This is a genomic window from Ruegeria sp. HKCCD4884, assembly GCF_013110855.1.
Taxonomy (GTDB): domain Bacteria; phylum Pseudomonadota; class Alphaproteobacteria; order Rhodobacterales; family Rhodobacteraceae; genus Ruegeria.
This window is the reverse complement of sequence record NZ_WVRJ01000010.1, coordinates 111942-169612: the sequence shown is the minus strand read 5'-3', so window position 1 is coordinate 169612 and position 57671 is coordinate 111942. Positions and strand designations below refer to the sequence as shown.

Sequence of the window (57671 nt, the reverse complement as noted above, 5' to 3'; positions counted from 1 at the left end):
TCGTCGACATCATAGCCTCGGTGACGCGATCGTTACACTTCGACCAGGCATCGACAACTTTGTTGTACTTTTCACCCTGAGTAATCAGGCCGTCCATGTACTGCTGTTCAAAGTCTTTCACCTGACCGCGGGTGTCATCAACGATGCCCCACTTGTCACCCGGAATGACCATGTCGTCCTTACCAAACGAGATGCCAGCCTTGAACGCTTCTTTGAAGCCCATCGACATGATCTGGTCACAGAAGATAACCGACTCTTTCTGACCGCAGTAACGGTAGACGGTGTCGATCACCTGCTGCACTTCTTTCTTCCGCAGCAGACGGTTGACCAGCTCGAACGGCGCTTTGTTGTTCATCGGCAGCAAGGCACCCAGACGCAGACGGCCCGGAGTGGTTTCATAGCGCTTCTGAACTTCGTTGCCTTCGTCGTCGATCTGCGTGATCCGCGCGGTGATTTTCGAGTGCAGATGCACCTCACCCGCGTCCAGCGCGTGCTGAACTTCTTCGATCGAGCCAAAGACCTTGCCTTCGCCCGGCATGCCTTCACGTTCCAGGGTCACATAGTACAGACCCAGGATCATATCCTGCGACGGAACGATGATCGGTGCGCCGTTTGCAGGCGACAGAACGTTGTTCGTCGACATCATCAGAACACGGGCTTCCAGCTGCGCCTCAAGGCTCAGCGGGACGTGAACGGCCATTTGGTCCCCGTCGAAGTCAGCGTTAAAGGCCGAACAGACCAGCGGGTGCAGCTGAATGGCTTTACCTTCGATCAGGACCGGCTCGAACGCCTGAATGCCAAGACGGTGCAGCGTCGGCGCACGGTTCAGCATGACAGGGTGTTCGCGGATCACCTCGTCGAGGATATCCCACACTTCGGGACGCTCTTTCTCGACCAGTTTCTTCGCCTGTTTCACGGTCGAAGACAGACCCTTGGCTTCAAGGCGTGAGTAGATGAACGGCTTGAACAGTTCCAGCGCCATCTTCTTGGGCAGACCACACTGGTGCAGCTTGAGTTCCGGACCGGTCACGATGACCGAACGGCCCGAGAAGTCGACGCGTTTACCCAAAAGGTTCTGACGGAAGCGGCCCTGCTTGCCTTTCAGCATGTCCGACAGCGATTTCAGCGGACGCTTGTTGGCGCCGGTGATCACGCGGCCACGACGGCCGTTGTCGAACAGAGCGTCAACGGATTCCTGAAGCATCCGCTTTTCGTTGCGGACGATGATGTCAGGTGCGCGCAGTTCAATCAGACGCTTCAGACGGTTGTTCCGGTTGATGACGCGGCGATACAGATCGTTCAGATCCGAAGTCGCAAAACGGCCACCATCCAGCGGAACCAGCGGACGCAGTTCCGGCGGAATAACCGGGATCACAGTCATCACCATCCACTCGGGCCGGTTGCCCGACTCGAGGAAGGATTCAACAACCTTCAGACGCTTGATGATCTTCTTGGGCTTCAGCTCTCCGGTTGCTTCGGCCAGGTCAGCGCGCAGCTGCTCGGCTTCGGCTTCCAGATCGATCTGGGCCAGCATCTCACGGATGGCTTCAGCACCGATATTCGCCGTGAAGGCGTCCATGCCATAAGCATCCTGCGCATCCATGTACTCTTCTTCAGTCAGCATCTGGCCGTAGGTCAGGTCAGTCAGACCGGGTTCGATGACGACGTAGTTTTCAAAGTACAGAACGCGTTCCAGATCGCGCAGCGTCATGTCCAGCATCAGACCGATGCGAGACGGCAGCGATTTCAGGAACCAGATATGTGCGACGGGCGCGGCCAGTTCGATGTGGCCCATACGCTCACGACGCACTTTCTGCAGGGTGACTTCCACACCGCACTTTTCGCAGACAACGCCGCGATACTTCATCCGCTTATATTTGCCGCACAGGCATTCGTAGTCTTTGATCGGGCCAAAGATACGCGCGCAGAACAGGCCGTCACGTTCAGGCTTGAACGTCCGGTAGTTGATGGTTTCGGGTTTCTTGATCTCGCCATAAGACCAAGACAAGATCCGCTCGGGCGACGCCAGCGAGACCTTGATCTCGTCGAAGACCTTCGGGGGCGTCAGCGGGTTGAACGGGTTGTTGGTGATTTCCTGGTTCATTTGTTACCTCAAATCTTGCGGAAGGGGGGACGGGAGAAAGGGCAGCGCCCTTACTCCTCAACCTCCGCATCCAGGAGTTCCATATTCAGGCCGAGGCCACGGACTTCTTTCACCAGAACGTTGAACGATTCCGGTACGCCCGCTTCAAAGTTATCCTCGCCCTTGACGATCGACTCATAGACCTTGGTCCGGCCGGCGACGTCATCCGATTTCACGGTGAGCATCTCCTGCAAGGTGTAGGCGGCGCCGTAAGCTTCCAAAGCCCAGACTTCCATCTCACCAAAGCGCTGACCACCGAACTGCGCCTTACCACCCAGCGGCTGCTGGGTAACCAGGCTGTACGGCCCGGTCGAACGCGCGTGGATTTTGTCATCCACAAGGTGGTGCAGTTTCAGCAGGTACTTGATGCCCACGGTCACCGGACGCGCAAATTGCTCACCGGTACGACCGTCGAACAGAACCGACTGACCGCTTTCCGAGAAGCCCGCACGCACCAGCGCGTCGTTGACGTCAGCCTCTTTGGCACCGTCGAAGACCGGGGTTGCGATCGGAACACCGCGGGTCACGTTGCCCGCAGCCTCGATCAGGCCATCCTCGTCCAGACCGGTGATGCCTTCTTCGTAGACATTCTCGCCATAGGCCAGCTTCATCGCTTCGCGCACCGGGGTCAGATCGCCGGACCGGCGATATTCACCCAGCGCGTCGTCGATGTTCAGACCCAGACCGCGCGCGGCCCAACCCATGTGGGTTTCCAGAATCTGACCAACGTTCATACGCGAAGGCACACCTAGCGGGTTCAGACAGAAATCAACCGGCGTACCATCGGCCAGGAACGGCATGTCTTCCATCGGAACAACCTTGGAGATCACACCCTTGTTCCCGTGACGACCGGCCATCTTGTCGCCCGGCTGCAGCTTACGCTTCACGGCGATGAAGACTTTGACCATCTTCATCACACCCGGCGGCAGGTCGTCGCCACGACGGACTTTCTCGACCTTGTCTTCGAAACGGGCGTCCAGAGCGCGTTTCTGCACTTCGTACTGCTCGTTCAGAGCCTCAACGATCTGTGCGTCCTGCTCACCTTCCAGCGCCAGCTGCCACCACTGACCACGGGTCAGGGTTTCCAGCAGGTCCTCGGTGATCACCGACCCTGCCTTAACGCCTTTGGGGCCTTTGACAGCGGTTTTACCAAGGATCAGGCCTTGCAGACGCGCATAGATGTTGCGGTCAAGGATCGCCAACTCGTCGTCCCGGTCACGGGCCAGACGTTCGACTTCCTCACGCTCGATCTGCAGCGCACGCTCGTCTTTCTCGACGCCGTGACGGTTGAAGACGCGGACCTCAACGACCGTACCGTAATCGCCCGGCTTCACGCGCAGCGAGGTGTCGCGCACGTCAGATGCTTTTTCACCAAAGATGGCGCGCAGCAGCTTTTCTTCCGGGGTCATCGGGCTTTCGCCCTTCGGAGTGATCTTGCCGACCAGAATATCGCCCGGTTCAACATCTGCGCCGATGTAAACGATGCCCGCCTCGTCGAGGTTGCGCAGCGCTTCTTCACCAACGTTCGGGATGTCGCGGGTGATCTCTTCCGGGCCGAGCTTGGTGTCACGGGCGGCGACTTCGAATTCCTCGATATGGACCGAGGTAAAGACGTCATCACGCGCGATACGTTCGCTGATCAGGATCGAGTCTTCGTAGTTGTAACCGTTCCACGGCATGAACGCGACGACCACGTTCTTACCCAGAGCCAGTTCACCCATATCGGTCGACGGACCGTCGGCGATGACCTCGCCCTTCTGGACGGTGTCACCTACCTTGATCAGCGGACGCTGGTTGATGCAGGTGTTCTGGTTCGAGCGCTGGAACTTGCGCAGACGATAGATGTCAACGCCAGCGTCGCCCAGTTCCAAATCCTCGGTGGCGCGGATAACGATACGCTGGGCATCGACCTGGTCGATGATACCGGCGCGTTTCGCCTGAATCGCAGCACCCGAGTCGATCGCAACCTTTTCCTCGATACCGGTACCGACCAGCGGTGCTTCGGCCCGCAGCAGCGGAACCGCCTGACGTTGCATGTTCGAGCCCATCAGAGCGCGGTTGGCGTCGTCATTTTCAAGGAACGGGATCAGCGATGCAGCAACCGATACCAGCTGTTTCGGCGACACGTCGATCAGGTCCACATTCTCGCGCGGTGCGAGGGTGTAGTCACCGGCCTGACGGGTCGAAACCAGATCATTGATGAACTTGCCATCGGCATCCAAGGTCGCGTTCGCCTGCGCCACGGTGTGACGCATTTCCTCGGTCGCGGACATGTAGTGAACCTCATCGGTCACCTCGGCGTCTTTGACGACGCGATACGGTGTTTCGATGAAGCCATACTTGTTCACGCGAGCAAAGGTGGCCAGCGAGTTGATCAGACCGATGTTCGGACCTTCCGGCGTTTCAATCGGGCACATCCGACCATAGTGGGTCGGGTGTACGTCGCGAACCTCAAAGCCCGCACGCTCACGTGTCAGACCACCGGGGCCAAGCGCCGAGAGACGGCGTTTGTGGGTGACTTCCGACAGCGGGTTGGTCTGGTCCATGAACTGCGACAGCTGCGACGAACCGAAGAATTCGCGGACAGCAGCCGCAGCAGGTTTCGCGTTGATCAGGTCCTGAGGCATGACGGTGTCGATTTCAACCGACGACATACGCTCTTTGATCGCGCGCTCCATGCGCAGCAGGCCAACGCGGTACTGGTTTTCCATCAGTTCGCCGACCGAACGTACACGGCGGTTGCCGAGGTGGTCGATATCGTCCACGTCGCCTTTGCCGTCACGCAGTTCCACCAGCGCCTTGATGCAGGCCACGATGTCTTCGCGGCGCAGAGTGCGCAGGGTGTCCGGCGCGTCCAGAGCCAGACGCATGTTCATTTTCACACGGCCAACGGCGGACAGGTCATAACGCTCGCTGTCGAAGAACAGCGTGTCGAACAGGGCCGACGCAGCTTCGACGGTGGGCGGCTCGCCCGGACGCATGACGCGGTAGATGTCCATCAGCGCGGTTTCGCGGCTCATGTTCTTGTCCTGAGCCATGGTATTGCGCATGTACGGACCAACATTGACGTTGTCGATGTCCAGAACCGGGATGTCGGTGATGCCCGCATCGATCAGCTCTTTCACGGTGCCGCCAATCAGGTCGCCGTCTTTGTCGTATTCCAGGGTCAGCTCATCACCGGCTTCGACATAGATCGCGCCGTTTTCTTCGTTGATGATGTCCTTGGCGACAAATTTGCCAACGATGTGATCGAACGGAACCAGCAGGTCGGTGACGGTGCCTTCGTCGATCAGCTTCTTGACCGCGCGCGGGGTGACTTTCTTGCCGGCCTCAGCAATCACTTCACCGGATTTGGCGTCGACCAGATCATAGGTCGGGCGTGTACCACGCACACGCTCGGGGAAGAATGGCGTGACCCAGCCCTTCTTCTTGTCCAGCTTGTAGGACACGGTGTTGTAATACGCGTCCATGATCGCTTCCTGGTCCAGACCCAACGCATAAAGCAGGGTTGTCACAGGCAGCTTACGGCGACGGTCGATACGGGCGAACACGATGTCCTTGGCGTCGAACTCAAAGTCCAGCCAGCTGCCGCGATACGGGATGATGCGGCAGGCAAACAGCAGCTTGCCCGAGGAATGGGTCTTGCCCTTGTCGTGGTCAAAGAACACACCGGGCGAGCGGTGCATTTGGGATACGATCACACGCTCGGTCCCGTTCACGACAAAAGTGCCATTCGGTGTCATCAAGGGCATATCGCCCATGAAGACATCCTGTTCCTTGATGTCTTTTACCGATTTCGCGCCGGTGTCCTCGTCGACATCAAACACGATCAGTCGCAGAGTGACCTTCAGCGGCGCGCTGTAGGTCATGTCGCGCTGCATACACTCTTCGACGTCATATTTGGGTTTTTCCAGATCGTATTTCACGAACTCCAGAACGGAGGTTTCGTTGAAATCCTTGATCGGGAAAACCGACTGGAACACACCCTTGATGCCTTCGCCGTCTGTTGGCTGCTCTGCATCGCCGGAGCGCAGGAAAAGATCATAAGAAGATTTCTGTACCTCAATAAGGTTCGGCATCTCCAGCACTTCGCGGATTTTGCCGTAGTATTTACGAAGACGTTTCTGGCCAAGGAACGTTTGAGCCATGTCAGATGTCACCTTTCGATGTTCTCAGCGGGCAAAGACACCGTCGGGCCCCGGCATCTTGCACAATCGAGACAACACGTCCGGATCAATTCATGGCCACCGTCCCGAAGGCGGCCTCCCGATCCGAAAACCGTGTCTTAGAAAACGCCCCACATTTTGAGGCCCTTTCTAAGACAGGTTCGGCTGGACCCGGATTTCTCCGGACCCAGCCAAATTTTTCGGCGCATCAGCGATGCACCTGAGACTAAGCTTAGGCCAGCTCGACTTCGGCGCCAGCTGCTTCCAGCTTGGCTTTGACGTCTTCTGCTTCTGCTTTGTCCACGCCTTCTTTGATCTTGCCGCCGGCTTCGACCAGTTCCTTGGCTTCTTTCAGGCCCAGGCCGGTGATGCCGCGAACTTCTTTGATGACGTTGATTTTCGATGCGCCGGCGTTCTTCAGAACGACGTCGAATTCGGTTTTTTCTTCCTCAGCTGCACCGCCGGCGTCGCCGCCTGCTGCAACCATTACGGCGCCGCCAGCTGCGGGCTCGATGCCGTATTCGTCTTTGAGGATGGTTTTCAGTTCTTGTGCTTCCAGCAGGGTCAGACCCACGATGCTTTCTGCGAGTGCTTTCAGATCAGCCATTGTATTAGCTCTTTCCGTTTTACAGTGTGTGTTCCAACGTCAGGGCATATGCCCCACGCAGATCATTCAGTGCCAACCGCTTACGCAGCTTCCGCCTTCTCTTCGATGGTGGAAAGGATGCTTGCGATGTTGCTTGCAGGTGCGCCAATCGCGCCGGCGATGTTCGAAGCAGGTGCGCCAATGCAGCCCACGATCGAAGCAATAAGCTCCTCGCGAGACGGCATTTTCGAAACTGTTTCGACGCCTTTGCGGTCCAGAGCGTTCTCACCCATTGCACCGCCGAGGATCTCAAAATTCTTGTTATCCTTGGCGAAGTCCTCGGCCACCTTGGCTGCTGCCACAGGGTCCTCGGAATAGGTCAGAACGGTCATCCCTGTCAGCAGGTCGGCCATGCTTTCACACGGCTTACCCTCAAGGGCGATTTTGGCGAGCCTGTTCTTGGCAACACGCACAGAGCCACCCGCGTCACGAGCACGTGCGCGAAGGTCCTGCATCTCGGCAACTGTCAGACCGGCGTAGTGAGCAACCACTACGACGCCAGAGCTTTCGAAGATTTGGCCGAGTTCCTCGACTACTTTCTCTTTCTGGGCTCTATCCACAGTTCTCTCCAAGTTTGGGGCGATACCTCACCCCGGCTCATATTTGCCGCAGCTTTCGCTCCGGCGTTCAGGTCCGTTATTACGGGATTGGCCAAAATGCGCCCGAGGGTGGGACCCTCAGAATTCTTTGGTCTTACCCGTCTCAGGCAGGGAATTAAGGGACCGAATGGACCCACCCACCGTCTTGGACGAAACGAAAGAAAGCGCACGACGAATCGCACGCTTTATTCCGCAGGTCTACTTAGGGCAGATAGGCGGGGTTTCCAAGGGGTAAATTTGCGTCAATCGCAAGCGTACTTTCACATTCATCGAAGCGGGTAAGTTTCACCTCAACATTGCTTCCGGATTCGGCGATCACGGCCAAAAGTGCCTAGCCCTCCTCAACACCGCTTGGGAACCCAATTCAAACTCAAATGCTTATGATGACCCTCAGAAATTTCCAGGGTCTCAAGCAGAACGAATGGAAAGTGATTTTGACTGATTAAGTTCTCTCGGCGCCGATCAGGAGCGTAAACGGATAGTCAAAAAAAGATGTCGCTGCGGTAACGTCTTTCAATAACCTTTTGATCATTCCCGGATCAAGAGAGCCAATCTTCGAATGATGAGGCCAAAGTGAGCGCCCAAAACTCGGGTTCAGGAGTATCTGTGGGCTGCAAGGACATCGATGGAACTTCCTGCTCAGCCAAATTGGGAAGACCGCGCCCCATCCAACTGGCCAATGAACCACCTTCATCCGCTGACACGGCAGACGCAAAAACGAACGCGTCGTCGCGCGCGCCAACACCCGCAGACAGCGCATCATCAGCAGATCGGAATGAAACCCCTGTATCCACGATCTGCAAACTACCACTCGCAACCGCTGCGATCGCGTTGACCAAAGCCGGACTTCCAGGTGTGTTTGCAGTGTCTGTGGTCGCAACCGTGCCCGGCAGTTCACCCTTCATTTGCTCGATAAGGTCAGGGTTCAATCTGCGTGCGCAATATCCACACATTGTATTCTCCAAGAATGCCACCTGACAGGCCCACGATCCCGTCTTGCTGAAATAGAATTTCTACGTTCGGTATTCGAGAATTACGGCAGTTTTTGGGCTACCAGTTCAAAACCGAACTTTACCCTTGCACCAGTATGGTTTGCATAAAACGCCGAGAGTGTGAAGTTTCTAGATTTGCTGCAAAAAGTTGGCCCTTCTGTGGGGGCATGGATTGGACCCAAAAAGACACAAGAAAAATCCCGGGCAGTTCGCACCACCCGGGATCAATTCTTCCAAGCTGAATGCCAGGGCTTATTCGCCGGAAGCTTCCGCAACATCCAGTGTCACGCCCGGGCCCATGGTCGAGCTCAGCGCGATTTTTTTCATGTAGGTGCCTTTGGCGCCCGACGGCTTGGCCTTGGCAACAGCCGAGACAAAAGCGCGAACGTTTTCAACCAGCTTGGCTTCGTCAAACGACGCTTTGCCAACGCCAGCGTGCACAACGCCGCCTTTTTCCGCCTTGAACTGAACTTCACCGCCTTTGGCTGCTTCCACGGCCGCTTTCACGTCCATGGTCACGGTGCCAACTTTGGGGTTCGGCATCAGGTTACGGGGACCCAGAACTTTACCCAGACGACCGACGATCGGCATCATGTCCGGGGTGGCAATGCAGCGATCGAATTCGATGGTGCCGCCCTGAATGGTTTCCATCAGGTCCTCTGCGCCTACGATATCTGCGCCAGCTTCTTTCGCTTCGTCAGCCTTCGGGCCACGAGCAAAAACAGCAACGCGCATCGCTTTACCGGTGCCGTTCGGCAGACCAACGACGCCGCGAACCATCTGGTCTGCGTGACGAGTGTCAACGCCCAGGTTCATCGCGATTTCGATGGTCTCGTCGAATTTCGAGGTTGCGTTGCCCTTGACCAGAGCAACAGCTTCTTCAACCGACAGGTTTTCCTTGCCGGCGACAGCTTCGCGCGCAGCGCGGGTACGTTTACCGAGTTTTGCCATCTTACTTCACCTCGATGCCCATAGAGCGGGCCGAGCCCAGGATGATCTGCATTGCGCCTTCGACGTCGTTGGCGTTCAGATCTTTCATTTTGGCTTCGGCGATTTCGCGAACCTGCTTCGAGGTCACGGTTGCCACGGTCTCACGACCTGGGTTTTCCGCGCCACGGGGGCGGTTACGCTTGCCGACCGGCTTCAGACCAGCTGCTTTTTTCAGGTAGTAAGACGCGGGCGGCGTCTTGATGTCCATGGTGAAGGACTTGTCCTGATAGTAGGTGATCACGGTCGGGCAAGGAGCGCCGGGCTCCATGTCCGCTGTCTTGGCGTTGAACGCCTTGCAGAATTCCATGATGTTGATGCCGCGCTGACCCAGCGCCGGACCAACTGGCGGCGACGGGTTCGCCTGACCTGCAGGAACCTGCAGCTTCATTGTACCAGCAAGCTTCTTGGCCATTTGGTTTTCCTTTCAACTTAGGCAGGACGCGTCCCACCCAGATTATGTTGCGTGGTTCGGACCGGGATCGCGATCTCAGCACCCTCCCACGAGAGAATCTCGCCCGAAGACGATTGAGGCGGCATTTATAGCGGAAAGGTGACGTTGGCAAGAGGATCCCGCCGTATTCCTGAACCATACCTGCACTAGCCAAACCAAACGTTGCGACAGACTGGAGCGACTTAGAAGTTACCTAATTTGAATACAAAAGTTGCGTACGAACCGCCGACGGTTATCTTAGGGCAACTTAGTTAAAGAAGGGGCGGTCTGGGATGGCATCATCTCGACGAAGCAGGGGACTACTGATTTGTGCTCTTTTTGCCGTGTTGCCGGGGTGCGGCAGCAAAGCACAAGATCAGGGCACAGTATCCGAGACAGTTACCCAATCAGAAGCGTCCCAAAATGCTTCTTCGTATAACTCGGCAGGAATTGATCCTGCCACCTATGCCGGTCGCTTTCAGGTCAAATTGACCAAAGAAGTTCCTCTGCGCGATATTCCCGTTCCCTTCACCGTCTACGGCGGTCTAGAGGAATCCAGCCCAACCCGACTGCGATTGCGCGCGTTCATGGATTTGCGCGGATTGCAGGAAAAGGCGCCCCAGATTTTGACGGGCCCACTGGAAGAAAGTTGTAAGCGTCAAATCTATCTTGAGGTTCGAGACGTTACTGCCATAGGCGAAACTGTAAAGGTTGAGGGGTCAGCTCGTGCTCAGTTCACACGATGCAAGCGGAATGAAGAAGCGGGGTTTCGGTATTTCGGGGCCACGGTGGATGCGGTCGCTGTCGCCAAGGCAGAAGTGAAGGGTCAATGCCTTACATTCAGCATCGAAAGTGCCGATCTCAGCCCGCGCGGATTTATCGGTGCTGTCACCAACTTTTTCGGCCTGACAAACCGCATCAACGAAGCGGTCCTTGAAAAGGGTGGAGAGTTTTTGGCGGCCAATCCGGTTTGTCCGCCACTGCCCGAAGAATTCTCTGTTCTTGATCCGAATTACGAATCTGGCGGAACGCGCGAAATCGCACCCGGAGGATTGGGCGCCGCTGTTGTCGGATCAGCGGATGTAAGTGCTGAGACAATTGTGAAAGTCCTTGCAGGTCTGAAAGAACTTGGCGTGTTGGAGTTTGCTGAATGAGACTTTGGTTTATCCTCCCCGCCTTTTTGGCATCTTTTCTGGACGCCCGCGTACCCGACGCGCAGCAAGTGGACTTTGTCATCGATGCGACACTGCCCGTTCGCGATACAGAATTGCCCTATACACTTGATCTGAACCTCACCGCCGCTGCGCCCACTCGGATCGGGGTCGGTGCCCTTCTCGACTTACGCAAAGTTCAAGAGGTTGTGCCCGAGCGGTTAGCTGACAATGCAATCGTCGACAATTGTGGCCTGCAGGTCCGACTAGATGATTTGAGCTTTAAGGCCGAAGACCAAACAATAGATTTGGATGGGGATGTGACCATCACGATCTTTGAATGCAGCCGCACCGGTGAACGCAACTTTGAACGCGGTGAAGAAAAAAGAGCGATCCTGGCCAGCTTGTCCACCGAAGCGACTGTCGAAGTGCGGGACAACTGCGCCTATTTCAAGCTTATTGATCTTACTCTAACCGCCCCCGAAGAACAGCGAGAGCAACTGCTGGAAGATGACACTTTAGACTCAGTGAAGGAGTTGATGTTGGCAGCTGTGGATCTTGCCCTGAACGACACTCCTTTGTGCCCGGAACTCCCGGCAGAGCTTGCGTCACTTGACCCAGCCTACGACAAAGGCGGCCCGCGCGAGATCGGAGAAGGTGGTGTTGGCGTTTTCCTTGAAGGCTCAGTTGACGTCAGCCCTTCGACAATCCTCGACATTCTGACAGTGCTTCAACAACAAGAACTTATACCGGGTCGACCCTAGCGCAGACCAAACCTCGCCCGTCGAACCTCTCTTTTTTCTGGTTGGAAAACTGGGGTGTCAAAACAACAAACGCCGCGCTGCTCGAAGCACCGCGGCGTCTAATACAAGTGAAGAGCAATTAGCTCTGCTTTGTTACCTGCGTGAAGTCCAGTTCGACCGGTGTCTCGCGACCAAAAATCGAAACCGAGACTTTCAACTTCTGAGCTTCGTCGTCCACGCCTTCGACCATGCCGTCGAAATCCTCGAACGGGCCGTCGTTGACCTTGACCTTTTCGCCCACCTCGAAGGTGATCATCAGTTTCGGCGCTTCTTCGCCTTCCTGAACGCGGTTGAGGATCTGGTTCACTTCGGCATCGCGCATCGGCATTGGGCGGCCTTGCGGGCCAAGGAAACCGGTGACGCGGTTGATCGAATTGATCAGGTGATAGCCCTGATCCGACATTTCCATATGCACCAGCACGTAGCCGGGCATAAAGCGGCGCTCGGTTGTGACCTTCTTGCCGCGGCGCACTTCGATCACCTCTTCGGTGGGCACCAGTACTTCGTCGATATCGTCCTCAAGGCCCTGCTCAACCACCGACGTGCGGATCTGTTCTGCGATCTTCTTTTCGAAATTCGAAAGAACGCTGACCGAGTACCACCGTTTCGCCATGAACCTGTCGTCCTTGTCTGTCTTCGGGGTATCGGATGTGCCGGATACGCCCGTCATTGAAATCTTATCACGTCATCCGGAATAAAAAGCGGCGCGCAGCCCGAATCGCCACACGCCCATTCCGAATAGTCCTGTGTCAACTACTCTGACATTGCCCGCAGTGCAAGGGGCTGCAGCGTTTCGGCGCTTAGCTGAACGCGCCCAGGATCAGCTGAAGACCACCCCGGATGCCCAGATCGACCAACGCAAAGAATACAGCCGTAAGCGCCGCCATGATGAAAACCATAACCGTGGTCAACAGCACCTCGCGCCGGGTCGGCCAGACGACCTTGGACACTTCGGCACGGACTTGCTGAATGAACTGAATCGGGTTGGTGGTGGCCATTTGGCGTGTTCTCTCTGCTAGCGGATGGCCCGGACATAACCGGGCATTGCGGCAATTTCAAGGGCAGTTGGATCAACTCTGCCCAATGCGGTCAGGGTTTGGGTTTGTCGTCCCATTCATCGCTCAGGATCCGGCGCGCATCGCCTTCGGGGTCTTCGTACTGGTTTGAACGAACAGTATAGATAAAGGCGACCAGACCAACGCCGCCCAGCAACAAAGAAATCGGGATGAGATAGGCAAGAACTTCCATCTGGCTTACCTCAGCCGAAGGGCGTTGAGCGACACGGTGATCGAAGAGGTCGACATCGCCAAAGCCGCGATCAATGGAGTTGCAAGTCCAATCACCGCCAAAGGAACGGCAATCACGTTGTAAACTGTGGCTATGCGGAAGTTTTCTCGAATGCGTTTTGTCGCTTTGACCGCCGTGTCGCACGCATCCGCGATGGGGCTCAGGTCATTGCCCAACAACACAATGTCCGACGCCACCCGTGCGGCATCCAACGCTGATGCCGGTGAGATCGAAACATGCGCTGCCGCCAAGGCCGCTGTGTCATTCAGACCATCGCCCACCATCAGGACATGGTGACCCTTATCGCTGAGGTCCTGAATGCGCTGCGCCTTGTCCTGCGGCAAAGCTTCGGCAATCCAGTCGGTGATCCCCAGTTTTTCAGCCAACGCGCGCACGGCCCCTTGCGAGTCGCCGGACATCAGGACCACATGCTTGCCAGCGGAACGCAAAGCGTCCACGGCCTCGGCTGCACCCGGACGCAACGCGTCCGAGAAGCGGAACGCCACAGGTGCGTGATCACCAATCGCCAGCCAGACACAGGTTTCACTGCCCTGTTCTGCCCCGACCCAAGCGGCCCGGCCCAAACGCACGCGTTGACCACGATATTCACCTTCGGTGCCGTAACCCGGAACCTCAACGACGCCCCGCACGCTGGCAGGCTTGATCCCGGCCTCACGCGCGGCTTTCGCCAAAGCCACGGACAAAGGGTGTGCCGAAGCCTCGGCCAATGCCAGGGCAACTTCGACCTTAGCGCGGGCATGTTCCCCAAAATTGACCAGTTCCGGCGCACCGGATGTCAGAGTGCCCGTTTTGTCGAACACTACCGTGTCTGCCTCGGACAAACGCTCCAACGCGGTTGCATGTTTGATCAACATACCTTTGCGGAACAACCGGCCAGACGCCGCTGTTGTCACCGCTGGAACGGCCAAACCCAGAGCACAGGGGCAGGTGATAATCAGAACCGCCGCCGCGATATTCAAAGCCGTGCGGATATCGCCGGAATAAATGTACCAGCCCAGAAAGCTAAGCGCTGATAGGATGTGAACGCCCGGCGCATAAAGCTTGGCCGCCTTGTCGGCCAAAGAAGTATAGCGCGAACGACCGGATTCAGCGATGGCCACCAGATCCGCCATGCGGTGCAGCGACGTATCCTCGCCCACTGCTGTTGCGCGCAGGGTCAAGGGACCAGTCAGGTTGACCTCACCCGCACTGACCAACTGGCCGATTTCGGCAAATACAGGCACCGTTTCCCCGGTCAGTAGCGAGCGGTCGAGTTCAGACTGGCCAGACACGATCTCACCATCCACAGGCATCCGACCGCCCGGGCGCACAAGGATCAAATTGCCAACTTTCAGATCAGCAACTGCGATTTCATGTTCTACGCCATCCACCAAACGGATCGCGCGCGGCACCTCAAGCGCGGTTAGTTCTTCGGCGGCGGATCGGGCTGCGGCACGGGTGCGGTAATCCAGGTAACGTCCCGCCAGCAGGAAGAAGGTGAGGGTAAGGGCCGCATCGAAATAGGCGTGCTCGCCACTCAGCGCGGTTTCCCAAAGCGATGTGACCAGCGCCAACAAGATCGCCAACACAATGGGCACATCCATGTTCAGGCGGCGCACCCGCAAGGCGCTCCACGCATTGGAAAAGAAGGGCTGGGCTGAAAACGCGATGGCAGGCAGAGCAATCGCGGCAGAAATCCAATGGAACATGTCCCGCGTGGCGTCAGTGGCCCCGGACCAGACCGAAACCGACAACAGCATGACGTTCATGGAGGCAAACCCGGCAACCGCCAGGCGCATCAGCAAGTCGCGCCCTGCCTTGTCCGTCTGAGTGGCCGACAAGGCACCCGGATCAAGCTCGTGCGCTTCAAAACCGGCTTTCTCAAGTACAGGGATCAAATCGGTAGCGCGCGTTTCAGGCGCTGCTTTGATCATCGCGCGTTTCAGGGTCAGGTTCACCCGTGCATCTTCGACGCCGGGATGCGCGTTCAATTCCCGCTCAACCGTTGCAATACAGGCCGAGCAGTGAATACCTGGCAATGACAGTGCAATCTGCACATCCTCCGGAATCGGCCGGGCGGGTTCCGCCGGTGCCGCAAGGCAGCCCGGACAGGCTGCAGTGCCGGAAGAAAGCTGCACGGTCATCGCTTACCCCTTCACATACAGCGGAACGCGCTGCGAAAATTCCGCGCCATCACTGTCCCGCGCCACCAGACGAATGTTCCAATTGCCCTCGCCCAACGTAGCTGGCGTGGCGTAGGCTGTACCGTCAAAGGTGAAATCCGGCACGAAATCCTCGCGCACATGGGTCGCGCGGCCCACAACAGCCTGCAACTCGCTGACCTGAACAGGTGCGCCGCTTTCGTCAGTGATGTGCAGGATCAGCAACCCGCCCTTGGTTTCAGCCCGTACGGTCCACCCCAGTGCTTGCTGTTCTTTCAGACGTTCGTTGAACTCCTGACTGGCCACGTATGAATTCTTGACCTCAAGCCCCGGAAAGGTTTTGACCGCGCTGTAAGCCAGCACAAGGTTTACGGTGATGATCACGCCAAAAGCGCCGATGAATACCGCCAAAGCGTGCTTTCCGGTGAATTTCCGTTCCGCCATGATCAATTCCCCCGTCCGTTAAACGTGGTGTCCTTATAGGCCCGCTCACCGCTGCTCAGGTCTTCAACCCAGATGCGGACCGGCGTTGAATCCGCTCCGGCTGGGCCCGAGTCGCGGGACGAGATGATATACACACGGGTCAATTGTGCCGTATCTGCCGGAACATTCACAGTGTGCAGGTTCGTGCCTTCGATTTCCAGCCGCATGGCCGGATCCCCCGTCAGAGACAGGGTGAACAAACGATCTTCGCCATGCTTGTTGCGCAACCGCACGTCATAGGTGTTGCGAATTGTGCCATCGGACAGCGTGACAAATGTCGGGTTACGAACCGGAGCAACGGTCAGGTCAATATCCGAGCGGATGAACAAAGCAAACAGCAACGCAAAACCAACCAGCGACCACAAGGCCGTGTATAGGATCGTGCGAGCGCGGAATATATGCGTCCACACATTTTTCGGCGGCTGCCCAGACCGCTCGCGCGTTTCATCGCTGAGGGCCATATAGTCGATCAGCCCGCGCGGCTTACCGATCTTGGCCATCATGTCATCACAGGCATCAATACACAGGGCGCAGGTGATGCATTCCAGCTGCTGACCGTCACGAATGTCGATCCCAACTGGGCAGACATTCACGCAGGCCATGCAGTCGATGCAATCCCCCAACTCGGAATCCGCTGTCCGCTTGCCTTTCCCCCGTGGTTCGCCGCGCCATTCGCGGTAGCCGACAACCAGCGTGTCCTCGTCCATCATCGCCGCCTGAATGCGTGGCCAGGGGCAGGCGTAGATGCAGATTTGCTCGCGGGCGAAACCACCAAAAAAGAACGTGGTGCCCGTCAGGATCAGCATCGTCGTATAGGCGACTGGATGCGCGTTGCCTGTGACCAGATCCACCAAAAGCGTCGGGGCGTCTGCAAAATAGAATACCCAGGCCCCACCCGTTGCCAGACCGATCAGGAACCAGACGGTCCATTTCGTGGCCCGCAGCCGGACCTTGCGGAAATCGAGCTTTTCCTGACGGTGCAGACGCAGACGGGCGTTTCGATCCCCTTCGATCCAACGTTCAACCAGAATGAACAAATCGGTCCAAACTGTTTGCGGGCAGGCATAGCCACACCAGACACGCCCCAAGGCCGAGGTGAACAGGAACAGGCCCAGACCGGCCATGATCAGCAGACCGGCGACAAAGTAGAATTCGTGGGGCCAGATTTCGATCCAGAAGAAATAGAACCGACGATTTGCCAAATCCAGCAAAACTGCCTGATCCGGCAGGCTTGGCCCGCGATCCCATCTGATCCAGGGTGTCACATAGTAGATGCCCAGTGTCACGATCAGGATGATCCATTTCAGGTTCCGAAACGGCCCTGAGACACGTCTTGGAAAGATCGGCTCTCTGGCTGCGTAAAGGCTGGGGGCGGGATCGGAATCGCTCACTGGCTGGCTCCACAAATGGGTCTTCTGAAGGCGACTTGTTCCAGATCACGGGCAAGCGAACTTTGACATGGGTCAAAACGCGCATCGAACACACATCTTTTGCAAATCAGCCGACCCTGAGTGTGTCGGAGCAGAGATGTTTTGCCCGCTTTTTCACTTATTTTAGCAGAAAAACCGCGATTGTCGCGAAAGCTGCTGTGTCGCGGGTTAGCCGCAGGTCACATACCGGCCAATTGTCGCAGCCCAAGACTACGCCCGCCTGGACGCGTCAAAGCTGCCCGCATCACTACAGACAACTCAACGAAACTGGCAGAACGTGGTAAAAGTGGGCACCGGCTGTTCAGGAAACGCGCGAACAGATGGAACAGCCGGTGCCACAGCCTTCGGGCAGCGAACTGCCCGAAGGTGTTCCTTATGGTTTACTGACCACCACCCAACTGGTGGACATAGGCCGTCACGGCGCGGATCTGCGCGTCGGTCAGGCGGTTTTCCCACGGAGGCATTACGCCAAAGCGGCTGTATGTGACTGTTTCGGTCAGAGCCTCTTCGCTGCCACCGTAAAGCCAGATCGCGTCGGTCAGGTTCGGAGCGCCCTGAAAGACGTCGCCCTGGCCATTATCGCCGTGGCAGGCAGCACAGTTGTCCTCAAAAACAACCTTGCCCGCTTGCGCCGCCGCATCATCCGTCTGCGCATTGGTCAGAGACATGACATATTGGACAACCTGGGTGATCTCTTCACTTTCGAGAATCTCACCAAATGCCGGCATTTCAGAATAGCGCGCATCGTCGCTTTCTTCGTTCCGGATACCATAGGCAACGGTGTACTCGATATCTTCAAGCGAACCGCCCCACAGCCATGCATCGTCCAACAGGTTGGGGAAGCCGGGCGCGCCTTGAGCACCGGAACCGTGGCACTGTGCGCACCAGGTGCGGAATACGGCCCCGCCAGAGTTCACGGCGTATTGCTGCAACTCGGGGTCCTTCGAGATATCCTCGAGCGGTGTCTCGACCAGCTTGGCATTCCAAGGGGCGTTTGCCTCTTCGAACGAAACCAGCTCCTGCTGAACCAGCTCACGCGAGGACCATCCCAGAACCCCTGCTGTTGCAGATTGAACCAGCGGCCATGCCGGGTACATGATCGTATAGATCAGACCCCAGAAGATGGTCGCATAGAAGGTCCATAGCCACCAGCGCGGCATCGGGTTGTCAAATTCCTCGATCCCATCCCAGGAATGGCCGGTTGTGTTTGGATCACCCGGCTGTTTTTCAGGTGTCTTGCTCATTGCCGCGCCTCCTTGGATGTGGCGGGTTTGTCTTGATGCCGGAACGGGATGTTGGCGGTGTCGTTGTATTCTTTGCTGGCACCGGGGCGGAACACCCAGATGATGATGCCGATAAAGAAGACGAACAACACAAGCAGCATCCAGCTATCCGCGAACTGCCGTAGGAGTGTATATTCTTCCATCACACCCTCCTTAGCGGCTTGAGTCCGGGGTGAAGGTCGAGAAATCAACCAGCGTGCCCAGCATTTGCAGATAAGCGATCAGTGCATCGGCCTCGGTCAGATCAGACTGGCCGTCGAAGTTGCGCACGTTGACCTTGTCGCCATAGCGTTCCAGCAACCCGTCATAGTCGCTGTCCGGATCGGCCTGCGCGCGGAAATCGGCCACGGCGTTCTCCAGCATGTCTTCGGTATAGGGCGTGCCGACCAGAGCGTTGGCGGCCATGATGTCACCAATATACTCGCCGTCGATCTTGCGGGTTTCGAGGAAGCCGTATTTAGGCATCACCGATTCCGGCACCACCGACTGTGCATCGCGCAGGTGGCGTACATGCCAGTCGTCCGAGTAGCGGCCACCCACACGCGCCAGATCGGGCCCGGTACGTTTGGAGCCCCACTGGAACGGGTGGTCGTACATTGATTCAGCCGCCAGCGAGTAGTGCCCATAGCGTTCGACCTCATCCCGCATCGGACGGATCATCTGGCTGTGGCAGACATAGCAGCCTTCGCGCAGATAGATCTCACGACCCGCCATTTCGAGTGGGGTGTAAGGGCGCATGCCCTCCACCTTCTCGATGGTGTTCTCAAGGTAGAACAGCGGGGTGATCTGAACGATGCCACCGATGGTTACGACCAGGAAGCTGAAGATCAGCAGGAGGGTCGCGTTGGTCTCGAGGATCTTGTGTTTGTCGAGAATTGCCATTGCTCCGGCCCTCCTTATTCAGCCGGGACTGCGACGGTCAGGCTGGCCTCTTTGGCCGGCGCTTTCCGTACAGTCATCCACAGGTTGTAGCACATGATGACCGAGCCAGCGACGAACAGAACACCGCCCAGCGCACGCACCACATACATCGGGAATTTGGCAGCCACGGTGTCGGCGAACGAGTTCACCAGGAAGCCGTTGGCATCCACTTCACGCCACATCAGGCCTTCCATGATACCGGTGACCCACATCGACGCGGCGTAGAGCACGATGCCGATGGTGGCGAGCCAGAAGTGCCAGCTGACCATTTGCAGCGAGTACAGACGCTCGCGCTTCCACAGGACAGGCACCAGGAAGTACAGCGCACCAAAGGTGATCATGCCGTTCCAGCCCAGCGCGCCCGAGTGCACGTGACCAATGGTCCAGTCGGTGTAGTGGCTCAGCGAGTTCACCGCACGGATCGACATCATCGGACCTTCAAAGGTGGACATGCCGTAAAAGCCGACCGAGATCACCATCATCCGGATCACAGGGTCGGTGCGCAGCTTGTCCCATGCACCCGACAGGGTCATCAGGCCGTTGATCATACCACCCCAGGACGGCATCCACAGGATCACCGAGAACACCATGCCCAGCGTCGAAGCCCAGTCAGGCAGCGCAGTATAGTGCAGGTGGTGCGGACCAGCCCAGATGTACAGGAAGATCAGTGCCCAGAAGTGGATGATCGACAGCTTGTACGAGAAGACCGGACGCTCGGCCTGTTTCGGGATGAAATAGTACATCATGCCCAGGAAGCCCGCTGTCAGGAAGAAGCCCACGGCGTTGTGGCCGTACCACCACTGGATCATGGCGTCTTGAACACCCGACCAGACGATGACCGACTTCGAACCCCAGATGCTGACCGGAATGGTCATGTTGTTGACCAGGTGCAGCATGGCAACGGTCACGATGAACGCCAGATAGAACCAGTTCGCCACATAGATGTGGGGTTCTTTCCGTTTGATGATCGTGCCCAGATAGACAGCAAGGTAAGCAACCCAAACAACGGTCAGCCACAGGTCAACATACCATTCAGGTTCGGCATATTCCTTGGACTGTGTACCGCCCAGAATATAGCCAGTCGCGGCCAGCACGATGAACAGCTGATAGCCCCAGAACACGAACCACGCGAGGTTGCCGCCCCACAGACGCGCGGCGCTGGTGCGCTGTACCACGTAGAACGATGTTGCGATCAGCGCGTTACCGCCAAATGCAAAAATCACCGCCGAGGTGTGTAGCGGACGCAAACGCCCAAAGTTCAAATACCCTTGCGCCCATTCGAAGTTGAGCACCGGAAACGCCAACTGGAACGCAATAAAGGTTCCCGCCAGGAACCCTACCACACCCCAAAAGGCGGTTGCGATCACGCCGTAGCGGATCACGTCATCCATGTATTCGCCCGAGCGATCGACAAGAATATCTGGCTCTTCAGTGTTTCGAAGCGTCCAGATGAACAATCCACCGGCGATAAGCATCACCAGAATCGCATGCACCTGATACGCCAAATCGCGTGCATAATTTGATCCGATGGCGGCAAACACCACGACCAGACCAAGCACGATCAGCTTGATGTAATTCGACATATTGCGTCCCTTTGCCGTGCTTCGCGCGGTTTTGATTCTTTTGACACGCGAAACCTATTTGACTGGCTGCCGTTCTGAAGCACGACAGCCGATGTTGCTTTGATCTGTATCAAGACAGTTCCCCGTTTTCTGTGACACGCATTGAGGATGAAAGAGGCCAACCGGTCGCATGAGACCATATGCCCGAACTAAGAGGTCGAAATGGCGTACAAATCCCTTCTCACTGTCATGACCGAAACGCAGACAGCTCAGACCGCACTGGCGCAGATGGTGGCGCTGGCGGATTCGCAGGATGCCCATGCCGAAGCGCTGTGCCTCGGTGTCGATCGCAGCCAGACCGGTTACTATTACGCCGGAGCCAATGCACTGATCGTTCAGGAAACACTCAGCCGGGCCAATGCCGAGGCACAAGAGTTGCTGACATTTGCCCAGGATTATCTGGGCAAATCCGGTGTTCGCTGGTCCGCCGAACATGGCGTGGCGCAGATTGCCGATATAGGGCGTCATGTTGCACATCGGGCGCGGTTTTCAGATCTGGTGATCTTGCCGCATCCTTACGGCAAAGACCGTGGGGCCGAGGCCGAGCCGATTATTGAAGCGGCTATGTTCGAAGGCCACTGCCCGGTTCTGGTGGTACCCGATGACACTCCACCCCTGAAAGCGCCGCGCAATGTGATGATAGCCTGGAACGAAAGCGTCGAGGCGATGTGTGCCATCCGGCGCGCTCTGCCCTTCCTGAAAAAGGCGGAACTGGCCCGCATCGTCGTGATTGATCCGCCGCGCCACGGCCCTGACCGGTCGGATCCGGGTGGGATGCTGTCTCAGATGTTGGCCCGACACGGGGTCAAATGTGAGATCGATGTCCTGAGCAAGACCATGACGCGCGTGTCGGACATTCTGAACCGCCATGCATCAGATACGGAATCGGACATGATCGTGATGGGTGCCTATGGGCATTCGCGCTTCCGCGAGGCCATACTCGGCGGGGCAACACGTAATATGCTGGAACAGTCTTCCGTCCCAGTGTTTCTGGCGCATTGAACTTTGTCTAAATTGAAAAAAGCCGCCCGAAACGGCGGCTTTTTCATGCTTTGCGGATAAGGCCGATCACGAACAGCAAAATCACGGCCCCAACGGTCGCAAAGAAGATCGATGAAAAGAACCCTCCGCCCACCGAAAAGCCAAGCGCCGGAAAAATCATGCCCGCCAAAAACGCCCCGACGATTCCGACGATGATGTTACCCACAAGGCCAAATCCACGGCCTTCCATGATCTTGCCTGACAGCCACCCGGCGATCGCGCCGATGAAAAGCATTGCCAGGACACTGCCGAAAACCATGCTAAGCTCCTGAGTTGTTTCTAGCCGCAGCCCAAAGACTGCGGCCACTGTATTGCAGCACAAAAACCGGGATCAGACCAAAAAGCCACCGTCCGAATCGTCACCGGCCTCTTCCATCAGACGGCCCATGTCGGGAATGGTCACGTGGCGCTTGCCTTCCAGCGTGATCACGCCTTCCTTTTTCAAGGCCGAGATCTGGCGGCTGACAGTTTCAAGCGTCAGACCCAGGTAATCCGCCATGGCTTCGCGTGTCAGGGGAAGGTCAAACACAATCGGTCCTGCCAGACCTTTCTGACTGATCGACGCATCCCTGCGTGCGATGATCGACAATAGACTCGCGATCTTTTCCCGTGCAGTCTTGCGTCCAAGCACCAGCATCCATTCGCGGGCAGCGTCAAGCTCGTCCAGAGTCATCTGCAACAGACGATGCGCAATATGCGGTGTCGTCGCCATCAATTCTTCGAAGGGTTTCTTGCGGAAGCAGCACATGACGACATCCGTGGTCGCCTGCACATCGTAGGGCGCAGCCTCACGCCCGGGTCGGCCGACAAAGTCACTGGGCAACAGCAAACCCACCATCTGTGTACGCCCGTCTTCCATAGTCTGTGTCAATGACGCGATCCCGGCCACGACCGAGCCTACAAAATTCATCTGATCGCCGGACCAGATGATCGTTTGTCCCGCCTCGAAGCTGCGGTAATACTTAATGCTTTCAAGCTCTTCCAGCTCATCGGCATCGCAACGGGCGCAGACTGCTCGGTGTCGAATCGGGCAATCTTCGCAATTGGAATGATCAAACTGTGCTTTTACTGTCATGCGCGTTCCTACTTGATCTCCATCAAAGCAGCCAAGTTGTCGGTGCCATAAGGGTATCGCCATGATAGTGAAACCACAATTGGCAAAGCTTGGACTTTTTGACGCGAAAGTACCGCGTTACACAAGCTACCCCACCGCCCCCCACTTTAGCAATGATGTGGGAGCAGACATGTTTGGCGACTGGATTTCGGGGATCAAACCCGGCAGTGCCATTTCCCTGTACATCCATGTTCCGTTCTGCCGCAGGCTGTGTTGGTTCTGTGCCTGCCGGACACAAGGAACCCAAACCGACAACCCGGTTATTGCCTATGTGGACGTTCTGAAGGCCGAGTTGGACCTGCTTGCAGCCCGCCTGCCCGAAGGTGTGGTGCTGTCGCGCCTGCATTGGGGTGGCGGCACGCCGACCTTGCTGAACGCGCAGCTGATGCGCGAATTGGCGCAGCATATTCTGGGTATCGTACCCATGGGATCTGATGCCGAATTTTCGGTCGAGATTGATCCCAACGAAATTGATGAAGCCCGTCTGGACGCGTTGGCGGACGCAGGTATGAACCGTGCCTCGATCGGGGTGCAGGATTTCGACGACGAAATTCAGAAAACCATCGGCCGTATTCAAAGCTACGACACCACCCGCGACGCCATCGACATGATCCGTGAACGTGGCATCACCAGTTTGAACGCAGATATCCTTTATGGCCTGCCTCATCAGACAAAGGCCCGGATGACGGAAAGTGTGCAGAAGCTGCTTTCGCTCAGCCCGGATCGCGTGGCTTTGTACGGCTACGCACATGTGCCCTGGATGGCAAAGCGCCAACAGATGATCCCGTCCGACGCGCTACCCACACCGGAACAACGGCTCGAGCTGTTCGATACCGCCCGCCGCCTGTTCCTGTGGGACAACTATGCCGAAATTGGCATCGACCATTTCGCCACACAGGATGACGGGCTGACCCATGCCTTGCGCGCGGGACGCTTGAAGCGGAACTTCCAGGGATACACCGACGATCAGGCCGACGTTCTGATCGGGGTCGGGGCCAGTTCGATCTCGCGCTTTCCGCAAGGCTATGCGCAGAACGCCTCGGCCACCTCGGTGCACACAAAAGCCATCCGTGACGGACAGTTTTCGACAGCCCGTGGACATCTGTTCAAAGGTCAGGACATTCTGCGCGCACGCCTGATCGAAGCGCTGATGTGTGATTTCCAGATCAACAGCGCCGAAATCCTGCGCGACCACGACATCTCGGCCTCTGCGCTGACTGAAATGTATCACTCCGCCAATGCCGATTTCGACGGGCTTCTGCGGATCACTGATGACGGGCTTTTCATCCCGCCCGAAGCGCGCGCGTTAACCCGGATGATCGCCCGCAGTTTTGACGTTTATGACCTGAGCAAAGCCGGGCACAGCTCGGCAATCTAACCTCTTCGCTGCGAGCAATTTCTGGCCCGCAGACCACAAAACGCAACGGGGGCTTGACGCACGCCTGCGGTTTTTCCCACACTCGTGCTGTGGGGTGAAGTTTCGCCCTGCACCCTGAGGCGGGCAAAATACAGACAGTCCTTGCCGACGCAAAAGCGGCGGATGCCCCTTTCGTGCAGCCATTCTGCAACCTGAAAGAGGGACAACACTCATGCGCGTCTTCACCGTCCTCGGGCCCAGCCAATCGGGCAAATCTACCCTGGTCGAGGCCATCAGCCGCCTCGACGGGCGCCCCACAACATTCGATGTTTCCGGAACCGTGCATTTGCACGGTTTTTCTTACCTGGACGAGCCCTGGTGCGCGATCGACGTGGATGGCGGCGGTGATGCACTGGCCTATGTCGGGCCTGCAATGGCCATATCGGACGCCGCCGTGGTGGTCGTGCCACCCGACCCGAATGCCGCTGTTCTATGCGCGCCCTACCTGCGACTGGTCGAAGAAGCGGGCATCCCCTGTTTCCTTTTCATCAACCGGATGGACAATCCCAATGGTCGCATCCGCGATATCATCGCAGCCCTGCAAACATACTGCACCCATCATATCGCCTTGCGTCAGGTGCCCATCCGCGAAGGAGACACGATCATCGGCGCAGTCGATCTGATCTCGGAACGGGCCTGGAAATATCAGGAAGGCCAACCCTCGGCCCTGATCGAACTGCCGCAATCCGTGGAAGATCGAGAGCAGGAAGCACGAACCGAGTTGCTGGAAACCTTGTCCGATTTCGATGACCACCTTTTGGAACAGCTGATCGAAGACAAACAGCCGCCAAATGACGAAGTGTATGATCTTGCCGCGCAGGTCCTGCAAAACCACCAGTTGATCCCCGCGTGCTTGGGGGCAGCGAGCCATGGCAACGGGCTGACTCGCCTGATGAAAGCACTGCGACACGAAGCGCCTGAATTTGATATCGCCGCCGGTCGCGACGAGGCTGCGGACAGCGCACGCGCTATTGCCGGCTTTGCAGATGTCAAAAAGCACATCGGAAAGATTGTCGTTCTGCGCGGCCTTGGGGACGGTGTACAAGCGCACGAGGCCTTGGGCGGTGAAACCGTAGGCAACCTGACAACGCTGGATGCAAAGACTCAAATCGCAACTCTGGAAGCCGGGCAGATTGGTCTGGCGGTGAAATCCGACCACCTCAACCCCGGCTATATCTACGACAGCTCTTCTGCGACGGAGCTGCCGGAATGGGCGTCCTCCCACCCGGTTGCGCATCGTCAGATCGTCTCACCCGCGCATGAGCGGGACGATGTGCGCCTGTCCAACGCCCTAAGCCGTCTGGCCGAGATCGACCCCGGCCTGCACCTGCAGCAAGATGAGTTGAGCGGCCATTCGATTCTTGGATCGCAAGGTCCACAGCACATGCGTCGCGTGACCGCCAAGCTGGCTGAGGATTTTGGGATCGAGATTGAAGCGGATCAGGTCGAAACCGCCTATCGCGAAACCATCCGCGCACCCGTCGAACATCGCCACCGTCATCGCAAACAATCCGGCGGGGCCGGACAGTTCGCGGATGTGGTGATCTCGGTCGCGCCCCTGCCACGCGGATCGGGGTTCCGGTTCGAAGAGGTGGTCAAGGGCGGCGCTGTGCCCAAGAACTACATCCCGTCCGTGGAACACGGTGCCAAGGACGCACTGGAACAAGGCCCCGAAGGATTTCCCGTGGTCGACGTCAAAGTGACCCTGAGCGACGGTAAACACCACAACGTGGACAGTTCGGATTATGCGTTCCGCACCGCAGGCAAGAACGCCGTGCGTGAAGCGCTGCCTCAGGCCAAACCAGTGGTTCTGCAACCGATTCTGACCGCAGAAATTCACCTGCCATCGGACTTTGTGGGCGATCTCGTGCCAACGATCAGTTCGCTGCAAGGGCAAGTTCTGGGATTTGAGGGCAACCCAAACGCGTCTGGCTGGGAAATCTTCAACGCCCAAATCCCCGCCGTGACCGAGGATGAACTGCACCGCACCCTTGCCAGTGCCACGCGCGGAACCGGGTGGGTCAAGCTGACCTTTGATCACTACGAAGAACTGCGCGGGCCAGTGCCGAAAGCGGCGACCAAAGAAAAGGCAAGCGCTTAACTTGCCCAAGTTTACTCAGTCGGTGTTGAGACTGTCGAAGGCACAAGAGTCTTCGACCCTACCTCTGTACCGTCACCACTTGGACTTGAGCCATTCCCAAAGCGCCGCGCCAAACAAAACTGCGAAAACTGCGAAACCTAGACCAACTTGAGCTTTGAAAGAGGTTCGGAACTCTTGGCTGCTGAATGCAACTAAGCAAGAAACCCCGACGAAGAATGCCTTACCGACGTAGTCAATTCTTTGTTTTTTCATGCTATCCCGCCGCTGCAATCAGCTCGCGGGTGTAGTCGGTCTGGGCGTTTTCGAACAATGCCTCGGCCGCACCCATTTCCACCACATCCCCATTTCGCATGACGATCACGTTGTGCGACATCGCCCGTACGACTTTCAGGTCGTGGCTGATGAACAGATAGGCCAACCCGTATTTCTTCTGCAGATCGCGCAGCAGATCAACGATCTGAACCTGCACCGTCATGTCCAGCGCGCTGGTCGGTTCGTCCAGTACCAGCAGTTTGGGCCGCAAAACCATCGCGCGGGCAATTGCGATACGCTGGCGCTGTCCGCCTGAGAACTCGTGCGGATACCGGTCCATCGCGGCTGGATCCAGCCCCACTTCGGTCATCACCTCAGCGACCAGCTCACGCGGGGCGCGGTGAGGTTCAATGTTGTGAATGGCCAGACCTTCCGCAATGATCTGCTGACAGGTCATGCGTGGGCTGAGGCTGCCGAACGGGTCCTGAAACACGATCTGCATATCCTTGCGCAACCTGCGCAATTCGCGGGTAGACCATCTTCGCACATCCTGATCGCGGAAGGTGATGCCGCCTTCGGACGCAATGAGGCGCATGATCGCCAGCGCCAGCGTGGTCTTGCCCGAGCCGCTTTCGCCGACGATGCCCAAAGTCTCACCCGCGCGTACACTCAGCGTGGCGTCATTCACCGCCTTCACATAGCCAACAGTGCGCTTCAGAAATCCGCGCTGGATTGGGAACCAGACCTTCAGGTGATCGGTGCGCGCGACCTCTTCCGCGTCTGAGGCAACCGGTTCGGGCTGACCCGAAGGTTCCGCGGCCAAGAGTTTCCGGGTATAGGGATGCTGTGGGTTGTCAAAGATGTCCTGCGTGACACCGGTTTCGACAATCTCACCATCCTTCATCACACAAACACGGTCGGCAATCCGGCGTACGATTCCCAGATCATGGGTGATGAACAGCATCCCCATATTCTCGGATTTCTGCAATTCGGCCAGCAACTCGAGTATCTGCGCCTGAATGGTCACGTCCAACGCCGTTGTCGGTTCGTCGGCTATCAGGATGTCCGGTTTGTTGGCCAACGCCATCGCGATCATCACCCGCTGCCGTTGTCCGCCAGACAACTGGTGCGGATAGCTGTCCAACCTTTCCTCGGGGTCGCGGATACCAACTTTAGTCAGCAGCTCCAAAATCCGATCCCGCGCAGTATCCCCGGTCACACCCTGATGCAGCGCCAGCGATTCCGCCATTTGCTTCTGAATCGTGTGCAACGGGTTTAGCGAGGTCATCGGCTCCTGAAAGATGAAGCTGATGTCATTGCCACGCACATCCATCAGATGTTGCTCGGACGCACCGATCATCTCTTGCCCGTCGTAGGTCACAGACCCTTCGACCATTGCGCTGTCACCCAGCAGCGATACGGTCGACAAAGCCGTGACGGATTTCCCAGACCCGGATTCGCCCACCAACGCAACGGTTTCACCCCGATCCACGGTAAAAGACACGCCTTTGACAGCAGCGCTGACCTGACCGTCCTGCCGGAACGAGACCTTGAGGTTGTTCACATCCAGCAAGCTCATGAGAAGGTCTTTCTAGGGTCAAACGCATCCCGTACACCTTCGAAAATGAAGACCAGCAGAGACAGCATGATGGCAAAGGTGAAAAAGGCTGTGAAAGCCAGCCACGGGGCCTGCAGGTTCTGTTTCGCCTGCAACGTCAACTCTCCCAAAGAAGGTGCCGAGGACGGCAAGCCGAAGCCCAAGTAGTCCAGCGAGGCCAGGCCGCCGATGGTGCCGGTAACGATGAACGGCATGAACGTCAGGGTAGCCACCATTGCGTTAGGTAACATGTGACGGAACATGATAGTCATGTTGCCCACGCCCAGCGCACGCGCGGCGCGCACATATTCAAGGTTCCGCGCGCGTAGAAACTCCGCGCGTACGACGCCGACCAAACCGGTCCAACTGAACAGGATCATCAACGCAACCAGCAACCAGAAACTTCGGCCCAGAACCGCGAACATGATGATGATCACATATAACGAAGGCGTCGCGGACCAGATCTCGATGATCCGCTGAAAGATCAGATCCAGCCAACCGCCGAAGAACCCTTGAATGGCGCCAGCGAAAATACCGATCAGGCTGGCGGCACCGGTCACAAGCAGTGTGAACAGGATCGACAAGCGGAACCCGTATATCACCCGAGCCAACACGTCGCGTTTGGTGTCATCCGTGCCCAGCAGGTTCTGACCGTTGGGCGGCAAAGGCGCGGCCCCAGGTCGGTCTACCGATGTGTTGAAGGAATATGGGATCAACGGCCAAAGCGCCCAGCCGCGTTCGAACCCTTCCGCCTGGAAAGTCCCGGCGTCGATTTGTTCAATGATGCCTTCGGGATCGTCGAAACACTCTTCCAGTCCGCCGCTATCGATCAGGCATTGAACCTCGGGATCTCGGTAAATGGCTTCCGTCTGGAAATCGCCACCAAATTCGGTTTCTGCATAGAAATTGAAGATCGGCGTATAGAACTCACCCCGGTACTTCACGAGGATAGGCTTGTCATTTGCGATGAACTCGGCGCACAAGGACAGGCCAAACAGCACCGAAAAGATGATCAGCGACCAGAACGCGCGCCTGTTGCGGCAGAAATTGCTCCAGCGGCGCTGGTTCAGAGGAGAGAGTGCCATTTACCCCTCCCGCTTTTCGAAATCGATGCGCGGATCGACCAGCACATACATCAGATCGCTGATGATCCCGACGACCAGCCCCATCAGCCCGAAGATGAACAAGGTGCCAAAAATCACCGGATAATCCCGCGCCACGGCAGCCTCGAACCCCAGACGACCCAGACCATCCAGCGAGAAGATGGTCTCGATAATGATCGAACCACCGAAGAATACGCCGATAAACACCGCCGGGAACCCGGCGATGACGATCAGCATCGCGTTCCGAAAGACATGGCCATAAAGAACCTTGCGTTCGCTCAGACCTTTGGCACGGGCCGTCATGACATACTGCTTTTTGATTTCATCCAGAAACGAGTTCTTGGTCAGCAGTGTCAGCGTCGCAAAGGCCGAGATCGTGAGCGCTATTGTTGGAAGTGCAATGTGCCAGAAGTAATCAACGATCTTGCCGAAGAGGCTGAGGCTCTCCCAGTTGTCCGAGGTCAGACCGCGCAGCGGGAAGATCTGCCAGTAAGACCCACCCGCGAACAGCACCAGCAGGAGGATCGCAAACAGAAAGCCCGGGATCGCATAGGCCACGATGATCGCCCCGCTGGTCCAGGTATCGAACTGTGATCCATCTTTGATCGCTTTGCGAATGCCCAGCGGAATAGAAACCAGATAGGCAATCAGGGTCGACCACAGACCAAGCGAAATTGAGACCGGCATCTTTTCAAGCACCAGATCAATCACGCTGATCGAACGGAAATAGCTCTGCCCGAAATCCAAGGTCAGATAGTTGCCCATCATAATCAGGAAACGTTCCAGAGGCGGTTTGTCGAAACCGAATTCTTTTTCCAGCTCGGCAATGAACTCGGGCGGCAGGCCGCGCGCGCCGATATAGTCGTTGTCCCCAGCAGGCCCCGAGGTGTCCGCGCCGGCTTCACCGCCTCCAGCAAATCCCGAGAACACGTCGCCCTGCCCCTGAGCCTGCGCAACAATTTGTTCGATTGGTCCGCCCGGCACAAATTGCACCAGAACAAAGTTTACAACCATGATGCCAAGCAGGGTCGGGATGACCAGCAGCAGACGTCGAAGAATGTAGGCGCCCATTTTATTGCAAAGCGCCTTCCGCTTTCAAAGCCGCTGCTTTTTCCGGGTTGTACCACCAGATCGACAGTTCACCCAACCCGCTGGGCGGCGGGTTGTCTGTGTAGGGCCGCTCGTACATGTCAAAATATGCGATGTTGTGCACCGGCTTGTACCATTGCGGTATCCAGATGTGTTTGGCCCGTAGGACGCGGTCCAACGCCCGGACCGCAGCATTCAGGTCTTCGCGGGTGGTGGCCGCTTCGATATTCTGGATCAGCTGGTCTACGGCTTCGTCCTTCAGACCAGCAATATTGTTCGACCCTTCTATGTCAGCTGAGTCTGACCCGAAAATACCGCGCAACTCGGTTCCAGGTGTCTGGGACATGGCATAACGCTGAACAACCACATCGTATTCGAACTTTTTCTGGCGTTGAGTGGCCTGAGCCGCGTCAACACGTTGCGCCGTGGCATCGATACCCAAACGTTCCAGGTTGTCGACGAACGGCAGGATGATCCGGTCAAAGGACGGGCTGTCGTTCAAAAACTCAACGCTCAACACTTCGCCGTCCGCATTGCGGCGTTTCCCATCGTCACCTACGGTCCATCCGGCCTCGTCCAACAGCTTTGACGCACGACGTAAGGCACGACGATCACCGGCATTGGCCGGGTTGGACTCGGCGGGTGCAAAAGCGGGATCCGTGAAAACGCTGTCTGGCACCTGCCCACGCAGAGGTTCAAGCAGTTCAAGTTCTTTTTCAGTGGGCATCCCTTCGGCCTGCATGCCCGAGTTTTCCCAGAAACTATCTGTCCGAGTGTAAAGCCCGTGGAAAAGACTTTGGTTCGACCATTCGAAGTTGAAGGCCAGACCTATCGCCTCACGCACACGTGGGTCGCTGAATTTGTCGCGCCGCAGGTTGAACCAGAACCCTTGGGTGCCTGCTGGTCGACCGTCTGGCAAGGTTTCGACTTTCACCCAGCCTTTGTCGATCGCAGGAAAATCATACCCCGTTGCCCATAGGCGCGAAAGGAACTCCTCGCGATAGGTGTATGCACCTGCTTTGAAGGCCTCAAACGCGGTCGTGTAGTCTGCGAAATACTCGACCTTGATACGGTCGAAGTTATTTTGTCCGACGTTCACCGGCAAGTCCTTGGCCCAATAGTCATCACGCCGCTTATATGTGATTGACCGTCCCGGCTCGACACTTTCAAGCTCATAGGCACCAGATCCCATTGGTGCTTCAAGGCTTGTTTCTTCAAAATCAACAGTTTCGTAGTAAGCCTTTGACAGGATCGGCAGACCCGCGGCGGTCAGATAGGCTTCGCGCAAGGCACCGTCGGGTTTGAAGGTGAACTTGACTTTGTGGGTATCCAATACCTCAGCGCCTACAAAATCCTTGAACAGCAATTTGTAAGACGGGCGTCCCTTGTCGCGCAGAGTTTCAAACGTAAACACGACGTCTTCGGCAGTCAGTGGCGAGCCATCTCGAAACCGGGCTTCGGGGCGCATGTTGAAAATCACCCACTCTCTGCTTTCGGGGTATTCTGCGGTTTCCGCAACAGATCCGTACATCGCGTCTGGCTCATCCAGGCTGCCACTCATCAGAGTATCGTAAAAAACGGAAGCAAGCGCGCCGGGGTTACCCTTGAGAATAAAGGGCGTAAGGCTGTCAAACGTCCCAAAGGCCCAGGTCGAAATCTCGCCCCCTTTGGGTGCATCAGGATTAACATAGTCGAAATGAGTGAAATCCGGCCCGTATTTCAGATCACCGAAAACAGACAGGCCATGGCTGACCGTCACTGTATCATCGTCGGGCAATCCGGTTGCAAACGCCAATCCGGCAGAACTGGCGATGACCGCAGCCGACATGCATATCGCCGCAGCCCAGGGCCGTAATTTAAGATCACGCGCAGCGGGCATCAGGGATTTCATGTGGCTCGTCCTCTCGGTCAGTGTCTTCACCAATGTCGTAACCGCTAGCTAAAGTGCCAACGCTAACAGTTTCAAGTTTAGAATGCGTGAGCGCTTTGTGAAGTTTCCTTCAGACAAAAAAAGCCGCTGCACAGGGCAGCGGCCTTGGAAATCTTTGATCTGACGGGCAATCAGTTGCCGATTGTCTGCAGGTAAGCAATCACATCTGCGCGATCCTGCGGCTTTTTCAGACCCGCAAAGCTCATCGATGTGCCCGAGATGTAGGCGCTTGGGCGTTCCAGGAAGGCATCCAAAGCCTCAGGCGTCCAGTTGCCGCCATGCGCCTGCATGCTGGCCGAGTAGCCTGTAAAGCCCTTAGCCGACGCAACAGGACGGTCCACAACAGCGTACAGGTACGGGCCAGTACCGTTTGCGCCGTCTTCCAGCTTGTGGCAGGCAGTGCATTTGCGGAACACTCTTGCACCTTTTTCGACGTCAGCAGCGGCCAGCAGGTCTTCAAAGACCACTTCTTCACCATCAGCGCTTTCGCCCGAGCTTTCGGTTTCGATAATGTAGGCGGCCTCAGCGTGGCCATGGCCACCGGAAGAATAGAGGACATCCGCCCCCCATTTGGCCAGAAGCAGCACCAGGAAAGTGCCGAACAGGCCTGCGGCGGCCTTGGTAACTGTCATCGTGTCGAACATTGATCGCGAGTCCATTTCAGCTGTCTGGGCTGCTGTCTAAGGCTTCCCCTTGCGAGAGGCAAGGTATAGACACCGCGACGAAACGACCAAATCGCGAACTTGTTGCATGGAATCGACCAAATGACCAATCGCATCGCATTTCAGGGCGAACCAGGCGCCTATAGCCACGAAGCATGTCGGAACGCACGGCCCGAAATGGAGGCCCTGCCTTGCCGGACTTTCGAAGATGTGATCGAATCGGTTCGTTCAGGTGCGGCGGATCTGGCGATGCTGCCGGTCGAAAACACGACCTACGGACGAGTCGCCGATATTCACCGGCTGTTGCCTCATAGCGGCTTGCATATCATCGACGAAGCATTTGTGCGGGTACATATAAACCTGTTGGGCGTCCCCGGCGCAAAACTGGAAGACATTACCGAGGCACATTCCCATCTGGTGCTGCTGCCGCAATGCGCAGGATTTCTGAAACAGCACAACATTCGCGGACGTGTCAGCCCCGACAACGCACGCGCGGCGCGCGAAGTGGCTGAGGTGGGCGACCTGCACTCTGCGGCGCTGGCCAGTGAGTTGGCTGGTGAGATCTACAACCTGAATGTGCTGGCCCGCCACATTGAGGACAGCGACGACAACACGACCCGTTTCCTTGTGATGTCTCGACAGGCCGACCTGGCGCGTCGCGGAGAACATGCAATGATCACCAGCTTTGTGTTTCAGGTCCGCAACATCCCTGCGGCGCTGTACAAGGCGATGGGCGGCTTTGCCACCAACGGCATCAACATGACCAAGCTGGAAAGCTACATGGTTGACGGGTCGTTCACTGCGACGCAGTTTTATGCAGATATCGTTGGTCATCCGGATGACCGGAACGTTCGGTTGGCCATGGACGAGTTGGAACACTTCACAACCAATGTGGAAATCCTCGGCGTCTATCCGGCAGCGCAGCCCCGCGGATAGGCTACTCTTCCTTAGGTTGGGCGAACTCAGATTGGCGCAGGTTGCTGCGCCTAGCCACGTAGCAAGCGATCATCTCGCTAATGCGTTTGGGTGTTCGACTTGGCAACCTGCCTCTTCTGCTCAATCGCGTTGTGAAACAGCGCACCGGCGTTTTCTAGGCACCGTGCAGATGCCGCTGCTCCAACTCGCGCGCAAACTCACTCAGCCGGGATTGCAATTGTTTGCGGAATCGGGTCTGACCCAGTTTCACCGATTGCAACAACAGACGTGCAGGCAGGGTTTTGGCCGCCAGTGACATCTCAAGGCTCAGGCGCGTTCTACGCGGCGACAGGGCCAGAAAATCAACACTGGTCAGACCGGTCATGCCCTTGCTGGACGCTTCAAATCGCATTTGCGAAGGCCGGTCAAAATCCGTCATCACCACCGACATTTGGCGCAGCTTGCCGCGCAGCTTGAACTCTGTCTGCCACTCAGTCCCGGCAACAAAGACCGCTTCGGACCCCAAGCGCCGTACGTCGATTCCCCGGCGCATGGCCATACGTTCGAACCGTCCGAAATCCGACACCATGTCGAACACTGCGTTAATGGGGGCTTCGATATCCTCACGGGCTGAAAACTGCATGATACCCTTTGATGTTTATGGCCGCGCCAATATTTCGTCAGTCCAGCGTATCCGCAAGCCAGTTCTCAAGCAGAAAATGTGCAATTGCACCCTTGCGGGCGGGCAAAAGGCTTGGATGATCCCCGGCAAATGCCTGCATCATCTCGGATTTGCTGACCCACATCGCCTCTTCAATCTCAACGGGATCAATCACGATGTCACGCGCCAGTGCCTCACCCGCGCAGCCAAACATCAGCGAAGCGGGGAATGGCCAGGGTTGACTGGACAGATAGGATACGTTTCCGACCGGAACGCCCGCCTCTTCCATCACCTCGCGGCGCACCGCAGCTTCCAGCGTTTCTCCGGGTTCGACAAACCCCGCCAATAGCGAAAACATACCCTCGGGCCAGCCCGGAGACCGGCCCATCAGCACACTGTCACCATGTGTGATCAGCATGATCACAACCGGGTCGGTACGTGGGAAATGTTGCCCACCGCATGACGGGCAACTGCGTTGCCAACCGCCCTGAGACATCTCGCTGGCAGCCCCACAGCGCGCGCAAAACCGATGCGTTTCGTGCCAGCCGATAACGGCTTTGGCCGTGGCCGCCAATTCGGCATCGCGCGGCGACAATCGCGTCATGATCCGGCGCAATTCAGCAAACACATATCCCTCTGGCAAATCCGGGTGCTGCTGCTCGGATTTGTCCACGAACTCTCCCAGACCGGTCAGGTCCAGACCTTCTGCGGTCCAGGCCGAGATATCCACCGCGAACAATGGCGTGTCTTCAGCGGAAAGGCCCAAAAAAACAGGAGCCTCAATGACCCCGCCTGGTCCCGCGCTGACCAGCGAGTGCGTCATTGGAAGCAGAGCAAGCTGATCCAGCCCTTGGCCCGTAACCAGAACTTTACCGCGCCAGATCATCATGCACGCCGCCGCCGGGTGGCTTTGCGCCGCCGTCAACGTTTCGGCATTTCCGCGCATATGGGCCGCCCGATCCAGACCCGAGCCGCCAAAGGTCACCTGCTCTGCGTTTTTCATTGGAATTCCTTTTGGTCCCTGGCACAGGGCTGCCATGTCTCAGACCGTGTTGCAATGGCAATTCAAACACGCGCAACACGCATGTCTGCCGCTGAAAAGCCGCATGGCGGCCCCGGAAAAATCATTTAGGTTACGCTTTGTAAGAATTAATCAATAACCCTATTCAAAAGCAGACCATTCAAAGTGAAGCAAAACCCTTCGACGCAGGTGTCCTCCGAAAAAAACCGTGGGCATGTGCGTATTCTGGCAACAACCGACCTGCATATGAACCTGACAGGTTTTGACTATTACACGGATACTCCTGACCCGACGCTAGGATTGACGCGCACCGCCAGCCTGATCCGCAAAGCCCGCCAAGAAGCAGGGGATGCTTTGGTTCTGTTGGTGGACAATGGGGATGCAATTCAGGGCACGCCGTTGGGCGAGTGGGCGGCCCAGAACGACGTGCCGCATCCGGTCATGCAAGCCTTTGCGGCGCTGGAGTACGACGCCATAGGTCTCGGCAACCATGATTTTGGTTTTGGGCTGACGGTATTGGACAATATCATCTCGCAAGCCCCTTGCCCTGTCCTGTGCAGCAACCTGCATCGATCGGGTAGCCTGCAAGCATGGCAGGGATTTGCGATATTGGACCGCACCGTGCCATTGGGTGGCAAAGATATGCCCCTTCGCATCGGCTTGATATCCGTTCTTCCGCCTCAAACCACCCGCTGGGAAGAGCATCACCTGAACGGAGAGGTCACAGCCGAAGACATTCTGTCCTCGGCACGCGACCTGTCAAAACGACTGCGCGCTGAAGAATGTGACCTTATCGTTGCTCTGGCGCATTCTGGCCTGGGCCAAACAGAGCCGGTGGAAGGGATGGAGAATGCCATAATTCCCTTGGCCGCCATCGACGGAATCGACGCCATTGTCGCCGGGCATACGCATCTGACCTTTCCGAGTCGCACCGATACCAACGCCCAATATCTCGATCACGCAAACGGGCTGGTGCATGAAACCCCGGTTGTCATGGCCGGGTCGGCTGGATCTTATCTTGGTGTCATTGATCTTGTAGTTTCTCCGCGACCGAATGCCGGGTTCAGCATTGAAGAATGTCGCGTGGACCTGCGCCCGGTTTGCGCGAGCGGAATCGCGGTCGAGGAAGACCAGGATATGGTGCGTCTGTTCGCTGACGCCCATCGTCAGACACGCAGCGCGGTTGCCAAACCCGTCGCGCGCGTATCAGAATCCATGCACAGCTATTTCAGTTTTTGCGCACCGGATCGCGGCTTGGCTTTGGTCGCTGCGGCACAGGCTGCCGCTTTGCGCTCTTTCCTGCACGGTTCCGCTTTGGAAGAGTTACCTCTTTTGTCAGCCGTGGCGCCTGGGAAAAGCGGTGGGCGCGCTGGCCCACGGCATTTTACAGATGTCCCAGCGGAGGAAATATGCCTGCGTCACGTTGCAGACCTGTATCCGTTTCCCAATGAACTGCGCGCATTACAGATCAACGGTGCCGACGTGCTGGATTGGCTGGAAATGTCGGCAAGCGTGCTCAACCAGCTGTCGCATGATACAGAAGCGGACTTAGTAAACCCCGAACGTGCTGGTTACAATTTCGACGTCATCTTCGGCCTGTCCTATCAAATCGATCCATCGCAACCTGCACGCTTCGACAATGACGGTCGGTTGGTCGACCCTGACAACAGGCGAATTCGCAATCTGACATTCGGTGGCCAACCTGTTCAACCTGCGCAAAGATTCGTCCTGGCCAGCAACAATTACCGCGCCAGCGGAGGCGGACATTTTCCTGCCGCCTCTGCGGCCCAACGCATCAACCTACCACCGCTCGACATCAAGGAACTGACGCGGGATTACCTGTCTCGTCGCCTTCCGCCCGATCCCGTAGCGCGACACCCATATCCGTTTACACTGACAGCTCGAGCGGGTGTAAATGCCTTGCTTCGAACAGGTCCGGGTGCCCTTGAACACATGGATGAGTTGGTCATGTTCAACGCTCAACTGCTAAGTCCCGATGACGCCGGATTCGAGCGTATCCGCCTAACATTCTGACGGGTTGTCTTTTGCCCTAGCCTTCCCTATATCCAGAGTCGAGAGGTTGGCGCGGGCGAGCGCCTCGCCAACCTGGTCAGGTCCGGAAGGAAGCAGCCACAACGAGCCCCGCTTGGGTCGATGTCCAACCTCTCACTTTCTCCACACATGCCTAATGGGTGATACGCGGTCTCGTCCCTAAGCTTGTTCAAATGTCGACAAAGCGTGGCCAAAGGGCCGCGTTACGACGAGCAAAAGCCCCAATATGCCCAACTTCAGATAACCCAAATTCAGCAGGTTTCAGCAGATGTCGTTTGACCTTGGGGCCATAGAGATCGGCAAGCCGCCATACCGCCTCGGGTGGGACCATCTGGTCATCTTCAAAAGTAAACAGATCCACCGGTTTTTCAGTTTCTGTCCAACGCGCATCAGGCAACCCGGCTCCGATCTCGGGCATGTAACTCGAAGGAGCGGTGCACCATTTACGCCATTGCCAGTAGACCGATGCCGGCAAATCCGCACCAAAACCGATTGCATTTCCGGGTAAATACCCAAGCGCTTTGACCAGCAATGGGGCGTGCCCATACCAGAACACCCCGGCCAATCCACGGTAGGGCCATGGGTGATCGTTCAGGGTCACAAGCCCAGAACACACACAAATCATCCGGTCGATTTTGTCGATATCGGGCTGTACGGGTCCCAGCATGGCACCTACAGAATGACCAATCGTCCATTGTTGTGCACCGGGAAAACGCCTGCGCATTTCCGCCCGCGCCGCCGGCATATCGATCAAGGCCCAATCGGCCATTGTCGCACGTGCATCCTTCATGCGGCCGGTCAAAGAGTGCCCGAAGTCCCGGTAATCATAGGTTAGGCACGCCATGCCGCGCTCAGCGGCCAGCCAACGTGCGAAGTGGCGATAATAGTCGCGTGGCACGCCTGTGGCACTGTTCAGCACAACCACTGTGCCGGGTTCCGACAACGGTCGGTACAAGCGCGCTGAAAGGGTTGATGACCCGGACGGAAAGAGGAACTCTTCGGTTAAAACCGTCTGTTCTGTATCCAACATGATCCCTGACCCTGCGCCGAAGACAAAGTTTCTTACTTCAATAATTGAAACTCTACGCGGGAAGTTTTTACCCATCCAGCATGACCAAACGTCGGGGCCAAAGATCCGCTTGACTCGGAACCGGATCAGACGCTAGCGATTGTGTGATGGTTCCTGTCCCCCACAAGGGGTCGGGATGAAAAGGGAACACGGTGCGGTTCCGTCTGGTCATCCGGACGCTAACCAATGCCGCGACTGCCCCCGCAACTGTAAGCGGTGAGCAATGCCGAAACGCCACTGGCCCCGAGGGCTGGGAAGGTCGGCAAAGCCATGACCCGCAAGTCAGGAGACCTGCCATCGAAACTGAAACCGAAACTCGGGCGGGGTGTCCGGGCAGGTCCTGACTGCACTTCGCTGTCCCACCTGACCCGATCCTTCTGTCCACCACGCGCGGAGGGCGCAGGATGATCTGGAAGACAAAGACGCATGAATACAGCGCAACGGTATGTCAGCGGACGGGTAAAACCTGCCCCGCCCTGGCGCGGCTGGCGCGCTCGATCTCCGAGGCCATGACACAAGCTTCGGCGGCCACAGGCGACGCATTCGAGTTCGACGGCAGTAGTGAGCTTTCACATTGCGCGGAAGGGTGTCAGGCAATTTTCCAGGCACAATCAGACAGTGTTCGCGTGTTTTGTGACACGCAGCCCAACGCAGCAATTGAGGACCTGAACCTCTATGCTGATCTGATTTTTGGAAACACGTTCCGCACTCTGCCATCTGGCATCATTGCAAACCCACCATGCGCGATGATCGAGGTTGCAACGCTACGGCCCCGGAAAACCGTACACGCACCCGAACAGCTTTCGGCCTGAGGTCACACCACCTGCGCCGGGGAAACCCGGGCCGCCCAAGCCAGCTGCGCGTCTGTTTCCACAGCACAGGGGCGCAGCGACCGCAGACGCTCCAGCGCCTTGTCAGCCCGTTCGCCGCACTCGACCATCAGACGCAGGACAACCATCCCCGACCTGCCACAGCCGCCCCGACAATGCACCAGCACTCGGCCTCCTCCAGCCAGGGCATGCCGGGCGGCGGCGCTAACTTCTGGCCACGCCTCTTCAACGGCCGCCGTTGGTGCGCCAAAGTCTTCGATCGGCAGATGCACCCACCGGCTGGCGCGGCTTTGAATATCGCTGCCAAAATCCTGCGCCCCGTGCTGAAGCATCTCGACATCCGTTGTCATTGAAATGACAATCCCCGGCTTCCACGCGGCAATCGTATCCAGATCCGTCTCATAGTCCCCGCCATGTCCGGGTATAGACGTCAGGGCCAGCGTTCCTCCTGCGACTTGCAGGGCATAGATAACCAGCTGCGACATGAACGTGTGTCCTCCACCAGGAACTCTTTACAAAAATGAGTCTTAAATTTTGTTGGAACAGCTTAGTGCGAATCCGGTCGGAATCTAAATCAAAAATCATCGCGCCTCGCAGTGGACGCGGAAGGCAGCGGCCACTACGCTGAGCCGAAGCACCGAATCCGACCGAGAAAACATGACCGACACGCCCAGCCCCGCCTATCAGGTTCTCGCCCGCAAATATCGCCCGGAAACCTTTGCCGATCTGGTGGGTCAGGACGCCATGGTGCGCACCCTGAAAAACGCATTCGAAGCGGACCGGATTGCGCAGGCTTTCATCATGACCGGCATTCGCGGCACCGGCAAAACCACCACCGCGCGGATCATCGCCAAGGGTATGAACTGCATCGGCCCCGACGGCAATGGCGGCCCGACGACCGAGCCTTGCGGGCAATGCGAACATTGCGTGGCGATCATGGAAGGCCGCCATGTCGATGTGATGGAGATGGACGCCGCCAGCCGAACCGGTGTGAATGACATTCGCGAAATAATCGACAGTGTCCGCTATCGCGCCGCCAGCGCGCGTTACAAGATCTACATCATCGACGAGGTCCACATGCTCTCGACCAGCGCTTTCAACGCGCTGCTCAAGACGCTCGAGGAACCGCCTGAACATGTGAAGTTTATCTTCGCAACAACCGAAATCCGCAAAGTGCCGGTCACGGTTCTGTCCCGCTGTCAGCGCTTTGATCTGCGCCGGATCGAGCCCGAAGATATGATCGGGCTTCTGCAAAAGATCGCAACCGCCGAAGATGCCCAAATCGCCGATGACGCGCTGGCGCTGATCACACGTGCCGCGGAAGGATCGGCACGGGATGCAACCTCGCTGCTGGATCAGGCGATTTCGCACGGGGCGGGTGAAACCACTGCCGAGCAGGTCCGCGCAATGCTGGGCCTTGCGGACCGTGGCCGCGTTCTGGACCTGATGGACATGATCCTGCGGGGCGACGCAGCGGGTGCGCTGACGGAACTCAGCGGGCAATACGCTGAGGGCGCAGACCCTCTGGCCGTCTTACGCGATCTGGCCGAAATCACACATTGGGTGTCCGTCGTTAAAATTACGCCCGACGCTGCCGAAGATCCAACTGTTTCGCCTGACGAACGGAGCCGTGGCCAGCACATGGCCGAGGCGCTGCCGATGCGTGTCCTGACTCGGATGTGGCAGATGTTGCTGAAAGCGCTCGAAGAAGTCTCGGCCGCGCCCAATGCCATGATGGCCGCTGAGATGGCCGTTATCCGCCTGACCCATGTTGCTGATCTGCCCAGCCCTGAAGAACTGATCAAACGGCTGCAGGACACTCCAACGCCTCCAACTGGTGGGCCGAATGGCGGAGTATCAGCCCCCCGGCAGGGTGCAATGCCAGCGCGGGCCAGCGCGGCTCCGGCACCTTCCTACGTTTCGACCCCCCGCGGCCCAAGCGGCGCGCCAGTTGCTGCATTGGCTCAGGATGTGCAGACGGCTCTCGCCCGGTTCCCGACTTTTGATCACGTGGTCGAACTGATCCGCGCCAACCGCGACGTAAAACTGCTGGTCGAAGTGGAAAACGGCGTGCGACTTGTGTCTTATCAGCCCGGTCGGATCGAGTTCACCCCAGCCACGCAGGCACCGACAGACCTTGCGCCCAGGCTGGGTTCGGCCCTGCAACGCTGGACCGGAAACCGGTGGGCTGTCTCGATCGTCTCGAACGGGGATGCGCCGACAATTGCTGAAATTCGGGACAAGGCCGAACTGGCTTTGAAAGCCGAAGCCGAACAACACCCGCTGGTTCAGGCTGTACTGGCTCAATTTCCCAAGGCCAGGATCACAAAGATCGAGACACCGGAACAGCGCGCCGCCCAAGTCGAGACCGAGGCGCTGCCCGAAGTCGAGGATGAGTGGGACCCGTTCGAAGAGGATTGAGCCGGTGACGCGTCTATTGAGGTTACCGTGATCACCCGGTTCCAAAATCTAAGTCTCGGCAAAGCCCGTGCGGCAAACCCAATCCTTGCCTTCACATAACGCGCAACCTGCCACTGCGCGACAAAGGGAGGCGCGTTTCCAAAGACCTCACCGTCAAACGCGGGAACCCTTGTGCCACGCGGCTGCGGCCCGTATTTAGAACCCAAGCAGAGATACAGGAGAATACTATGCTGAAAGGACTCGGCGGGCTTGGCGGTCTGGGTGACATGGCCAAGATGATGAAATCCGCGCAGGACCTGCAAACCAAGATGACCGAAATGCAGGAAGAGCTGAACAACATGATGGTTGTCGGTGAATCCGGGGCTGGACTGGTCAAGGCGACTGCAACCGCCAAAGGCGAACTGAAAGGTCTGGATATTGATCCGTCGATCTTCAACGGTGACGACAAGGAAGTGGTCGAAGACCTGATCCTGGCGGCTATAAAAGATGCACAAACCAAAGCCGCTGAACGTTCGCAGGAAGAAATGGCCAAACTGACCGAAAGCATGGGCTTGCCCGCAGACATCAAGCTGCCGTTCTGAGCTTCATCTTTTTAAAAATACTCCCGCCGGAGGCTCCCTCCGGCGCAAGACAGGACAGGCCATGAGTTCGAACAGCGATATCGAAAACCTGATCGACCTTATGGCCAAACTGCCCGGCCTCGGCCCGCGTTCGGCCCGTCGCGCTGTGCTGCACCTGATCCGAAAACGCGCTTTGCTGCTGACACCCTTGTCTGATGCCATGCAGCAAGTCGCCGTGACCGCCCGCGAATGCCTGAACTGCGGGAACGTGGGCACCACCGATATCTGTGACATCTGCAATTCCGAAGACCGCGCAACCGGACAGTTGTGCGTGGTCGAAGACGTGGCCGACCTCTGGGCGATGGAGCGCGCGGGCGTCTTCAAAGGCCGCTATCACGTTCTGGGTGGCACGCTGTCGGCGCTGGACGGGGTTGGCCCGGACGAGTTGCGCATTCCCCGCCTCAAAGACCGAGTGATGGCCGAAGGGATTACCGAGATCATCCTTGCCCTAAATGCCACCGTAGATGGCCAGACCACCGCGCATTACATTGCTGATCAGTTGGAAGGACAGGTTCGCCTGACCTCACTGGCGCAGGGCGTGCCGATTGGCGGAGAATTGGATTATCTGGATGACGGTACGATCACCGCCGCGCTAAGGGCGCGAAAGGAAATATAGCGGGCCGTATTGGACCAGGGCGACAACTGCATTGTCGCCCCAACGCTTATCAAAGCATGCTCGCAGGCTTCAGGTGTAAGCACCAGACGAGTAGGTCAGCTCATACGAGTGGCTGTAGAGTTCGAATACGATACCAAACGGGTCTTCAACATAGACCATGCGGTAAGGCTTTTCTCCGGGGTAATAGTGCCGGATCGGCATGCGCTGTTTTCCACCAGCCTGCACAATCTTCTCGACCAGACCTTCGACATCGGGGTCCTGAATGCAAAAGTGAAACGTTCCATTTCTGCGGAAATCGATGTTGTTTTCGGGCGCGTAATTCCCGTCAAACTCAAAAAGTTCAATTCCAATCCGGTCTGCTGTCGCGAGATGTGCGATACGCAGTTTCTTCCAGTCCGGGCCGAAAACATCCGTGCACATGACCCCAATGTCCGAGCCATCCTCGACCACGTCCGTGGGCGGCATGATGACGTAAAACCCCAAGACCTCGGAATAGAACTTTACGGCTTCGTCCACGTTTGGAACAGACAACCCGATATGTGAAAAAGTCCTTGGAAACTGAGACATCGAATGCTCCTTAAACTGCTGAGTCGTAAAACTATTGGTCAGCGATCGGTTTTCAAGTTGCTTCCCAAGCCATCATAGCAGGGTTCACCCTCGCGCATGGATCAAGACCCGGAGTCAAAAAGGTCGCTAAAAAGCAAAAGGGCCTTTGCCTTCCGCACGCGCGTAGTAGAATGCCTAAGACTTGATCCCTTTGATTGGAATACGTTATGACCCGCCTTCTCGCCCTCACCTTCGCCACCTTCACCGCAACTGCCGCCCTGTCGCAGGAACTTGTCGACAAGGGCTTCGTCGAAGGCTGGAACATCATGATGGACCCCGCGCTTGGTAACGGATGCCTGATCCAGACGGTGTATCAGGACCTCTCGGTCGTGCGGCTGGGCTATGACGCGCTGGGTAATCGCGGCTATTTCGCGGTCTACAACAAGGCATGGGGCGACATTAAACAGGGTGAGAGCTATCCGATCCGCTTTGATCTGGACGGCAAAAGCTATGATGCCACTGCGATTGGGTTCAATGAACGGGACGTACCAGGCGCGACTGTCTTCTTCACCGACCGAAGCTTCGTCGACGCAATCGCTCAGAACAAGACAATGACCGTCTACAATCCAGCCGGTGAGGTTGTCATGGCCATCGACCTAAAAGGCACCGCCAAAGCGCTGGACTACGCCCGCGACTGCCAGAACAAGAAGCTTTAACGAATCGGATCGAACAACGCGTCCTTGGCGGTGCAGTCGCGGATCACGTCGCGGCCACAGGGTACGGGATCAAGGTCGCGCGACAGGCACAGGCGGACTTCTTCGATATAACCTTGCTTGCAGGTGACGGTGATCATATCGCGCTCTAGTTCGGGATTGGCCTTCAGAAACGCTTCTTCGACCACTTCGGCGGGTAACATCACGGATGCGTCCAGCTTGCGGAAGACCTCCGGGCGCGCGACCGCGTCATAGGTGCGCCGGGACAGCGCGAAATAGTCGGCTGCCGACAGCCCGGAACAGGTGCCGTGTTTCTTCCACTGGTGCCAGGCCAAGCCCGCACTGCCCTGAATATCTTCCATTTCACGCGTCATGCGTCGGGTCGGCGGTGCTTCGGGCGTTCTGCAATACGACGGCCAACCCTGATGGAACTGTGGCCACAGGCCATGCAATATCCAACCGTGGTCATGCCGCGCATCGCACTGATCGGACCCGCGCGCGTCGCCTTCGCGGGCACACCAGTTGGGCGACCAGCTGAGCGATAGAACATAGTAATCGAACTCTCCGGCCTTTTCGCCTTCGGCCAGCGCAACAACCGCGCTGAAGACCCACAATACCAGCCCCGAAATACCTTGGCGCATTCGCCTCTTCCCTTCTTGCCGTGCCGCGACTATATAGGCCCCAAGTTCCCCGACAACGGAAACCTGCCCCAAATCCCCGGGGCCGCCGAATTCCGGCGACGGGACAGATGTATGTATAGGAGACGGGCTGATGGCAAAACCGCTTATGGCCAAGGCAACCGCCGTATGGCTGGTGGACAACACCACGATCAGCTTCAAGCAGATCGCGGATTTCGTAGGAATGCACGAGTTGGAAGTGCAGGGCATCGCTGATGGTGATGTCGCTGCAGGCGTCAAAGGCTTTGACCCGATTGCCAACAACCAGTTGACCCAGGACGAAATCGACGCGGCGCAGAACAACCCGCTTCACAAGCTGAAGCTCAAGTTCAATCCTTCGGCCGCTGGCGAAGAAAAGCGCCGTGGTCCGCGTTACACCCCGCTGTCCAAGCGTCAGGACCGTCCGAACTCGATCCTGTGGCTGGTCAAGTTCCACCCCGAACTCAGCGATGGCCAGATTGCCAAGCTGGTGGGCACTACCAAACCGACAATCCAGTCGATCCGCGAGCGTACCCACTGGAACATTACCAACATGCAACCCATCGATCCGGTTGCTCTGGGCCTTTGCAAGCAGTCCGAGCTGGACACAGCCGTTCAGAAAGCAGCCGCAAAGAAAGCGGCCGAAGGCGGTGTGATGAGCGATGATGAGCGTCGCAAACTGGTCTCGACGGAACAGTCTCTGGAAATGGATGCCGCGCCGAAGATTCCGACAGCCATTGAAGGGCTCGAAACCTTCTCGCTGTCCGACGAGCCAGCAGAAGAAAAAGACGAAGAGGCGATCATCGACGCCGAGAGCTTCTTCAATCTGCCCAAAGGCGGGGCGGATGACGAAGAGGAAGACGATCTTCGCCCGTAATGTACAATAAGCCCCGGTCGGCACGGCTGGGGCTTTTTTGACGGACTTGTCATGCTAAGCATTCTATCAGCGATTTTTGGCCCGCACCGCGCCGTTTCGATCTATGCCTTTGTGAAAACATGGGGTCTTGGGTTGGCCGGTGGCGCTGTTATGATTGCCATCGTCACAACCCTCTATCTGCTGGGGGATGAGGGCGAACACGAGCACGAAGCTTTCCTGACCGTTCCAGTGCTGTCGGCAACCCCGGTGAATGGTGATCTCAGGAACGGTGTCATCGCCTCGGTCCGCCTGCCCGATGGTTCGGCAACTTCAATCACGTCGACCGAGTCGCCCATTTCCCAGACCGTAGGCACCACAGCTTGCATCGAGAAACGCGTTTACGTCGAATCTGGTGAGGCGCGGTACCGGTTCAAACTGCCAAGCCTGTGCGAAGGCAGTTGATTGGCTAACACCTAGACGCAAAGCCACCCGATGCTGACACCGGGTGGCTTTATTAATCACACCATCTGAAAGATGATGCCCGCGATAATTGCTCCGCCCACACCAAGGCCCAAATAGGTTGCAAACACACGGGGTTTGACCAGCGACCAGACGGCGGCCATTGCCGGGATGGAACTGACGGCACCAGCGACCATGAAGGACATGGCGGCGCCCGCAGTCATTCCTTGTTCCATCAAGCCAGCCAAAAGCGGTGGTGCCACGTAAGAGTTCAGATAGGCGGGCATACCAACCAAAGCGGCGACAACGATAGGCAGCACGCCTTCCCCACCCACCGCGCCAGCGATCAGGTCGGCAGGCACGTAGTTGACCAACAGGGCTTCGAGTACATAGGCCAAAGCTAGCCACTTCAACAGGAACAATCCGTTGTGCACGAATTCCGAGCGGAACCGAACGCGGCGCTCGGGCTCCTGCCAGAATTTCCAGACCGGCTTGTCGTCCAGTTTCGACCCACATCCGCAGCACCCGGCGGGTTTGTACGCGCGCAACGGCTGGGCAAACGCACCCTGGCGCATCAGCAGCCGAACCGCGAAGCCTCCGAACAGGCCAAGTGCGACCGCCGCGACGGCTTTGCCGATGGCAAAAGGCCACCCCAGCGCGCCAGCCGTAATCAAAAGCGTCGGCGGGTCGATCAAGGGTGAGCTGAGCCAGAACGCCATGACCGCAGACAGTGGCGCGCCAAGGGCCAGAAGACCTGCGATAAAGGGAATAACCTCACAAGAACAGAACGGAGCCAATCCACCGAACAACGCGGCCAGAAAGATCATCCTGGTCTCCCGCCCCTCAAAGGCGCGCGCCACCATCACTTCCGCACCGGTGGCCTTTAGATATGACAGCAGCAGCACGGCAAACAGGATGTATTGCCCCGTATGCGCCAATGCCTTTGCGGCGAAAATTACAACCTCACGCAGATTGCCGGGGTCCAGAACGGCCACCGCGACAAGGATCACGACGATCAGCGCCCAAGGCGTCTTGATCAGGTCCAGCACCCCCTTGGCTGTCACGCGCGGGTTTTGTGTTAATTCAGCCATCGTTCGCGGCCTTTCCAACTTCATCGGCGCAGCATTCGCTGAGGATGAACTGCGCCAGGTTTCTCAATTCGTCGTAACAGGCTCGGTTGATCGTGGTTCGACCAATCTTTTCCTGTTCAACCACACCACCGGCCGCAAGAAACCGCAGGTGATGCGCCAAAGTCGACGGAGCAATGCCCGTCCGGTTTTGAATCTCGCCAACCGTCAAACCGGCCTCACCAGCCCGAACCAAGGTCTTGAGGACTTTCAGCCGGGCCTCCGAGCCCATCGCAGAAAATCCGGCAGCAGCAGCTTCCCACATGAGTCGCCTCCATTAAACTAGATTTCTGGTTATTTAGTTTAATAATGTTTCCCAGTCAACCGGGTCGTTGAAATACGCCCAGATTGCGTAAGTCCAGATTGCACGCCCTTTAAGTCCAACCTATAAGCAGGCATGGGGATTTCGGTCGATACATTCTTTCTAGAACTCAACGGTCAGGGCACGCTGCAGGCCCAGATCCAGCAGATGATTGCCGAGGGCATTCTGTCGGGCCGCTTTCACGTTGGAGAGAAACTGCCATCATCGCGAAAACTGGCCGCACATCTGGGCGTCAGCCGGATCACCGTCACGTTGGCCTATACCGAATTGCTGGCGAATGATTACCTGACGGCCAAGGGGCGATCTGGGTACTATGTTTCGCATAACGCGCCCGTTCCACCGAAATACTCGCCTGTCCAGCGCGGCACAGAATCCGTTGACTGGAACAAAGCGTTGGCCCGTCGCTTTCTGGACAGCGACGTTCTGCCAAAACCCAGCGACTGGCGCGAATACCGCTATCCGTTCATCTATGGTCAGGCCGACCGAACTTTGTTTGATCACGCCAACTGGCGCTTGTGCGCCGTGCGCGCGTTGGGACACAAGGACTTCGATTCGCTAACCGGGGATTACGTGGATCAGGATGACCCGCTTCTGGTCGAGTTCATCGCCCGCCACACTCTGCCCAGACGCGGCATTGCAGCCCGCCCCGAAGAGATTCTGATCACTTTGGGCGCGCAGAACGCTCTCTGGCTGGCGTCGCGCATTTTGTTGACTCACAATCGATCTGCAGTGATCGAAGACCCCTGCTATTACGCGCTGCGGAGCCTGCTGAACCATTGGGACTGCGCGGTGACGCCCTTGAGCGTCGATCAGAACGGACTGCCACCCGAGACGATCCCAGACGACGCCGACGTTATCTTCACCACCCCCAGCCATCAAAGCCCGACGACGGCGACAATGCCGATCGCGCGCCGCAATCAACTGCTGGATCGAGCACGCGAATTGGATGCAATGGTTGTCGAGGATGACTACGAGTTCGAAATGGCCTTTCGGGGTGCGCCGTCTCCGGCACTCAAGTCTATGGATCGGGATGGACGCGTGATTTACGTCGGCAGTTTTTCCAAGTCGCTGTTCCCCGGTCTGCGGCTTGGATACATGGTCGGCTCTGAGCCCTTTATCCGAGAGGCACGCGCGCTTCGGTCATTGGTTCTGCGCCACCCACCCGGGCACATTCAGCGCACGGCCGCGTATTTCCTTTCACTGGGCCATTACGACGCGCAAATCCGGCGCATGTCAAAAGCCCTGCAAGAACGGCGCGATGCAATGGACTCCGCCATAGAAGAAAGCGGACTGACCGTGGCCGGGCGCGGCGTGATTGGCGGCTCATCAATGTGGATGTCTGCGCCAGAGCATATCGACACAACGCAACTGGCATTGAGGTTGCAGACCCAGGGCGTTCACATTGAACCTGGTGCCCCGTTTTTCTCTGGTCCGAATAGGCCACAGAATTACTACCGCCTCGGTTACTCCTCCATTTCGACCGACCGCATTGCACCAGGTGTAAAATTGATTGCAGACGCCATTCGAACTACCTGAGCGGCATCTGGACCTAATTTGGGTTTCGTTTTGGCCCTAACGCCAGCCGCACCCATACGCCAAAACCGTATCAAACCCCGGGCTCTTTGCCCGGCTTCACCCACTTGTTTGGAGAGCACTCACATGAAGATGACGACCGAAGAAGCCTTTGTTAAGGTTCTGCAGATGCACGGGATCGAACATGCGTTCGGTATCATTGGCTCGGCGATGATGCCGATCTCGGATCTGTTCCCAAAAGCTGGAATCATGTTCTGGGACTGCGCCCATGAAGGCAGCGCCGGCATGATGGCCGATGGCTATACCCGGGCCACCGGCAAGATGTCGATGATGATCGCGCAAAACGGCCCTGGCATCACCAACTTCGTGACCGCTGTCAAAACCGCCTACTGGAACCACACCCCGCTGCTGCTGGTGACCCCGCAGGCGGCGAACAAAACCATCGGACAGGGTGGGTTCCAGGAAGTCGAGCAGATGAAGCTGTTCGAAGACATGGTTGCCTATCAGGAAGAAGTTCGTGACCCGTCCCGCGTCTGCGAGGTTCTGAACCGCGTGATCATGCAGGCCAAACGCGCCAGCGGTCCGGCTCAGTTGAACATACCCCGCGATATGTGGACCCAGGTCATCGACGTTGATCTGCCTGCTATTGTCGAATTCGAGCGCCCCTCGGGCGGTGAAACCGCTGTGTCGCAGGCGGCCGAGTTGCTGTCGAACGCCAAAAACCCTGTCATACTGAACGGTGCCGGTGTGGTTCTGGCCGAAGGCGGCATCGACGCGTCGAAGGCCCTGGCCGAGCGTCTGGATGCGCCGGTCTGCGTTGGCTACCAGCACAACGACGCTTTCCCGGGCTCGCACCCACTGTTTGCCGGTCCGCTGGGCTATAACGGCTCGAAAGCCGGGATGGAGCTGATCAGCGAGGCCGATGTGGTTCTGTGCCTGGGCACCCGTCTGAACCCGTTCTCGACCCTGCCCGGATACGGCATGGAATACTGGCCTGCCGATGCCAAAATCATCCAGGTCGACATCAACCCCGACCGCATCGGTCTGACCAAGAAAGTCAGCGTCGGCATCGTCGGTGATGCGGCCAAGGTCGCAAACGGGATTCTGGCCCAGCTGTCGGACACCGCGGGTGACGAGGGCCGCGCAGATCGCAAAGCCAAGATCGCGCAAAAGAAATCCGCTTGGGCGCAGCAGCTTTCGAGCATGGATCACGAAGATGACGATCCGGGCACCAGCTGGAACGAACGCGCACGTGCCGCAAAGCCCGATTGGATGAGCCCCCGCATGGCATGGCGCGCAATCCAGTCCGCGCTGCCGAAAGAGGCGATCATCTCGTCCGACATCGGCAACAACTGCGCCATCGGCAACGCCTATCCCTCCTTCGAGGAAGGCCGCAAATATCTGGCTCCCGGCCTGTTCGGCCCCTGCGGCTATGGCCTGCCCGCCATCGTGGGTGCGAAAATCGGCCAGCCGGACGTTCCGGTTGTCGGCTTCGCCGGTGACGGTGCCTTCGGTATCGCCGTGAACGAACTGACTGCAATTGGCCGCGAAGAATGGCCCGCCGTAACTCAGATCGTCTTCCGCAACTACCAGTGGGGCGCGGAAAAGCGCAACTCGACCCTGTGGTTCGATGACAACTTCGTCGGCACCGAGCTGGACACCAAAGTGTCATACGCCGGTATCGCAAATGCCTGCGGCCTGAAGGGTGTTATCGCCCGCACGCAGGACGAATTGACCGCAGCGTTGAACCAGGCGATCGAGGATCAGAAGAACGGCATCACCACCCTGATCGAAGCCATGATCAATCAGGAACTGGGTGAACCCTTCCGCCGCGACGCGATGAAAAAGCCTGTCGCAGTTGCGGGCGTTTCGGCTGACGACATGCGCGAGCAAGCCGTATAAACAAAGGACGAGGCCGGAGCGAATGACCCTGACACCCATTGAGCTGTTGCGGCAGAACGCTCCGGCAATCCGCCCTGTTATTTCTTTATGCGAAGGCAGTGATCCCCGTGTTGTTGCGGGGGCGCTTGCCGCCCACAAGGCAGATCTGGCCGACGTAATCCTGATCGGCCCGCAAGCCGAAGTCGAAGACGCCCTGAAAGAACAAGGGGCAGCGCCTTCACCAGGCGTCGCTGTGCATGACCCCATGAATTCAGATCTGACCGAGGACTTTGCCCAGAGGTTCTTCGAACTTCGTCAGCACAAGGGCGTGGATCTGACCAAAGCCCGCGCTGCTGTTGAATCAGCGCCGATCTACGCCGCCATGCTGGTACGCAGCGGGCGCGCCAACGGCACGGTAGGCGGCGCGGTTCACACAACCGGCGACATCGTCCGCGCGGCTATCCAAGTGATCGGAATGGCCCCAGATGCCGGAATGGTGTCGTCTTTTTTCCTGATGTACCCGCCCGAAAACGCCCAACCCGGTGCGCGGGCGATGCTTTATTCAGACTGCGGTCTGGTCATCAACCCGTCTGCCTCTGAGATGAGCAAAATCGCCATCGCCTCGGCCGCTTCGGCAAAAACTCTTTTGCAAGTCGAACCCAAGATCGCGATGCTCAGCTTTTCGACCAAAGGCAGCGCCAAACACCCGGACGCGGACAAGGTGATCGAAGCCACTGACACGGTGTGCCAGACAGCACCTGATCTGTCTGTCGACGGAGAGTTGCAGTTTGACGCCGCTTTTGTCCCTTCGGTGGGCGACCGCAAATCCCCCGGTTCATCCGTCGCCGGTCAAGCCAACGTAATGATTTTCCCAAATCTCGACGCGGGCAATATCGGCTACAAGATCACCCAACGCCTGGGTGGCTATACCGCAATTGGCCCCGTGCTTCAGGGACTGGCCCAGCCGGCCAACGACCTGTCGCGCGGCTGTAGCGCCGAAGATGTAACCCAAATGATCGCCGTGACCGCCCTGCAAGCCAGCAAAACGTAATGCAGTCTTTCACACCGTTTCTCGGAACAGTGTTCTCAAATCGGGAAGAAACTGACACATTCATCCCGATATAACCGACAGGACCCGCCAATGACCCATCAGCAGCCGATCCTTGATACGTCTCCGAAGGTTTCGGACGAGGTTCGCAAGACCACGTGCTATATGTGCGCCTGCCGTTGCGGCATCAACGTACACATGAAAGATGGCAAGGTTGCCTATATCGAAGGCAACCGCGACCACCCTGTAAACAAAGGTGTCTTGTGCGCCAAGGGCAGTGCTGGGATCATGCAGGTGAATGCCCCTTCACGCCTGCGCAAGCCGCTGCGTCGGGTCGGCCCGCGAGGCTCGGGCGAGTTTCGCGAAATCGAGTGGGATGAAGCGATCAGCACGGCCGTTGGATGGCTGAACGAACTGCACGAGACCGCCCCGCAAAAACTTGCCTTCTTTACTGGCAGAGACCAAAGTCAAAGCTTCACGTCCTTCTGGGCGCAAAACTTCGGCACCCCGAACTATGCAGCCCATGGCGGGTTCTGCTCGGTCAACATGGCTGCGGGCGGCATCTACACAATGGGTGGTGCCTTCTGGGAGTTCGGTCAGCCCGATTGGGATCATACAAAGTTGTTCATGCTGTTTGGTGTGGCCGAGGATCACGACAGCAACCCAATCAAGATGGGTATCGGTAAGATCAAGGCACGCGGCGCGCGGGTGATCGGTGTGAACCCGATCCGATCCGGCTATAACGCCGTCGCCGATGACTGGGTCGGGATCACTCCGGGCACCGATGGTCTGTTCATTCTGTCTCTGATCCACGTGCTGATGAAGGCGGGTAAGATCGATCTCGATTACCTTAGCCGCTACACCAACGCGCCAGTGTTGGTGAATGCTGCGGAGGGGCCTGAAAAGGGCCTGTTCCTGCGCGACACCGACGGCAAGCCGCTAGTGATAGATCGTGCGACCGGCGAACCCACCGCGTTCGACAAACCCGGCGTCCGCCCAGACTTGGCAGCAACCTATGAAAAAGACGGCGTCACGCATCGACCCGTCTTCCACCTGATGGCCGAAAAATATCTGAGCGACGACCACGCCCCCGAAGCTGTGGCCGAGCGCTGCGGCATCCCGGCCAAACGCATCCGCGCCATCGCGGCGGAAATCGCCCGTGTTGCTTTTGACGAAGCCATCGAGCTGGATCAAGAATGGACCGACTTCCGGGGTGAGACGCATTCCAAAATGATTGGCCGCCCGGTCAGCTTCCACGCCATGCGTGGTATCTCGGCCCACGCCAACGGGTTTCAAACGTGTCGCTCACTGCATGTGCTGCAAATCCTGTTGGGCACGGTCGAGGTCCCCGGCGGCTTCCGCTTCAAACCGCCCTACCCCAAACCGGTCGAGGCGCACCCCACCCCCCATGGCGACCGTCGCCCTGGTCGCCCGCTGGAAGGCCCCCACCTGGGCTTCCCACGCGGGCCAGAGGACCTACTGATCGACGATTGCGGCACGGCGCAGCGTATCGACAAAGCCTTTACCTGGGAAAACCCAATGTCCGCCCACGGGCTGATGCATATGGTGATCTCAAACGCCGCCGCAGGTGATCCCTACAAGATCGACACGCTGTTCATGTACATGGCGAACATGTCGTGGAACTCCTCCATGAACACAAAAGGTGTGATGGAGATGCTGACGGCGCGCAACGAAGACGGCAAATACGTCATCCCCAAGATCATCTATTCCGACGCCTATTCCTCGGAAATGGTGGCTTATGCTGACCTGATCCTGCCTGACACCACCTATCTGGAACGTCACGACTGTATCTCGCTGCTTGACCGCCCGATTTGCGAGGCCGACGCCGCCGCCGACGCGATCCGCTGGCCGGTGATTGAGCCTGACCGCGATGTGCGCGGCTTTCAGTCGGTGCTGATCGAACTCGCCAACCGCATGAGCCTGCCGGGCTTCACAAACGAAGACGGGACGCCCAAGTGGAAGGACTACGCCGACTATATCGTGAACCACCAGCGCAAGCCGGGTATCGGCCCGCTTGCCGGGTTCCGTGGTGAAAACGGCGACAAGGAAGGGCGTGGAGAGGTCAATCCCGACCAGCTGAACCGCTATATCGAAAACGGTGGTTTCTACGTCGCGCACATCCCCGAAGGCGCGGATTACTACAAACCCTGGAACGCGGCGTATCAGGACTGGGCCGTCGGGATGGGCCTCTATGACAGCCCGCAGCCATACCTGTTCCAACTTTATTCCGAGCCTATGCGCAAGTTCCAACTGGCCGCAGAAGGGCATGGTGACCGCCAGCCGCCGGATCACCTGCGCCAGCGGATCAAAGACACGATGGACCCGCTGCCGATCTGGTATGAAACCGACCAGCAGGGCAACGAAGGCTTTACAGTCAACGCACTGACCCAGCGCCCGATGGCGATGTACCACAGCTGGGGCACTCAGAACGCCTGGCTGCGCCAGCTGCACGGACGCAACCCGCTCTACGTCCCAACCAAACTGATGCGGGAACATGGGCTGAGCGATGGCGATTGGGCCAAGGTCACCTCTCCGCACGGAGAAATCACCGTGCCCGTCATGGAAATGGCCGCACTGAACGACAACACCGTCTGGACCTGGAACGCCATTGGTAAACGAAAAGGCGCGTGGGCTCTGCAAGAGGACGCGCCGGAAGCCACCAAAGGCTTCCTCCTCAACCACCTGATCCACGAACTGCTGCCGCCCAAAGGCGACGGGATGCGGTGGGCCAACTCTGACCCGGTGACTGGTCAGGCTGCATGGTTCGACCTCAAGGTCAAAATCGAAAAAGCCGCCCCTCCGACAGATACCGAAAGCCAACCCGAATTTGAGCCGATCAAATCGCCCGTTGGCACCGGCCCGAAAGATATCGCATGGAAGGTCGGCAAATGAACCGGATCCGTTCTTCATCTGGCCAAAAATATCTCGGGGGTGAATTGAGCCAAAGGCTCAAGAGGGGGCTGGCCCCCTCCCCCGCCCATAACAGCCGAGGTTCCCTGACATGACCCAGCTTCCCCAATCCACCGAACGTAAAATGGGTCTGGTCATCGATCTGGACACCTGTGTCGGCTGCCACGCCTGCGTAATCTCCTGCAAAGGGTGGAACACGGAAAACTACGGCGCGCCTCTGTCGGACCAAGACGCCTACGGTGGCAACCCGTCCGGCACCTTCTTGAACCGCGTACATTCCTATGAGGTACAGCCGGAACAGGGTCACGCTCAACTGATCCACTTCCCGAAATCTTGCCTGCATTGCGAAGATGCTCCCTGTGTCACTGTCTGCCCAACCGGCGCCAGCTATAAACGCGTCGAAGACGGTATCGTGTTGGTTAATGAAAGCGACTGTATTGGCTGCGGTCTTTGCGCCTGGTCCTGTCCATACGGTGCCCGGGAGCTGGATGCAGCAGAAGGCGTCATGAAAAAATGTACGCTCTGTGTCGACCGTATCTACAACGAAAACCTGCCCGAGGTAGATCGTGTGCCCTCGTGCGTGCGCACCTGCCCGGCCGGCGCGCGGCACTTTGGCGATTTGGGCGACCCTGACAGCGATGTCAGCAAACTCGTCGCAGATCGGGGCGGTATGGACCTGATGCCTGAAATGGGCACCAAACCCGTCAACAAATACCTGCCGCCGCGCCCCAAGGACACGGTTGAGGACCAGATCGACATTTTGGCCCCCCTGCTGGCACCGGTCGCTGAAGAACCCAAGGGTTTCCTCGGCTGGCTCGACAAGACGTTGGAGAAACTCTGATGCATCCCGCACCGTCCGTTATTATCTTCACCACTTTGTCCGGGTTGGGATTCGGCTTGCTGTTTTTCCTCGGGCTTGGCCAGCCTGCGGTGACCGGCTTTGTGGCATTCGTATTTTACGTCATCGCATATGCGCTGGCAGTGGGTGGTTTGCTGGCCTCAACCTTCCATTTGGGCCACCCCGAACGCGCCTGGAAGGCGTTCAGCCAATGGAAATCGAGCTGGCTCAGCCGAGAAGGGGTTTGTGCCGTGGCGGCCCTGGTGGTCATGGGGCTTTATGCATTCGGCGCAGTTTTTCTGGGCAGCCATTGGACAGTTCTGGGTTGGCTCGGCGCGTTTTTCAGTCTTGCGACCGTGTTTACCACCTCGATGATTTACACCCAGCTCAAGACCATCCCGCGCTGGAACATGGAACTGACGCCAATCCTGTTCCTGTCCTTCAGCTTGGCCGGAGGTGCCCTGTTGTCCGGGGCTGAAACTCTGGCCCCCTGGTTGCTTGCCATTGCCGGGGCAGTACAGCTTGCTTACTGGGCCAAGGGCGACGGCGCATTCGCGCGATCCGGCACTTCGCTGAGCACCGCCACTGGGCTGGGCGTCCGCGGTGATGTGCGCGCCTTCGAGCCGCCGCATACGGGCACCAACTATCTGTTGCGCGAATTCGTCCACGTGGTTGGGCGCAAACACGTGCAGAAACTGCGGATCATTTCCTTTGTTCTGGCGTTTGTGTTGCCTTTGCTGCTGATCCTGATCCCGGTCTCGGGCGTCGTGATCAAGCACCTCTTTGCCTTGCTGGCGGTGGCGTCGCATCTGGCGGGCGTAGCAACGTCGCGCTGGTTGTTCTTTGCGCAGGCAGAGCATGTTGTTGGGCTTTACTACGGGAAACGGTGAGAAGGGGGCTCTGCCCCCGCTGCGCGTACCGCGCATCTCCCCCGAGGTATTTTTAGCCAGATGAAGATTGGATCCGGCAAATGAAAAGGGCGGCGCTCGGGATTTGAGGCCGCCCTTTTGTCATTTCGGGTCCGACTTAGATCAGACCGGCATGCGCCATTGCGGCCTCGATTGCAGTCTTGGTGCCGTCCTCAAGCTCGGTGAGAGGTGAGCGCACTTCGGTGCTGCAAAGGCCCAGTTTGCTGAGCGCGT

53 protein-coding genes, 1 other RNA gene and 1 riboswitch (2 of these 55 cut by a window edge) are annotated in these 57671 nt (G+C 57.6%); of the genes, 21 read left to right on the top strand and 33 right to left on the bottom strand.

The window, feature by feature from the left end; all coding sequences use genetic code 11:
- The 7 genes from rpoC to rplK all read right to left on the bottom strand — a co-directional run.
- Positions 1-2104, bottom strand: the 5' portion of a protein-coding gene (gene rpoC, locus GS636_RS15785; protein ID WP_171236018.1) for a DNA-directed RNA polymerase subunit beta'. 2138 nt of this gene lie to the left of the window's left edge; the window shows 2104 of its 4242 coding nt (coding positions 1-2104); it begins with the start codon at positions 2102-2104; its stop codon lies beyond the left edge, outside the window.
- A 50-nt stretch (positions 2105-2154) separates the two neighbouring features.
- On the bottom strand, positions 2155-6291 hold the full coding sequence (rpoB, locus tag GS636_RS15780; protein WP_171670542.1) for a DNA-directed RNA polymerase subunit beta: 4137 nt from the start codon (positions 6289-6291) through the stop codon (positions 2155-2157).
- A gap of 250 nt (positions 6292-6541) precedes the next feature.
- A complete protein-coding gene (gene rplL, locus GS636_RS15775) occupies positions 6542-6916 on the bottom strand; it encodes a 50S ribosomal protein L7/L12 (protein ID WP_170446876.1) in 375 nt (124 codons plus the stop codon).
- An 80-nt stretch (positions 6917-6996) separates the two neighbouring features.
- Positions 6997-7515 carry a 50S ribosomal protein L10 gene (rplJ, locus tag GS636_RS15770; RefSeq protein WP_170387618.1) on the bottom strand — a complete coding sequence of 173 codons (519 nt, stop codon included), beginning with the start codon at positions 7513-7515 and terminating at the stop codon, positions 6997-6999.
- 578 nt (positions 7516-8093) lie between these two features.
- Positions 8094-8507 carry a hypothetical protein gene (locus tag GS636_RS15765; protein ID WP_171670540.1) on the bottom strand — a complete coding sequence of 138 codons (414 nt, stop codon included), beginning with the start codon at positions 8505-8507 and terminating at the stop codon, positions 8094-8096.
- Between the two features lie 291 nt (positions 8508-8798).
- Positions 8799-9497: a 50S ribosomal protein L1 gene (rplA, locus tag GS636_RS15760; protein ID WP_171180094.1), complete on the bottom strand. Its 699-nt coding sequence runs from the start codon at positions 9495-9497 to the stop codon at positions 8799-8801.
- A gap of 1 nt (position 9498) precedes the next feature.
- A complete protein-coding gene (gene rplK / locus GS636_RS15755) occupies positions 9499-9948 on the bottom strand; it encodes a 50S ribosomal protein L11 (RefSeq protein ID WP_010440985.1) in 450 nt (149 codons plus the stop codon).
- 311 nt (positions 9949-10259) lie between these two features.
- On the opposite strand from rplK, the gene GS636_RS15750 reads away from it, so the two are divergent.
- Positions 10260-11120: a hypothetical protein gene (locus GS636_RS15750; RefSeq protein WP_171670538.1), complete on the top strand. Its 861-nt coding sequence runs from the start codon at positions 10260-10262 to the stop codon at positions 11118-11120.
- Positions 11117-11881: a hypothetical protein gene (locus tag GS636_RS15745; protein ID WP_171670535.1), complete on the top strand. Its 765-nt coding sequence runs from the start codon at positions 11117-11119 to the stop codon at positions 11879-11881. Before GS636_RS15750 ends, GS636_RS15745 begins: the two co-directional genes overlap by 4 nt.
- Before the next feature lie 118 nt (positions 11882-11999).
- Here the strand turns inward: GS636_RS15745 and nusG are convergent, their stop codons facing one another.
- The 10 genes from nusG to ccoN all read right to left on the bottom strand — a co-directional run bounded on the left by nusG (position 12000) and on the right by ccoN (position 21069).
- Positions 12000-12533, bottom strand: coding sequence for a transcription termination/antitermination protein NusG (gene nusG, locus GS636_RS15740; protein WP_171096042.1), 534 nt, complete (start codon positions 12531-12533; stop codon positions 12000-12002).
- A gap of 187 nt (positions 12534-12720) precedes the next feature.
- A complete protein-coding gene (secE, locus tag GS636_RS15735; RefSeq protein WP_050605011.1) occupies positions 12721-12918 on the bottom strand; it encodes a preprotein translocase subunit SecE in 198 nt (65 codons plus the stop codon).
- Positions 12919-13009: 91 nt separating this feature from the next.
- A complete protein-coding gene (gene ccoS / locus GS636_RS15730; protein WP_074737762.1) occupies positions 13010-13168 on the bottom strand; it encodes a cbb3-type cytochrome oxidase assembly protein CcoS in 159 nt (52 codons plus the stop codon).
- A 5-nt stretch (positions 13169-13173) separates the two neighbouring features.
- Complete coding sequence (locus tag GS636_RS15725; protein WP_171670533.1) at positions 13174-15351, bottom strand: heavy metal translocating P-type ATPase; 2178 nt, start codon at positions 15349-15351, stop codon at positions 13174-13176.
- Between the two features lie 3 nt (positions 15352-15354).
- Positions 15355-15813, bottom strand: coding sequence for a FixH family protein (locus GS636_RS15720; protein WP_171095992.1), 459 nt, complete (start codon positions 15811-15813; stop codon positions 15355-15357).
- Between the two features lie 2 nt (positions 15814-15815).
- Positions 15816-17243 (bottom strand): cytochrome c oxidase accessory protein CcoG, encoded by a 1428-nt coding sequence (gene ccoG, locus GS636_RS15715; protein ID WP_171670530.1) that lies wholly within the window; start codon positions 17241-17243, stop codon positions 15816-15818.
- Between the two features lie 419 nt (positions 17244-17662).
- Complete coding sequence (gene ccoP, locus GS636_RS15710; RefSeq protein WP_171095988.1) at positions 17663-18526, bottom strand: cytochrome-c oxidase, cbb3-type subunit III; 864 nt, start codon at positions 18524-18526, stop codon at positions 17663-17665.
- Complete coding sequence (locus GS636_RS15705; protein WP_171095986.1) at positions 18523-18708, bottom strand: cbb3-type cytochrome c oxidase subunit 3; 186 nt, start codon at positions 18706-18708, stop codon at positions 18523-18525. Before GS636_RS15705 ends, ccoP begins: the two co-directional genes overlap by 4 nt.
- Positions 18709-18718: 10 nt before the next feature.
- Entirely contained in the window at positions 18719-19447 is a 729-nt protein-coding gene (gene ccoO, locus GS636_RS15700; protein ID WP_171670528.1) for a cytochrome-c oxidase, cbb3-type subunit II, read from the bottom strand.
- A 14-nt stretch (positions 19448-19461) separates the two neighbouring features.
- Positions 19462-21069: a cytochrome-c oxidase, cbb3-type subunit I gene (gene ccoN, locus GS636_RS15695; RefSeq protein ID WP_171095983.1), complete on the bottom strand. Its 1608-nt coding sequence runs from the start codon at positions 21067-21069 to the stop codon at positions 19462-19464.
- 201 nt (positions 21070-21270) lie between these two features.
- Here ccoN and GS636_RS15690 point away from each other — a divergent pair, with 201 nt between their 5' ends.
- Entirely contained in the window at positions 21271-22110 is an 840-nt protein-coding gene (locus GS636_RS15690) for a universal stress protein (RefSeq protein WP_171095981.1), read from the top strand.
- Between the two features lie 43 nt (positions 22111-22153).
- Here GS636_RS15690 and GS636_RS15685 read toward each other — a convergent pair whose 3' ends face one another.
- Together GS636_RS15685 and fnrL are read right to left on the bottom strand one after the other, a co-directional pair.
- Positions 22154-22408, bottom strand: a complete 255-nt coding sequence (locus GS636_RS15685; protein WP_171095978.1) for a GlsB/YeaQ/YmgE family stress response membrane protein — start codon at positions 22406-22408, stop codon at positions 22154-22156.
- Positions 22409-22480: 72 nt separating this feature from the next.
- Positions 22481-23224 (bottom strand): transcriptional regulator FnrL, encoded by a 744-nt coding sequence (gene fnrL / locus GS636_RS15680; RefSeq protein WP_171095976.1) that lies wholly within the window; start codon positions 23222-23224, stop codon positions 22481-22483.
- 61 nt (positions 23225-23285) lie between these two features.
- Here fnrL and hemN point away from each other — a divergent pair, with 61 nt between their 5' ends.
- Both hemN and GS636_RS15670 read left to right on the top strand, forming a co-directional pair.
- Complete coding sequence (gene hemN, locus GS636_RS15675) at positions 23286-24641, top strand: oxygen-independent coproporphyrinogen III oxidase (protein WP_171670525.1); 1356 nt, start codon at positions 23286-23288, stop codon at positions 24639-24641.
- A 211-nt stretch (positions 24642-24852) separates the two neighbouring features.
- Positions 24853-26781, top strand: coding sequence for an elongation factor G (locus tag GS636_RS15670; RefSeq protein WP_171670523.1), 1929 nt, complete (start codon positions 24853-24855; stop codon positions 26779-26781).
- Positions 26782-27034: 253 nt separating this feature from the next.
- On the opposite strand, the gene GS636_RS15665 is transcribed toward GS636_RS15670, so the two are convergent.
- The 5 genes from GS636_RS15665 to GS636_RS15645 form a co-directional block, all read right to left on the bottom strand.
- Entirely contained in the window at positions 27035-28612 is a 1578-nt protein-coding gene (locus tag GS636_RS15665; RefSeq protein WP_171670520.1) for an ABC transporter ATP-binding protein, read from the bottom strand.
- A complete protein-coding gene (locus GS636_RS15660; RefSeq protein ID WP_171670517.1) occupies positions 28609-29715 on the bottom strand; it encodes an ABC transporter permease in 1107 nt (368 codons plus the stop codon). The genes GS636_RS15665 and GS636_RS15660 overlap by 4 nt, the downstream gene beginning before the upstream one ends.
- Positions 29716-30804, bottom strand: a complete 1089-nt coding sequence (locus tag GS636_RS15655) for a microcin C ABC transporter permease YejB (protein WP_171670515.1) — start codon at positions 30802-30804, stop codon at positions 29716-29718.
- Between the two features lies 1 nt (position 30805).
- A complete protein-coding gene (locus GS636_RS15650) occupies positions 30806-32713 on the bottom strand; it encodes an extracellular solute-binding protein (protein ID WP_253762828.1) in 1908 nt (635 codons plus the stop codon).
- A gap of 170 nt (positions 32714-32883) precedes the next feature.
- Positions 32884-33396 (bottom strand): cytochrome c family protein, encoded by a 513-nt coding sequence (locus GS636_RS15645; protein WP_171096040.1) that lies wholly within the window; start codon positions 33394-33396, stop codon positions 32884-32886.
- Positions 33397-33516: 120 nt separating this feature from the next.
- On the opposite strand from GS636_RS15645, the gene GS636_RS15640 reads away from it, so the two are divergent.
- On the top strand, positions 33517-34350 hold the full coding sequence (locus GS636_RS15640; RefSeq protein WP_171670512.1) for a prephenate dehydratase: 834 nt from the start codon (positions 33517-33519) through the stop codon (positions 34348-34350).
- Between the two features lie 154 nt (positions 34351-34504).
- On the opposite strand, the gene GS636_RS15635 is transcribed toward GS636_RS15640, so the two are convergent.
- Both GS636_RS15635 and nudC read right to left on the bottom strand, forming a co-directional pair.
- Entirely contained in the window at positions 34505-34972 is a 468-nt protein-coding gene (locus tag GS636_RS15635) for an SRPBCC family protein (protein WP_171670510.1), read from the bottom strand.
- 37 nt (positions 34973-35009) lie between these two features.
- A complete protein-coding gene (nudC, locus tag GS636_RS15630; RefSeq protein ID WP_171670508.1) occupies positions 35010-35993 on the bottom strand; it encodes an NAD(+) diphosphatase in 984 nt (327 codons plus the stop codon).
- 183 nt (positions 35994-36176) lie between these two features.
- Between nudC and GS636_RS15625 the strand changes: the two genes are divergently transcribed.
- Positions 36177-38045, top strand: coding sequence for a bifunctional 2',3'-cyclic-nucleotide 2'-phosphodiesterase/3'-nucleotidase (locus GS636_RS15625; RefSeq protein WP_171670505.1), 1869 nt, complete (start codon positions 36177-36179; stop codon positions 38043-38045).
- A 39-nt stretch (positions 38046-38084) separates the two neighbouring features.
- Positions 38085-38183: signal recognition particle sRNA small type (gene ffs, locus GS636_RS15620), an RNA gene on the top strand.
- Between the two features lie 49 nt (positions 38184-38232).
- Here ffs and GS636_RS15615 read toward each other — a convergent pair.
- Entirely contained in the window at positions 38233-39093 is an 861-nt protein-coding gene (locus GS636_RS15615; protein ID WP_171670503.1) for a hypothetical protein, read from the bottom strand.
- Positions 39094-39223: 130 nt separating this feature from the next.
- A riboswitch (cobalamin riboswitch) is annotated at positions 39224-39446 on the top strand.
- 90 nt (positions 39447-39536) lie between these two features.
- On the opposite strand from GS636_RS15615, the gene GS636_RS15610 reads away from it, so the two are divergent.
- Complete coding sequence (locus tag GS636_RS15610) at positions 39537-39944, top strand: hypothetical protein (RefSeq protein WP_171670500.1); 408 nt, start codon at positions 39537-39539, stop codon at positions 39942-39944.
- Between the two features lie 2 nt (positions 39945-39946).
- Here the strand turns inward: GS636_RS15610 and GS636_RS15605 are convergent, their stop codons facing one another.
- Positions 39947-40447 (bottom strand): dual specificity protein phosphatase family protein, encoded by a 501-nt coding sequence (locus GS636_RS15605; RefSeq protein ID WP_171095953.1) that lies wholly within the window; start codon positions 40445-40447, stop codon positions 39947-39949.
- A gap of 172 nt (positions 40448-40619) precedes the next feature.
- On the opposite strand from GS636_RS15605, the gene GS636_RS15600 reads away from it, so the two are divergent.
- The 3 genes from GS636_RS15600 to recR all read left to right on the top strand — a co-directional run bounded on the left by GS636_RS15600 (position 40620) and on the right by recR (position 43619).
- Positions 40620-42383 carry a DNA polymerase III subunit gamma/tau gene (locus GS636_RS15600; RefSeq protein WP_171670498.1) on the top strand — a complete coding sequence of 588 codons (1764 nt, stop codon included), beginning with the start codon at positions 40620-40622 and terminating at the stop codon, positions 42381-42383.
- A 227-nt stretch (positions 42384-42610) separates the two neighbouring features.
- Positions 42611-42964: a YbaB/EbfC family nucleoid-associated protein gene (locus tag GS636_RS15595; RefSeq protein WP_170347293.1), complete on the top strand. Its 354-nt coding sequence runs from the start codon at positions 42611-42613 to the stop codon at positions 42962-42964.
- 61 nt (positions 42965-43025) lie between these two features.
- A complete protein-coding gene (gene recR / locus GS636_RS15590; RefSeq protein WP_171670495.1) occupies positions 43026-43619 on the top strand; it encodes a recombination mediator RecR in 594 nt (197 codons plus the stop codon).
- Positions 43620-43688: 69 nt separating this feature from the next.
- On the opposite strand, the gene GS636_RS15585 is transcribed toward recR, so the two are convergent.
- Positions 43689-44186 (bottom strand): lactoylglutathione lyase family protein, encoded by a 498-nt coding sequence (locus tag GS636_RS15585; protein WP_171095945.1) that lies wholly within the window; start codon positions 44184-44186, stop codon positions 43689-43691.
- Positions 44187-44392: 206 nt separating this feature from the next.
- Between GS636_RS15585 and GS636_RS15580 the strand changes: the two genes are divergently transcribed.
- Positions 44393-44881 carry a hypothetical protein gene (locus tag GS636_RS15580; RefSeq protein WP_171670492.1) on the top strand — a complete coding sequence of 163 codons (489 nt, stop codon included), beginning with the start codon at positions 44393-44395 and terminating at the stop codon, positions 44879-44881.
- On the opposite strand, the gene GS636_RS15575 is transcribed toward GS636_RS15580, so the two are convergent.
- Complete coding sequence (locus GS636_RS15575; protein WP_171670490.1) at positions 44878-45519, bottom strand: ribonuclease T2; 642 nt, start codon at positions 45517-45519, stop codon at positions 44878-44880. The two genes, GS636_RS15580 and GS636_RS15575, sit on opposite strands and share 4 nt — an antisense overlap.
- A gap of 130 nt (positions 45520-45649) precedes the next feature.
- Between GS636_RS15575 and GS636_RS15570 the strand changes: the two genes are divergently transcribed.
- Both GS636_RS15570 and GS636_RS15565 read left to right on the top strand, forming a co-directional pair.
- Positions 45650-46411, top strand: coding sequence for a DUF1013 domain-containing protein (locus GS636_RS15570; RefSeq protein ID WP_171670488.1), 762 nt, complete (start codon positions 45650-45652; stop codon positions 46409-46411).
- A gap of 51 nt (positions 46412-46462) precedes the next feature.
- Positions 46463-46852 (top strand): hypothetical protein, encoded by a 390-nt coding sequence (locus tag GS636_RS15565; protein WP_171670485.1) that lies wholly within the window; start codon positions 46463-46465, stop codon positions 46850-46852.
- A gap of 56 nt (positions 46853-46908) precedes the next feature.
- Here the strand turns inward: GS636_RS15565 and GS636_RS15560 are convergent, their stop codons facing one another.
- Together GS636_RS15560 and GS636_RS15555 are read right to left on the bottom strand one after the other, a co-directional pair.
- Positions 46909-47940, bottom strand: a complete 1032-nt coding sequence (locus GS636_RS15560; protein WP_171670482.1) for a permease — start codon at positions 47938-47940, stop codon at positions 46909-46911.
- Positions 47933-48241 carry a helix-turn-helix transcriptional regulator gene (locus tag GS636_RS15555; RefSeq protein WP_171095930.1) on the bottom strand — a complete coding sequence of 103 codons (309 nt, stop codon included), beginning with the start codon at positions 48239-48241 and terminating at the stop codon, positions 47933-47935. Before GS636_RS15555 ends, GS636_RS15560 begins: the two co-directional genes overlap by 8 nt.
- A 132-nt stretch (positions 48242-48373) precedes the next feature.
- Here GS636_RS15555 and GS636_RS15550 point away from each other — a divergent pair, with 132 nt between their 5' ends.
- The 6 genes from GS636_RS15550 to GS636_RS15525 all read left to right on the top strand — a co-directional run bounded on the left by GS636_RS15550 (position 48374) and on the right by GS636_RS15525 (position 57419).
- Positions 48374-49834, top strand: coding sequence for a PLP-dependent aminotransferase family protein (locus GS636_RS15550; protein WP_171670480.1), 1461 nt, complete (start codon positions 48374-48376; stop codon positions 49832-49834).
- A gap of 123 nt (positions 49835-49957) precedes the next feature.
- A complete protein-coding gene (gene xsc / locus GS636_RS15545) occupies positions 49958-51733 on the top strand; it encodes a sulfoacetaldehyde acetyltransferase (protein WP_171095927.1) in 1776 nt (591 codons plus the stop codon).
- 22 nt (positions 51734-51755) lie between these two features.
- A complete protein-coding gene (gene pta / locus GS636_RS15540) occupies positions 51756-52763 on the top strand; it encodes a phosphate acetyltransferase (RefSeq protein WP_171670477.1) in 1008 nt (335 codons plus the stop codon).
- A 90-nt stretch (positions 52764-52853) separates the two neighbouring features.
- Positions 52854-55673 (top strand): molybdopterin oxidoreductase family protein, encoded by a 2820-nt coding sequence (locus GS636_RS15535; protein WP_171670474.1) that lies wholly within the window; start codon positions 52854-52856, stop codon positions 55671-55673.
- Between the two features lie 109 nt (positions 55674-55782).
- Positions 55783-56532, top strand: a complete 750-nt coding sequence (locus GS636_RS15530) for a 4Fe-4S dicluster domain-containing protein (protein WP_171670472.1) — start codon at positions 55783-55785, stop codon at positions 56530-56532.
- Positions 56532-57419 (top strand): DmsC/YnfH family molybdoenzyme membrane anchor subunit, encoded by an 888-nt coding sequence (locus tag GS636_RS15525; RefSeq protein ID WP_171670469.1) that lies wholly within the window; start codon positions 56532-56534, stop codon positions 57417-57419. The genes GS636_RS15530 and GS636_RS15525 overlap by 1 nt, the downstream gene beginning before the upstream one ends.
- A 136-nt stretch (positions 57420-57555) precedes the next feature.
- On the opposite strand, the gene dapA is transcribed toward GS636_RS15525, so the two are convergent.
- On the bottom strand, positions 57556-57671 hold the 3' end of the coding sequence (dapA, locus tag GS636_RS15520; RefSeq protein WP_171670466.1) for a 4-hydroxy-tetrahydrodipicolinate synthase. It continues 757 nt past the right edge of the window; the window shows 116 of its 873 coding nt (coding positions 758-873); its start codon lies off the right edge, out of view — the gene reads right to left on this strand; the stop codon is at positions 57556-57558.

What these genes read in the sequence shown, in the direction of transcription:
- rpoB (WP_171670542.1), bottom strand. Translation starts at nt 6,291, where the DNA reads ATGGCTCAAACGTTCCTTGGCCAGAAACGTCTTCGTAAATACTACGGC.
- rplL (WP_170446876.1), bottom strand. Translation starts at nt 6,916, where the DNA reads ATGGCTGATCTGAAAGCACTCGCAGAAAGCATCGTGGGTCTGACCCTG.
- GS636_RS15765 (WP_171670540.1), bottom strand. Translation starts at nt 8,507, where the DNA reads ATGTGTGGATATTGCGCACGCAGATTGAACCCTGACCTTATCGAGCAA.
- rplA (WP_171180094.1), bottom strand. Translation starts at nt 9,497, where the DNA reads ATGGCAAAACTCGGTAAACGTACCCGCGCTGCGCGCGAAGCTGTCGCC.
- rplK (WP_010440985.1), bottom strand. Translation starts at nt 9,948, where the DNA reads ATGGCCAAGAAGCTTGCTGGTACAATGAAGCTGCAGGTTCCTGCAGGT.
- GS636_RS15750 (WP_171670538.1), top strand. Translation starts at nt 10,260, where the DNA reads ATGGCATCATCTCGACGAAGCAGGGGACTACTGATTTGTGCTCTTTTT.
- GS636_RS15745 (WP_171670535.1), top strand. Translation starts at nt 11,117, where the DNA reads ATGAGACTTTGGTTTATCCTCCCCGCCTTTTTGGCATCTTTTCTGGAC.
- nusG (WP_171096042.1), bottom strand. Translation starts at nt 12,533, where the DNA reads ATGGCGAAACGGTGGTACTCGGTCAGCGTTCTTTCGAATTTCGAAAAG.
- secE (WP_050605011.1), bottom strand. Translation starts at nt 12,918, where the DNA reads ATGGCCACCACCAACCCGATTCAGTTCATTCAGCAAGTCCGTGCCGAA.
- ccoS (WP_074737762.1), bottom strand. Translation starts at nt 13,168, where the DNA reads ATGGAAGTTCTTGCCTATCTCATCCCGATTTCTTTGTTGCTGGGCGGC.
- GS636_RS15725 (WP_171670533.1), bottom strand. Translation starts at nt 15,351, where the DNA reads ATGACCGTGCAGCTTTCTTCCGGCACTGCAGCCTGTCCGGGCTGCCTT.
- GS636_RS15720 (WP_171095992.1), bottom strand. Translation starts at nt 15,813, where the DNA reads ATGGCGGAACGGAAATTCACCGGAAAGCACGCTTTGGCGGTATTCATC.
- ccoP (WP_171095988.1), bottom strand. Translation starts at nt 18,526, where the DNA reads ATGAGCAAGACACCTGAAAAACAGCCGGGTGATCCAAACACAACCGGC.
- GS636_RS15705 (WP_171095986.1), bottom strand. Translation starts at nt 18,708, where the DNA reads ATGGAAGAATATACACTCCTACGGCAGTTCGCGGATAGCTGGATGCTG.
- ccoO (WP_171670528.1), bottom strand. Translation starts at nt 19,447, where the DNA reads ATGGCAATTCTCGACAAACACAAGATCCTCGAGACCAACGCGACCCTC.
- ccoN (WP_171095983.1), bottom strand. Translation starts at nt 21,069, where the DNA reads ATGTCGAATTACATCAAGCTGATCGTGCTTGGTCTGGTCGTGGTGTTT.
- GS636_RS15690 (WP_171095981.1), top strand. Translation starts at nt 21,271, where the DNA reads ATGGCGTACAAATCCCTTCTCACTGTCATGACCGAAACGCAGACAGCT.
- GS636_RS15685 (WP_171095978.1), bottom strand. Translation starts at nt 22,408, where the DNA reads ATGGTTTTCGGCAGTGTCCTGGCAATGCTTTTCATCGGCGCGATCGCC.
- fnrL (WP_171095976.1), bottom strand. Translation starts at nt 23,224, where the DNA reads ATGACAGTAAAAGCACAGTTTGATCATTCCAATTGCGAAGATTGCCCG.
- hemN (WP_171670525.1), top strand. Translation starts at nt 23,286, where the DNA reads ATGATAGTGAAACCACAATTGGCAAAGCTTGGACTTTTTGACGCGAAA.
- GS636_RS15670 (WP_171670523.1), top strand. Translation starts at nt 24,853, where the DNA reads ATGCGCGTCTTCACCGTCCTCGGGCCCAGCCAATCGGGCAAATCTACC.
- GS636_RS15665 (WP_171670520.1), bottom strand. Translation starts at nt 28,612, where the DNA reads ATGAGCTTGCTGGATGTGAACAACCTCAAGGTCTCGTTCCGGCAGGAC.
- GS636_RS15660 (WP_171670517.1), bottom strand. Translation starts at nt 29,715, where the DNA reads ATGGCACTCTCTCCTCTGAACCAGCGCCGCTGGAGCAATTTCTGCCGC.
- GS636_RS15655 (WP_171670515.1), bottom strand. Translation starts at nt 30,804, where the DNA reads ATGGGCGCCTACATTCTTCGACGTCTGCTGCTGGTCATCCCGACCCTG.
- GS636_RS15650 (WP_253762828.1), bottom strand. Translation starts at nt 32,713, where the DNA reads ATGAAATCCCTGATGCCCGCTGCGCGTGATCTTAAATTACGGCCCTGG.
- GS636_RS15645 (WP_171096040.1), bottom strand. Translation starts at nt 33,396, where the DNA reads ATGTTCGACACGATGACAGTTACCAAGGCCGCCGCAGGCCTGTTCGGC.
- GS636_RS15640 (WP_171670512.1), top strand. Translation starts at nt 33,517, where the DNA reads ATGACCAATCGCATCGCATTTCAGGGCGAACCAGGCGCCTATAGCCAC.
- GS636_RS15635 (WP_171670510.1), bottom strand. Translation starts at nt 34,972, where the DNA reads ATGCAGTTTTCAGCCCGTGAGGATATCGAAGCCCCCATTAACGCAGTG.
- nudC (WP_171670508.1), bottom strand. Translation starts at nt 35,993, where the DNA reads ATGAAAAACGCAGAGCAGGTGACCTTTGGCGGCTCGGGTCTGGATCGG.
- GS636_RS15615 (WP_171670503.1), bottom strand. Translation starts at nt 39,093, where the DNA reads ATGTTGGATACAGAACAGACGGTTTTAACCGAAGAGTTCCTCTTTCCG.
- GS636_RS15610 (WP_171670500.1), top strand. Translation starts at nt 39,537, where the DNA reads ATGATCTGGAAGACAAAGACGCATGAATACAGCGCAACGGTATGTCAG.
- GS636_RS15605 (WP_171095953.1), bottom strand. Translation starts at nt 40,447, where the DNA reads ATGTCGCAGCTGGTTATCTATGCCCTGCAAGTCGCAGGAGGAACGCTG.
- GS636_RS15600 (WP_171670498.1), top strand. Translation starts at nt 40,620, where the DNA reads ATGACCGACACGCCCAGCCCCGCCTATCAGGTTCTCGCCCGCAAATAT.
- GS636_RS15595 (WP_170347293.1), top strand. Translation starts at nt 42,611, where the DNA reads ATGCTGAAAGGACTCGGCGGGCTTGGCGGTCTGGGTGACATGGCCAAG.
- recR (WP_171670495.1), top strand. Translation starts at nt 43,026, where the DNA reads ATGAGTTCGAACAGCGATATCGAAAACCTGATCGACCTTATGGCCAAA.
- GS636_RS15585 (WP_171095945.1), bottom strand. Translation starts at nt 44,186, where the DNA reads ATGTCTCAGTTTCCAAGGACTTTTTCACATATCGGGTTGTCTGTTCCA.
- GS636_RS15580 (WP_171670492.1), top strand. Translation starts at nt 44,393, where the DNA reads ATGACCCGCCTTCTCGCCCTCACCTTCGCCACCTTCACCGCAACTGCC.
- GS636_RS15575 (WP_171670490.1), bottom strand. Translation starts at nt 45,519, where the DNA reads ATGCGCCAAGGTATTTCGGGGCTGGTATTGTGGGTCTTCAGCGCGGTT.
- GS636_RS15570 (WP_171670488.1), top strand. Translation starts at nt 45,650, where the DNA reads ATGGCAAAACCGCTTATGGCCAAGGCAACCGCCGTATGGCTGGTGGAC.
- GS636_RS15565 (WP_171670485.1), top strand. Translation starts at nt 46,463, where the DNA reads ATGCTAAGCATTCTATCAGCGATTTTTGGCCCGCACCGCGCCGTTTCG.
- GS636_RS15560 (WP_171670482.1), bottom strand. Translation starts at nt 47,940, where the DNA reads ATGGCTGAATTAACACAAAACCCGCGCGTGACAGCCAAGGGGGTGCTG.
- GS636_RS15555 (WP_171095930.1), bottom strand. Translation starts at nt 48,241, where the DNA reads ATGTGGGAAGCTGCTGCTGCCGGATTTTCTGCGATGGGCTCGGAGGCC.
- GS636_RS15550 (WP_171670480.1), top strand. Translation starts at nt 48,374, where the DNA reads ATGGGGATTTCGGTCGATACATTCTTTCTAGAACTCAACGGTCAGGGC.
- xsc (WP_171095927.1), top strand. Translation starts at nt 49,958, where the DNA reads ATGAAGATGACGACCGAAGAAGCCTTTGTTAAGGTTCTGCAGATGCAC.
- pta (WP_171670477.1), top strand. Translation starts at nt 51,756, where the DNA reads ATGACCCTGACACCCATTGAGCTGTTGCGGCAGAACGCTCCGGCAATC.
- GS636_RS15535 (WP_171670474.1), top strand. Translation starts at nt 52,854, where the DNA reads ATGACCCATCAGCAGCCGATCCTTGATACGTCTCCGAAGGTTTCGGAC.
- GS636_RS15530 (WP_171670472.1), top strand. Translation starts at nt 55,783, where the DNA reads ATGACCCAGCTTCCCCAATCCACCGAACGTAAAATGGGTCTGGTCATC.
- GS636_RS15525 (WP_171670469.1), top strand. Translation starts at nt 56,532, where the DNA reads ATGCATCCCGCACCGTCCGTTATTATCTTCACCACTTTGTCCGGGTTG.